Source organism: Streptomyces sp. CLCI03 (assembly GCF_053615355.1).
In genome coordinates, this window is the sequence record NZ_CM132132.1 from 1,705,107 (window position 1) to 1,762,259 (window position 57,153).

General features: G+C 71.9%; 49 protein-coding genes (2 of these 49 running past the window's edge). 21 read left to right on the top strand and 28 right to left on the bottom strand.

The window, feature by feature from the left end:
• The 12 genes from ACWG52_RS07810 to ACWG52_RS07865 all read left to right on the top strand — a co-directional run.
• Positions 1–1,795 carry the 3' portion of a 3-hydroxyacyl-CoA dehydrogenase family protein gene (locus ACWG52_RS07810; RefSeq protein WP_389813255.1) on the top strand. Its footprint begins 5 nt before the window's first position, so 1,795 of the gene's 1,800 nt are visible here — the last part of the coding sequence; its start codon lies beyond the left edge, outside the window; it ends in the stop codon at positions 1,793–1,795.
• Positions 1,796–1,958: 163 nt separating this feature from the next.
• Entirely contained in the window at positions 1,959–2,771 is an 813-nt protein-coding gene (locus ACWG52_RS07815; RefSeq protein WP_389813252.1) for a TetR family transcriptional regulator, read from the top strand.
• Positions 2,772–3,162: 391 nt separating this feature from the next.
• Positions 3,163–4,500, top strand: coding sequence for a crotonyl-CoA carboxylase/reductase (gene ccrA / locus ACWG52_RS07820; protein ID WP_033220140.1), 1,338 nt, complete (start codon positions 3,163–3,165; stop codon positions 4,498–4,500).
• Positions 4,501–4,531: 31 nt separating this feature from the next.
• Complete coding sequence (locus ACWG52_RS07825) at positions 4,532–6,613, top strand: protein meaA (protein WP_389813249.1); 2,082 nt, start codon at positions 4,532–4,534, stop codon at positions 6,611–6,613.
• Positions 6,610–7,584, top strand: a complete 975-nt coding sequence (locus tag ACWG52_RS07830) for an HpcH/HpaI aldolase/citrate lyase family protein (RefSeq protein WP_301364977.1) — start codon at positions 6,610–6,612, stop codon at positions 7,582–7,584. Before ACWG52_RS07825 ends, ACWG52_RS07830 begins: the two co-directional genes overlap by 4 nt.
• A 5-nt stretch (positions 7,585–7,589) precedes the next feature.
• Entirely contained in the window at positions 7,590–8,102 is a 513-nt protein-coding gene (locus ACWG52_RS07835) for a MaoC family dehydratase (RefSeq protein ID WP_030010163.1), read from the top strand.
• Between the two features lie 2 nt (positions 8,103–8,104).
• Positions 8,105–9,310: an acyl-CoA dehydrogenase family protein gene (locus tag ACWG52_RS07840; protein WP_030027413.1), complete on the top strand. Its 1,206-nt coding sequence runs from the start codon at positions 8,105–8,107 to the stop codon at positions 9,308–9,310.
• A 186-nt stretch (positions 9,311–9,496) separates the two neighbouring features.
• Entirely contained in the window at positions 9,497–10,153 is a 657-nt protein-coding gene (locus tag ACWG52_RS07845; protein WP_030010161.1) for a phosphatidylserine decarboxylase, read from the top strand.
• Positions 10,140–11,000 (top strand): CDP-diacylglycerol--serine O-phosphatidyltransferase, encoded by an 861-nt coding sequence (gene pssA, locus ACWG52_RS07850; RefSeq protein ID WP_181382399.1) that lies wholly within the window; start codon positions 10,140–10,142, stop codon positions 10,998–11,000. The genes ACWG52_RS07845 and pssA overlap by 14 nt, the downstream gene beginning before the upstream one ends.
• A 215-nt stretch (positions 11,001–11,215) precedes the next feature.
• On the top strand, positions 11,216–12,700 hold the full coding sequence (locus ACWG52_RS07855) for an AlkA N-terminal domain-containing protein (RefSeq protein WP_389818044.1): 1,485 nt from the start codon (positions 11,216–11,218) through the stop codon (positions 12,698–12,700).
• 12 nt (positions 12,701–12,712) lie between these two features.
• On the top strand, positions 12,713–13,234 hold the full coding sequence (locus ACWG52_RS07860; RefSeq protein WP_451695232.1) for a methylated-DNA--[protein]-cysteine S-methyltransferase: 522 nt from the start codon (positions 12,713–12,715) through the stop codon (positions 13,232–13,234).
• Between the two features lie 101 nt (positions 13,235–13,335).
• The gene (locus ACWG52_RS07865) at positions 13,336–13,722 is read left to right on the top strand and encodes an SHOCT domain-containing protein (RefSeq protein WP_033218224.1); all 387 of its coding nucleotides are present in this window, start codon (positions 13,336–13,338) and stop codon (positions 13,720–13,722) included.
• A gap of 16 nt (positions 13,723–13,738) precedes the next feature.
• Here ACWG52_RS07865 and ACWG52_RS07870 read toward each other — a convergent pair whose 3' ends face one another.
• Genes ACWG52_RS07870 through ACWG52_RS07880 form a run of 3 tightly spaced genes read right to left on the bottom strand, consistent with a single transcriptional unit; the run spans position 13,739 to position 16,495 of the window.
• Positions 13,739–14,167 carry a hypothetical protein gene (locus ACWG52_RS07870; RefSeq protein WP_389818040.1) on the bottom strand — a complete coding sequence of 143 codons (429 nt, stop codon included), beginning with the start codon at positions 14,165–14,167 and terminating at the stop codon, positions 13,739–13,741.
• A 51-nt stretch (positions 14,168–14,218) separates the two neighbouring features.
• Positions 14,219–14,719, bottom strand: coding sequence for an NUDIX domain-containing protein (locus ACWG52_RS07875; protein WP_389818037.1), 501 nt, complete (start codon positions 14,717–14,719; stop codon positions 14,219–14,221).
• 9 nt (positions 14,720–14,728) lie between these two features.
• Complete coding sequence (locus ACWG52_RS07880) at positions 14,729–16,495, bottom strand: BCCT family transporter (RefSeq protein WP_389818034.1); 1,767 nt, start codon at positions 16,493–16,495, stop codon at positions 14,729–14,731.
• A gap of 143 nt (positions 16,496–16,638) precedes the next feature.
• Between ACWG52_RS07880 and ACWG52_RS07885 the strand changes: the two genes are divergently transcribed.
• Positions 16,639–17,787 (top strand): glycerate kinase, encoded by a 1,149-nt coding sequence (locus ACWG52_RS07885; protein ID WP_389818031.1) that lies wholly within the window; start codon positions 16,639–16,641, stop codon positions 17,785–17,787.
• Positions 17,788–18,031: 244 nt separating this feature from the next.
• Here ACWG52_RS07885 and ACWG52_RS07890 read toward each other — a convergent pair whose 3' ends face one another.
• Complete coding sequence (locus tag ACWG52_RS07890; RefSeq protein ID WP_390167734.1) at positions 18,032–18,610, bottom strand: cysteine hydrolase family protein; 579 nt, start codon at positions 18,608–18,610, stop codon at positions 18,032–18,034.
• Between the two features lie 106 nt (positions 18,611–18,716).
• Here ACWG52_RS07890 and ACWG52_RS07895 point away from each other — a divergent pair, with 106 nt between their 5' ends.
• Both ACWG52_RS07895 and ACWG52_RS07900 read left to right on the top strand, forming a co-directional pair.
• Entirely contained in the window at positions 18,717–19,712 is a 996-nt protein-coding gene (locus ACWG52_RS07895) for a GlxA family transcriptional regulator (RefSeq protein WP_390136922.1), read from the top strand.
• On the top strand, positions 19,709–22,519 hold the full coding sequence (locus tag ACWG52_RS07900) for a SpoIIE family protein phosphatase (RefSeq protein WP_390167730.1): 2,811 nt from the start codon (positions 19,709–19,711) through the stop codon (positions 22,517–22,519). Before ACWG52_RS07895 ends, ACWG52_RS07900 begins: the two co-directional genes overlap by 4 nt.
• A gap of 34 nt (positions 22,520–22,553) precedes the next feature.
• Here ACWG52_RS07900 and ACWG52_RS07905 read toward each other — a convergent pair whose 3' ends face one another.
• The 4 genes from ACWG52_RS07905 to ACWG52_RS07920 all read right to left on the bottom strand — a co-directional run bounded on the left by ACWG52_RS07905 (position 22,554) and on the right by ACWG52_RS07920 (position 28,412).
• Positions 22,554–24,620, bottom strand: a complete 2,067-nt coding sequence (locus ACWG52_RS07905; RefSeq protein WP_389818020.1) for a SpoIIE family protein phosphatase — start codon at positions 24,618–24,620, stop codon at positions 22,554–22,556.
• Between the two features lie 139 nt (positions 24,621–24,759).
• The gene (locus tag ACWG52_RS07910) at positions 24,760–25,866 is read right to left on the bottom strand and encodes a molybdopterin-dependent oxidoreductase (protein ID WP_389818018.1); all 1,107 of its coding nucleotides are present in this window, start codon (positions 25,864–25,866) and stop codon (positions 24,760–24,762) included.
• A 322-nt stretch (positions 25,867–26,188) separates the two neighbouring features.
• Complete coding sequence (locus ACWG52_RS07915; RefSeq protein WP_453128288.1) at positions 26,189–27,442, bottom strand: amino acid aminotransferase; 1,254 nt, start codon at positions 27,440–27,442, stop codon at positions 26,189–26,191.
• The gene (locus ACWG52_RS07920; RefSeq protein WP_390136928.1) at positions 27,435–28,412 is read right to left on the bottom strand and encodes a DMT family transporter; all 978 of its coding nucleotides are present in this window, start codon (positions 28,410–28,412) and stop codon (positions 27,435–27,437) included. Before ACWG52_RS07920 ends, ACWG52_RS07915 begins: the two co-directional genes overlap by 8 nt.
• 135 nt (positions 28,413–28,547) lie before the next feature.
• Between ACWG52_RS07920 and ACWG52_RS07925 the strand changes: the two genes are divergently transcribed.
• Complete coding sequence (locus ACWG52_RS07925) at positions 28,548–29,033, top strand: Lrp/AsnC family transcriptional regulator (RefSeq protein WP_389818009.1); 486 nt, start codon at positions 28,548–28,550, stop codon at positions 29,031–29,033.
• A gap of 89 nt (positions 29,034–29,122) precedes the next feature.
• On the opposite strand, the gene ACWG52_RS07930 is transcribed toward ACWG52_RS07925, so the two are convergent.
• The 5 genes from ACWG52_RS07930 to ACWG52_RS07950 all read right to left on the bottom strand — a co-directional run bounded on the left by ACWG52_RS07930 (position 29,123) and on the right by ACWG52_RS07950 (position 34,744).
• Positions 29,123–30,805, bottom strand: a complete 1,683-nt coding sequence (locus ACWG52_RS07930; protein WP_389818006.1) for a sigma-70 family RNA polymerase sigma factor — start codon at positions 30,803–30,805, stop codon at positions 29,123–29,125.
• Positions 30,806–30,968: 163 nt separating this feature from the next.
• Entirely contained in the window at positions 30,969–31,484 is a 516-nt protein-coding gene (locus tag ACWG52_RS07935; protein WP_389818004.1) for an O-acetyl-ADP-ribose deacetylase, read from the bottom strand.
• Positions 31,484–32,902 (bottom strand): phytoene desaturase family protein, encoded by a 1,419-nt coding sequence (locus ACWG52_RS07940; RefSeq protein ID WP_266353856.1) that lies wholly within the window; start codon positions 32,900–32,902, stop codon positions 31,484–31,486. Before ACWG52_RS07940 ends, ACWG52_RS07935 begins: the two co-directional genes overlap by 1 nt.
• A 99-nt stretch (positions 32,903–33,001) precedes the next feature.
• A complete protein-coding gene (locus ACWG52_RS07945) occupies positions 33,002–33,826 on the bottom strand; it encodes an inositol monophosphatase family protein (protein WP_033218207.1) in 825 nt (274 codons plus the stop codon).
• A 96-nt stretch (positions 33,827–33,922) separates the two neighbouring features.
• Entirely contained in the window at positions 33,923–34,744 is an 822-nt protein-coding gene (locus tag ACWG52_RS07950; RefSeq protein WP_389818047.1) for a helix-turn-helix transcriptional regulator, read from the bottom strand.
• A 140-nt stretch (positions 34,745–34,884) separates the two neighbouring features.
• On the opposite strand from ACWG52_RS07950, the gene ACWG52_RS07955 reads away from it, so the two are divergent.
• Entirely contained in the window at positions 34,885–36,300 is a 1,416-nt protein-coding gene (locus ACWG52_RS07955; protein WP_389817997.1) for an MFS transporter, read from the top strand.
• A gap of 73 nt (positions 36,301–36,373) precedes the next feature.
• Here ACWG52_RS07955 and ACWG52_RS07960 read toward each other — a convergent pair whose 3' ends face one another.
• The 8 genes from ACWG52_RS07960 to ACWG52_RS07995 form a co-directional block, all read right to left on the bottom strand.
• Positions 36,374–37,375, bottom strand: a complete 1,002-nt coding sequence (locus ACWG52_RS07960) for a TIGR03842 family LLM class F420-dependent oxidoreductase (protein WP_033218203.1) — start codon at positions 37,373–37,375, stop codon at positions 36,374–36,376.
• An 18-nt stretch (positions 37,376–37,393) separates the two neighbouring features.
• A complete protein-coding gene (gene hydA, locus ACWG52_RS07965) occupies positions 37,394–38,794 on the bottom strand; it encodes a dihydropyrimidinase (protein WP_390136934.1) in 1,401 nt (466 codons plus the stop codon).
• Positions 38,795–38,807: 13 nt separating this feature from the next.
• A complete protein-coding gene (locus ACWG52_RS07970) occupies positions 38,808–40,100 on the bottom strand; it encodes an aspartate aminotransferase family protein (protein ID WP_390136936.1) in 1,293 nt (430 codons plus the stop codon).
• Positions 40,097–40,939, bottom strand: coding sequence for a nitrilase-related carbon-nitrogen hydrolase (locus ACWG52_RS07975; protein WP_030714627.1), 843 nt, complete (start codon positions 40,937–40,939; stop codon positions 40,097–40,099). The genes ACWG52_RS07970 and ACWG52_RS07975 overlap by 4 nt, the downstream gene beginning before the upstream one ends.
• Before the next feature lie 176 nt (positions 40,940–41,115).
• Positions 41,116–42,570 carry a hypothetical protein gene (locus ACWG52_RS07980; protein WP_390136938.1) on the bottom strand — a complete coding sequence of 485 codons (1,455 nt, stop codon included), beginning with the start codon at positions 42,568–42,570 and terminating at the stop codon, positions 41,116–41,118.
• 99 nt (positions 42,571–42,669) lie between these two features.
• Positions 42,670–43,050: a PPOX class F420-dependent oxidoreductase gene (locus ACWG52_RS07985; protein WP_033218194.1), complete on the bottom strand. Its 381-nt coding sequence runs from the start codon at positions 43,048–43,050 to the stop codon at positions 42,670–42,672.
• Between the two features lie 28 nt (positions 43,051–43,078).
• Positions 43,079–44,269: an alginate lyase family protein gene (locus ACWG52_RS07990; RefSeq protein WP_453128295.1), complete on the bottom strand. Its 1,191-nt coding sequence runs from the start codon at positions 44,267–44,269 to the stop codon at positions 43,079–43,081.
• A 119-nt stretch (positions 44,270–44,388) separates the two neighbouring features.
• On the bottom strand, positions 44,389–44,640 hold the full coding sequence (locus ACWG52_RS07995) for a helix-turn-helix domain-containing protein (protein WP_389814226.1): 252 nt from the start codon (positions 44,638–44,640) through the stop codon (positions 44,389–44,391).
• Between the two features lie 64 nt (positions 44,641–44,704).
• On the opposite strand from ACWG52_RS07995, the gene map reads away from it, so the two are divergent.
• A complete protein-coding gene (map, locus tag ACWG52_RS08000; RefSeq protein WP_390169273.1) occupies positions 44,705–45,472 on the top strand; it encodes a type I methionyl aminopeptidase in 768 nt (255 codons plus the stop codon).
• A 20-nt stretch (positions 45,473–45,492) separates the two neighbouring features.
• Here the strand turns inward: map and ggt are convergent, their stop codons facing one another.
• A complete protein-coding gene (ggt, locus tag ACWG52_RS08005; RefSeq protein ID WP_389814219.1) occupies positions 45,493–47,292 on the bottom strand; it encodes a gamma-glutamyltransferase in 1,800 nt (599 codons plus the stop codon).
• A 101-nt stretch (positions 47,293–47,393) separates the two neighbouring features.
• Between ggt and ACWG52_RS08010 the strand changes: the two genes are divergently transcribed.
• Positions 47,394–48,119, top strand: coding sequence for a hypothetical protein (locus ACWG52_RS08010; RefSeq protein WP_266353849.1), 726 nt, complete (start codon positions 47,394–47,396; stop codon positions 48,117–48,119).
• Here ACWG52_RS08010 and ACWG52_RS08015 read toward each other — a convergent pair.
• The 6 genes from ACWG52_RS08015 to ACWG52_RS08040 all read right to left on the bottom strand — a co-directional run bounded on the left by ACWG52_RS08015 (position 48,079) and on the right by ACWG52_RS08040 (position 54,966).
• Complete coding sequence (locus tag ACWG52_RS08015) at positions 48,079–49,338, bottom strand: cytochrome P450 (protein ID WP_389814216.1); 1,260 nt, start codon at positions 49,336–49,338, stop codon at positions 48,079–48,081. The genes ACWG52_RS08010 and ACWG52_RS08015 overlap by 41 nt on opposite strands.
• A 73-nt stretch (positions 49,339–49,411) precedes the next feature.
• Complete coding sequence (locus tag ACWG52_RS08020; RefSeq protein WP_389814213.1) at positions 49,412–49,945, bottom strand: hypothetical protein; 534 nt, start codon at positions 49,943–49,945, stop codon at positions 49,412–49,414.
• Positions 49,942–51,387, bottom strand: coding sequence for a sensor histidine kinase (locus tag ACWG52_RS08025; RefSeq protein WP_266353847.1), 1,446 nt, complete (start codon positions 51,385–51,387; stop codon positions 49,942–49,944). The genes ACWG52_RS08020 and ACWG52_RS08025 overlap by 4 nt, the downstream gene beginning before the upstream one ends.
• A gap of 6 nt (positions 51,388–51,393) precedes the next feature.
• On the bottom strand, positions 51,394–52,077 hold the full coding sequence (locus ACWG52_RS08030; RefSeq protein ID WP_389814209.1) for a response regulator: 684 nt from the start codon (positions 52,075–52,077) through the stop codon (positions 51,394–51,396).
• Positions 52,078–52,108: 31 nt separating this feature from the next.
• The gene (gene murJ / locus ACWG52_RS08035; RefSeq protein WP_453128299.1) at positions 52,109–53,800 is read right to left on the bottom strand and encodes a murein biosynthesis integral membrane protein MurJ; all 1,692 of its coding nucleotides are present in this window, start codon (positions 53,798–53,800) and stop codon (positions 52,109–52,111) included.
• Complete coding sequence (locus ACWG52_RS08040; protein WP_389814203.1) at positions 53,797–54,966, bottom strand: lipid II:glycine glycyltransferase FemX; 1,170 nt, start codon at positions 54,964–54,966, stop codon at positions 53,797–53,799. Before ACWG52_RS08040 ends, murJ begins: the two co-directional genes overlap by 4 nt.
• A 246-nt stretch (positions 54,967–55,212) precedes the next feature.
• Between ACWG52_RS08040 and ACWG52_RS08045 the strand changes: the two genes are divergently transcribed.
• The gene (locus ACWG52_RS08045; protein ID WP_389814254.1) at positions 55,213–56,382 is read left to right on the top strand and encodes a L,D-transpeptidase; all 1,170 of its coding nucleotides are present in this window, start codon (positions 55,213–55,215) and stop codon (positions 56,380–56,382) included.
• Positions 56,383–56,521: 139 nt separating this feature from the next.
• A protein-coding gene (locus ACWG52_RS08050; protein ID WP_389814200.1) for a CocE/NonD family hydrolase crosses the window boundary here: on the top strand, positions 56,522–57,153 show its beginning. It continues 955 nt past the right edge of the window; the window shows 632 of its 1,587 coding nt (coding positions 1–632); it begins with the start codon at positions 56,522–56,524; its stop codon lies beyond the right edge, outside the window.

Sequence of the window (57,153 nt, forward strand, 5' to 3'; positions counted from 1 at the left end):
CCGTCAGTCCAGTCAGCCCACCCTCCGGACCATCGCCGTCGTCGGCCTCGGCACGATGGGCACCGGCATCGCCGAGGTCCTCGCCCGGGCCGGTCGCGAGGTCATCGGCATCGACATCAGCGAGGCCGCCACCCACCGGGCCGCCACCGCCCTCGCCGCGGCCACCGCGCGCTCCGTCTCCCGGGAGCGGCTCACCGAGCAGGAGCGGACGGACGTGCTCGCCCGCTTCCGCACCTTCACCGACCTGGGCGCCGCCGCCGACGCCGATCTGGTCATCGAGGTCGTGCCCGAGTCGTACGAGATCAAGCAGCAGGTGTTCCGCGAGCTCGACGCGATCGTGCGGCCCGACACCATCCTCGCCACCGGCACGAACGCCCTGTCGGTGACGCGCATGGCCGCCGAGTCGCTGCGTCCGGAGCGCGTGCTGGGCCTGCACTTCTTCAACCCGGTCCCGGCGATGAAGCTGGTCGAGATCGTCTCCTGCGTCCTGACCGCTCCGCCGGCCGTCGAGGCGGTCACCGAACTGGCCCGCGAGCTCGGCAAGGAGCCCGTCCCGGTCGGCGACCGGCCCGGCTTCGTCGCCGACGGCCTGCTCTTCGGCTACCTCAACCAGGCCGCGGCCATGTTCGAGGCCCGGTACGCCTCCCGCGAGGACATCGACGCGGCCATGCGGCTCGGCTGCGGGCTGCCCATGGGCCCGCTCGCGCTGCTCGACCTGATCGGCGTGGACACCGCCCGTACGGTCCTGGAGGCCATGTACGCCTCCTCCGGCGACCGGCTGCACGCCCCGGCCCCGATCCTGGGCCAGCTCGCCGAGGCCGGCCTGACCGGGCAGAAGTCCGGTCGCGGCTTCTACACGTACGAGGCGCCGGGCAGCTCGGTGATCGTCCGTGACCTGCAGACCCCGCTGGACGGGTCGCTGGTGGGCGGCGGTCGTCCCGTCAGCTCGGTCGGCGTGGCCGGCTCGGGGACCATGGCGAGCGGGATCGCCCAGGTCTTCGCGCAGGCCGGCTACAGCGTGGTGCTCGCCGCCCGCAGCCAGGAGAAGGCCGAGGCCGCCAAGGCCGCGATCGGGAAGTCCTTGGGCCGTGCGGTGTCCAAGGGCCGCCTGACCGAGGAGGGCGCGGCCCAGACCCTGGAGCGGATCACTCCGGCGGGGTCGCTGGACGCGTTCGCCGAGGTGGATCTGGCCGTCGAGGCCGTCGCCGAGGACCTGGCGGTCAAGCAGGAGCTGTTCGCGGCCCTGGACAAGGTGTGCAAGCCGGGTGCGGTGCTGGCCACCACCACCTCCTCGCTGCCGGTCATCGCGGTCGCCCGGGTGACCTCGCGTCCGCAGGACGTGATCGGCATGCACTTCTTCAACCCGGCCCCGGCGATGAAGTTGGTCGAGGTGGTCCGGACCGTCCTGACGGCCGACGACGTGCACGCCACGGTCCGCGAGATCTGTCTCAAGGTGCGCAAGCACCCGGTGGACTGCGGCGACCGGGCCGGCTTCATCGTGAACGCGCTGCTGTTCCCGTACCTCAACAACGCGATCAAGATGGTCGAGCAGCACTACGCCGACATCGACCAGATCGACGCGGCGATGAAGCTGGGCGGCGGCTACCCGATGGGCCCGTTCGAGCTCCTCGACGTGGTCGGCCTGGATGTCTCGCTGGCCATCGAGAAGGTCCTCCACAAGGAGTTCCGCGACCCGGGCCTGGCCCCGTCCCCGCTGCTGGAGCACCTGGTGGCGGCGGGCTGCCTGGGCCGGAAGACCGGCCGCGGATTCCGTGAGTACGCCGCCCGCCGGTAATCCGTCGGGCCACGAGCCGGATGCGTGGGGAGGGCTGCTCGGGCCCGCCGGACCCTCACGGCGGGCCAACCCTCACGAGCCCAGTGCGGGCTCTCCCCCGCATCCACCCCTCTCCCACCCCCCGCAGGCGCGCTCCCCTGCACGAATGAAGTACTTTCGCTCTATGTCCCAGCCCGCCAAGACCTCGCCCCGCGCCGCCACGGCCTCCGACAGCCCGGAGAGTCCGGCCGGCACCAAGGCGGCCGCCCAGCGGCTCAAGATGCGCCGCGAGCTCGCCGCCGCGGCCATGGAGCTCTTCGCGACCAAGGGGTACGAGGCGACGACGGTCGACGAGATCGCCGCGACCGCCGGGGTGGCGCGGCGGACCTTCTTCCGACACTTCCGGTCCAAGGAAGAGGCGATCTTCCCGGACCACGACGACACCCTGACCCGCGCCGAGGCCGTCCTGGACGTGGCCCCGGCGCACGAGCACCCGCTCGACACGGTGTGCCGCGGGATCAAGGAAGTCATGAAGATGTACGCCGCCTCGCCGGCGGTGTCGGTGGAGCGCTACCGACTGACCCGCGAGGTGCCGGCGCTGCGGGAGCGGGAGATCGCCTCGGTGGCCCGGTACGAGCGGCTGTTCACCCGCTACCTGCTCGCCCACTTCGACGAGCACGACCACCACGACGGCAACGACGACCCGCTGCTGGCCGAGGTGGCCGCCTCGGCGGTGGTCACGGCCCACAACCACGTGCTGCGGCGCTGGCTGCGCGCGGGGGGCCAGGGGGACGTGGAGGCGCAGCTGGACCACGCCTTCTCGATCGTCCGGAAGACCTTCGGTTCGGGCATCGGCGCGGGCCGTACCCCGGGCTCGGCGCCGGCCGCTCCGGCGGCGGTGCGTACGCAGGGCGAGGTGCTGGTCGCGGTGGCCCGCACCGATGCCCCGCTGGACGAGGTCATGCGCACCATCGAAGAGGCACTGCGCACCACGTAGTCACGCTCGTCGCGTCACTCATGTCACAGCGGCCGCTCCCGTTCCGGGGGCGGCCGCTTTCGTTTGCCCGACTTGCCCCTACTCGCGGGTAACTCTGATCGATCATCGCTCATCGGTGCAGGTCAATCGGCAAATGAGAGAAAGTTTTGGCACGCGGTGCCTTGCCGGGTGACACGGGGTGCCATACGTTGAAGTCGTCCGGATGTCCCCGCGACCCTCGCCCACACGGCGTGGAACGCGCCCCGGATTGCCTGCGTCACCAGGCACCGCACGCCTCACCACGGGCGTAGCCCAGCAGCACCGCACCAGCCGGACCGACGGCACACCACACCCGCACCACGCACCCCGTTTACCTCAGCGCACCCTCATCAGCGCTAGCCGGAGGCTCACCGTGAAGGACATCCTGGACGCGATTCAGTCGCAGTCCGCCACCGCCGCAGACTTCGCAGCCCTGCCGCTGCCCGACTCGTACCGCGCGATCACCGTGCACAAGGACGAGGCGGAGATGTTCGCGGGGCTGACGACACGCGAGAAGGACCCGCGCAAGTCCCTCCACCTGGACAACGTCCCGGTGCCGGAGCTCGGCCCGGGCGAGGCCCTGGTCGCCGTCATGGCCTCCTCGGTCAACTACAACTCCGTGTGGACCTCGATCTTCGAGCCGGTCTCCACCTTCAGCTTCCTGGAGCGCTACGGGCGCCTGTCCGAGCTGACCAAGCGCCACGACCTGCCCTACCACGTCATCGGCTCCGACCTCGCGGGCGTCGTGCTGCGCACCGGCCCCGGCGTCAACGCCTGGAACCCGGGCGACGAGGTCGTCGCGCACTGCCTCTCGGTCGAGCTGGAGTCCTCCGACGGCCACAACGACACGATGCTCGACCCCGAGCAGCGCATCTGGGGCTTCGAGACCAACTTCGGCGGCCTGGCCGAGATCGCGCTCGTCAAGTCGAACCAGCTGATGCCGAAGCCCGACCACCTGAGCTGGGAGGAGGCCGCCTCCCCCGGTCTGGTCAACTCCACCGCCTACCGCCAGCTGGTCTCCCAGAACGGCGCCGGCATGAAGCAGGGCGACAACGTCCTGATCTGGGGCGCCAGCGGCGGCCTCGGCTCCTACGCCACCCAGTTCGCGCTGGCCGGCGGCGCCAACCCGATCTGCGTGGTCTCCAGCCCCGAGAAGGCGGACATCTGCCGGGCCATGGGCGCCACCGCGGTCATCGACCGCAACGCCGAGGGCTACAAGTTCTGGAAGGACGAGCACACCCAGGACCCCCGCGAGTGGAAGCGCTTCGGCTCCAAGATCCGTGAGCTGACCGGCGGCGAGGACATCGACATCGTCTTCGAGCACCCGGGCCGCGAGACCTTCGGCGCCTCGGTGTACGTCACCCGCAAGGGCGGCACCATCACCACCTGCGCCTCGACCTCGGGCTACATGCACCAGTACGACAACCGCTACCTGTGGATGTCGCTGAAGCGGATCGTCGGCTCGCACTTCGCCAACTACCGCGAGGCGTGGGAGGCCAACCGCCTCATCGCCAAGGGCAAGATCCACCCCACGCTGTCGAAGGTCTACTCCCTGGAGGAGACCGGCCAGGCCGCCTACGACGTCCACCGCAACCTCCACCAGGGCAAGGTCGGCGTCCTCGCGCTGGCCCCCGAGGAGGGCCTGGGCGTCCGCGACCACGAGATGCGCGCCAAGCACCTCGACGCCATCAACCGCTTCCGCAACGTCTGAGACCGTTCAAAGGCCTAAGGGACAGCCTGAGATGACAGAGCGCCAGAAGGACCGTCCGTGGCTCATGCGGACGTACGCCGGCCACTCCACGGCCGAGGCGTCCAACGAGCTGTACCGCCGCAACCTCGCCAAGGGCCAGACCGGCCTGTCGGTCGCGTTCGACCTGCCGACGCAGACCGGCTACGACCCCGACCACATCCTCGCCCGCGGCGAGGTGGGCCGGGTCGGGGTCCCGGTCTCCCATCTGGGCGACATGCGGCGGCTGTTCCAGGACATTCCCCTGGAACAGATGAACACCTCGATGACGATCAACGCCACGGCCATGTGGCTGCTGGCGCTCTACCAGGTGGCCGCCGAGGAGCAGGGCGCGGACATCGCCCAGCTCCAGGGCACCACCCAGAACGACATCGTCAAGGAGTACCTCTCGCGCGGGACGCACGTCTTCCCGCCGGGGCCGTCCCTGCGGCTGACGACGGACATGATCGCGTACACGGTCAACCACATCCCGAAGTGGAACCCGATCAACATCTGCAGCTACCACCTGCAGGAGGCCGGGGCCACCCCGGTCCAGGAGATCTCGTACGCGATGTCCACGGCGATCGCGGTCCTCGACTCGGTGCGCGACTCGGGCCAGGTGCCCGAGGAGCGCTTCGGCGAGGTCGTCGCCCGGATCTCCTTCTTCGTGAACGCGGGCGTCCGCTTCATCGAGGAGATGTGCAAGATGCGCGCCTTCAGCCGCATCTGGGACAAGGTCACCAAGGAGCGCTACGGCATCGAGAACGCGAAGCAGCGTCGCTTCCGTTACGGCGTCCAGGTCAACTCCCTGGGACTCACCGAGGCGCAGCCGGAGAACAACGTCCAGCGCATCGTGCTGGAGATGCTCGCGGTCACCCTCTCCAAGGACGCCCGCGCCCGCGCCGTGCAGCTGCCCGCCTGGAACGAGGCGCTGGGTCTGCCCCGGCCCTGGGACCAGCAGTGGTCGCTGCGCATCCAGCAGGTCCTCGCACTTGAGAGCGACCTGCTGGAGTACGACGACATCTTCGCCGGATCCCACGTCATCGAGGCCAAAGTCGACTCCCTGGTCGCCGACTGCCTGGCCGAGATCGACCGGATCCAGGAGATGGGCGGCGCCATGGCGGCCGTCGAGTCCGGGTACCTCAAGGGCGAGCTGGTCTCCTCGCACGCCGAACGGCGGGCGCGGATCGAGGCCGGCGAGGACAAGATCGTCGGTGTCAACTGCTTCCAGCAGACCGAGGAGAACCCGCTCACGGCCGACCTGGACGGCGCCATCATGACGGTCGACCCGGCAACGGAGGCCTTCACCGTCGAGCGGATCGGCCGCTGGCGCGCCGAGCGCCAGGAGTCCTCGGACCGCCAGGGGAACGGCGACCCGTTCGTCTTCCCCACCACCCAGCAGGCGCTGGAGCGCCTCAAGGAGGCCGCGGCGGGCACCGAGAACCTGATGGAGGCCACGCTGGAGTGCGCCCGCGCCGGTGTCACCACCGGCGAGTGGGCGAGCGCCCTGCGCGAGGTCTTCGGCGAGTTCCGCGCCCCCACCGGGGTCTCCTCGGCCCCGGTCGCGGTCACCGCCGAGCCCGGCACGCCGATGCACGAGGTCCGCGAGAAGGTGTCCCGCACCGCCGACGAGCTCGGCTCGGGCCGGCTGCGCCTGCTGGTCGGCAAGCCCGGCCTGGACGGGCACTCCAACGGCGCCGAGCAGATCGCCGTGCGAGCCCGCGACGCCGGCTTCGAGGTGGTCTACCAGGGCATCAGGCTGACGCCGGAGGAGATCTCCTCCGCGGCGCTGGCCGAGGACGTGCACTGCGTGGGACTGTCCATCCTGTCCGGTTCGCACAGCGCTCTGGTCCCGGACGTCCTGGAGCGACTGCGACTGGCGGGGGCGGGTGACATCCCCGTCATCGTCGGAGGCATCATTCCGAACGCCGATGCCGTGACGCTCAAGGCCGCGGGTGTCGCCGCGGTCTTCACGCCGAAGGACTTCGGCATCACGGAGATCATCGGCCGTATCGTCGACGAGATCCGCAAGGCCAACAAGCTCGCCCCCCTCGACATGAACAACGAATTCGTTGCAAGCACGGAGGTCCCCGCATGACCACGCCCGTCCACCCGGTGAACCGCCTTCGCCCGCGTCGCTCCTGCCTCGCGGTACCCGGCTCGAACCCGCGGTTCCTGGAGAAGGCCCAGGGCCTGCCGGCCGACCAGGTCTTCCTGGACCTGGAGGACGCCTGCGCGCCGCTCGCCAAGGAAGGCGCCCGCCACACGATCGTGGACGCGCTGAACAACGGCGACTGGACCGGCAAGACCCGCGTCGTGCGCGTCAACGACTGGACCACGCACTGGACCTACCGTGACGTCGTCACCGTGGTCGAGGGCGCCGGCCAGAACCTCGACTGCATCATGCTGCCGAAGGTCCAGGACGCCCAGCAGGTCGTGGCGCTGGACCTGCTGCTGACCCAGATCGAGAAGACCATGGGCTTCGAGGTCGGCAAGATCGGCATCGAGGCGCAGATCGAGAACGCCAAGGGTCTGGTGAACGTCGACGAGATCGCCGCCGCCTCGCCGCGTCTGGAGACCATCATCTTCGGCCCGGCCGACTTCATGGCCTCGATCAACATGAAGTCCCTGGTCGTGGGCATGCAGCCGCCCGGCTACCCGGCGGACGCCTACCACTACATCCTGATGCGGATCCTGATGGCGGCCCGCATGCACAACCTGCAGGCGATCGACGGCCCCTTCCTCCAGATCCGCGACGTGGACGCCTACCGCGAGGTGGCCGGCCGGGCCGCCGCGCTGGGCTTCGACGGCAAGTGGGTGCTGCACCCGGGTCAGGTCGACGCGGCCAACGAGGTCTTCTCCCCCTCCCAGGAGGACTACGACCACTCCGAGCTGATCCTCGACGCGTACGACTGGTGCACCTCGGAGGCCGGCGGCAAGAAGGGCTCCGCGATGCTCGGCGACGAGATGATCGACGAGGCCAGCCGCAAGATGGCCCTGGTCATCGCGGGCAAGGGCCGCGCCGCGGGCATGCAGCGCACCACCAAGTTCGAGATCCCGGAGGCCTGAGACCCATGCAGTTCGGACGCACGTACGAAGAGTTCGAGGTCGGGGCGGTCTACAAGCACTGGCCCGGAAAGACGGTCACCGAGTACGACGACCACCTCTTCTGTCTGCTGACCATGAACCACCACCCGCTCCACATGGACAGCAATTACGCCGAGAACACGACCGACTTCGGCAAGAACGTGGTCGTGGGCAACTACATCTACTCGCTGCTGCTCGGCATGTCCGTGCCGGACGTCTCCGGGAAGGCCATCGCCAACCTGGAGATCGAGTCCCTGCGGCACGTGGCGCCGACCTTCCACGGCGACACGATCTACGGCGAGACCACGGTCCTCGACAAGACCCCGTCGAAGTCGAAGAACGACCGCGGCATCGTCTACGTCGAGACCAAGGGCTACAAGCAGGACGGCACCCTCGTCTGCGTCTTCCGGCGCAAGGTGATGGTCCCGACCGAGACGTACATCAAGGAGCGCGGCGGCGAGCAGCCCGGCCGCCCCACGCTGAAGGAACAGGGGAAGTAGCCATGGCCCGACTCGCCCAGACCGCCGGGCTGACCGACGTCCAGCGGGAGATCCTCAAGACCGTCCGGGAGTTCGTCGACAAGGAGATCATCCCGGTCGCGACCGAGCTCGAACACCGCGACGAGTACCCGCAGCAGATCGTCGACGGCCTCAAGGAACTCGGCCTCTTCGGCCTGATGATCCCGGAGGAGTACGGCGGCCTGGGTGAGTCGCTCCTCACCTACGCCCTGTGCGTCGAGGAGATCGCCCGTGGCTGGATGTCCGTCTCGGGCATCATCAACACCCACTTCATCGTGGCGTACATGCTCAAGCAGCACGGCACGCAGGAGCAGAAGGACCACTTCCTCCCCCGCATGGCCCTGGGCGAGGTGCGCGGCGCGTTCTCGATGTCCGAGCCGGCGCTGGGCTCCGACGTGTCGGCCATCTCGTCGAAGGCGGTGAAGGACGGCGACGAGTACGTCCTGAACGGCCAGAAGATGTGGCTGACGAACGGTGGCAGCTCCACCCTGGTCGCCGTTCTCGTCCGGAGTGACGAAGGACACCCCGAGGGCACGGCGCCCCACAAGTCGATGACGACCTTCCTCGTCGAGAAGGAACCCGGCTTCGGTGAGGTCCGTCCCGGCCTGACCATCCCCGGCAAGATCGACAAGATGGGCTACAAGGGCGTCGACACGACCGAGCTCATCATGGACGGACTGCGCATTCCGGCCAATCGGGTACTCGGCGGGCAGACGGGCCGAGGGTTTTACCAAATGATGGACGGGGTCGAGGTCGGCCGCGTCAACGTGGCGGCGCGTGGCTGTGGCGTCGCTCAGCGTGCTTTCGAGCTGGGTGTCTCTTATGCCCAGCAACGTCACACTTTCGGCAAGGCGATCGCCGAGCACCAGGCGATTCAGTTCAAGCTGGCCGAGATGGCTACCAAGGTCGAAGCCGCCCATGCGATGATGGTGAATGCAGCACGCAAAAAGGACTCCGGGGAACGAAACGACCTCGAAGCAGGGATGGCGAAGTACCTCGCCTCCGAGTACTGCAAGGAGGTCGTCGAGGACGCCTTCCGTATCCACGGTGGATACGGGTTCTCGAAGGAGTACGAGATCGAGCGTCTCTACCGGGAGGCCCCGATGCTGCTGATCGGTGAAGGTACCGCCGAGATCCAGAAAATGATCATCGGGCGACGCCTGCTCGAGGAGTACCGGCTTCAGGGCTGAAAGTCCCTTTTGCAGCGAATCATCCATGGGTTCGTTGCGAAAGGATCACTGGCAGTGACTGGCTGACCGTCATCGACTCGGCTTCTGGCTTGCCCAGTTGTTGCGCGCAACCGATAGCATTCCAGTAAAGCCGCCGTCCCGTCCCCCTGTTTGCGGCGCGGCAATCACCCGCTACGAAGGTCATCCATGCCCCACAGCCAAACCTCTGCACCTCGCGACAGCCTCCTTGGCGTACGCCTCGCGCGCGGAGCATCGCCGTGGCTTCTGCCGACCGTCGCCACCGCGGCGCTCAGCCTCACCCGGGCCCGCAAGTCCGGACGCTGGGCCGCGGCGGCCGTGCCCGCAACCGCGCTCGCCGCGGGCATGCTGTGGTTCTTCCGCGACCCCGAGCGTGAGATCGCTCAGGGCCGTGTCATCTCGCCCGCCGACGGTGTGGTGCAGAGCATCATGCCGTGGAAGGACGGACGGACCCGGGTCGCGATCTTCATGAGCCCGCTGAACGTCCACGTCAACCGTGCGCCCCTCGCGGGCACGGTGACGTCCGTGGAGCACATCCCCGGCGGATTCGTCCCGGCGTTCAACAAGGAGAGCGAGAACAACGAGCGCGTTGTCTGGCACTTCGACACCGAACTCGGTGACATCGAGATGGTGCAGATCGCCGGCGCCGTCGCCCGTCGCATCGTCCCGTACCTGCCGGCCGGAACCAAGGTGGAGCAGGGCGAACGCATCGGTCTGATCCGCTTCGGCTCCCGCGTCGACATCTACCTCCCCGAGGGCGTCGAGGTCGCGGTCGAGGTCGGTCAGGCCACCACCGCGGGGGTGACACGAATTGACCGTGACTGACCCTGAGACTCCGGCCGCGGGCTGGGTTCCCGAACCTGCCGAGGAGGAGTCCGCCGAAGACGACATGCCGCTCTCGCTGCGGCTGTCGATAGCGGACACCCTCACTCTCGGTAACGCGACGTGCGGATTCATGGCGGTGTACTTCACCACCACCGGAATCCTCATCCCGCACCTCACCGGCAGTGGCGAATCGGGCATGGCCCGTAACAGCGCCGCGACGGCAGTGATACTGATGCTGCTCGCCGCGGTCTTCGACCTCTTCGACGGCATCGTGGCCCGCAAGCTGCGCAGCTCGCCGATGGGTGCCGAGCTGGACAACCTGTCCGACCTGATCAGCTTCGGCCTCGCGCCGGCCTACTTCGTGCTCGTGTACGGCATGGTCGCCGTCGACGCGCACCAGAAGATGTCGGCCCTGGCCGCGATCGTGGTGCTGCTCGCCGTGGTGCTCAGACTCGCGAGATTCAGCTGCGTGACGATGAAGGACGGCATGTTCCAGGGCATGCCGAGCCCCTTCGGCGCGCTCACGGTCGTCTCGATCGTGCTGCTGGAGCTGCCGTTCGTCCCGACGCTGCTGGCGATCATCGGGGTGGCCTGGCTGATGGTGAGCCGGGTCGAGTACCCCAAGCCGCGGGGCGTTCTCGCGGTGGCGATGCTGTGCTGGATCATCAGCGCGATGGGGCTGCTGGCGGCCTGGGCGTTCGACGCCCCGGGCGGTCAGCTGCTGCTGCAGACCGGCTGCGCCCTGCAGATCGCGATGGCGGCGACCATTCCGCTTTTCGCGACGACCCGGAAGGCCAACACCTTCCGGCACAACCGCCGCGAGGCCCGAGCGGGCTCGCTGCGCTAGCTGTACCGGAGAAGGCCCCCGGATGCCGATGGCATCCGGGGGCCTTCTGCCGTTCCCGGGGGCGGTGGAGGCCTGGGCCGGGGTCGGCGGCGGGGTGGGGAGTGTCCCCGCCCCCCCCCCGGACCCGGCCCCGCCCCCACCACTCCCGGCACCCGACTAGCCTTGATGTCGGAAAACCGCCAGCCGGCGGTTCCGCGACACCGGATCCTAGAGCCATGCACACCGACACCGAGCGCTGCGTAAGGGCCGTGCAGTCGAAGGACGCCCGCTTCGACGGCTGGTTCTTCACCGCCGTGCTGACCACCCGGATCTACTGCCGCCCCAGCTGCCCCGCCGTGCCGCCGAAGGTCGAGAACATGACCTTCCTGCCCAGCGCCGCCGCCTGCCAGCAGGCCGGGTTCCGGGCCTGCAAGCGGTGCCGGCCCGACACGAGTCCCGGTTCGCCCGAGTGGAACGCCCGCGCCGACGCCGTCGCGCGCGCGATGCGGCTGATCCAGGACGGCGTGGTGGACCGCGAGGGCGTGCCGGGGCTGGCCACCCGGCTGGGCTACTCGGCCCGCCAGGTCGAGCGTCAGCTGAACGCCGAGCTCGGGGCCGGTCCGCTCGCCCTGGCCCGGGCCCAGCGCGCCCAGACCGCCCGACTGCTCATCGAGACCTCCGAGCTCCCGATGGGCGACGTGGCCTTCGCCGCCGGGTTCTCCTCCATCCGGACCTTCAACGACACGGTCCGCGAGGTCTTCGCCCTGTCCCCGAGCGAGCTGCGGGAGCGGGCCGTCAAGGCCGGCCGCGGCCGGAACGCCCCGCCCCGGATCCCCGGGACGATCAGTCTGCGGCTGCCGTTCCGGGCCCCGCTGAACCCCGACAACCTCTTCGGGCACCTCGCCGCGACCGCCGTCCCCGGGGTCGAGGAGTGGCGTGACGGCGCCTACCGTCGCACGCTGCGCCTGCCCTACGGCACCGGTGTCGTCGCCCTGACCCCGCAGCCCGACCACATCGGCTGCCGGCTCGCGCTGACCGATCTGCGCGACCTCACCATCGCCATCAGTCGGTGCCGCTGGATGCTCGACCTGGACGCCGACCCCGAGGCGGTCGACGAGCAGTTGCGCGCCGACCCGCTGCTGGCCCCGCTCGTGGACAAGGCCCCCGGGCGCCGGGTGCCCCGTACGGTCGACGCGCCGGAGTTCGCCGTACGGGCGGTGCTGGGCCAGCAGGTCTCCACCGCGGCGGCGCGTACGCACGCGGCCCGGCTGGTCACCGCGCACGGGGAGCCGATCGAGGATCCGCTGGGCGGGCTGACCCACCTCTTCCCCTCCCCGCAGGCGCTCGCCGGGCTGGACCCGGAAGCGCTGGCCCTGCCGCGCAGTCGGCGCGCCACGCTGACCACCCTGGTCTCGGCGCTCGCCGACGGTTCTCTGGCGCTCGGCTTCGACAGCGACTGGGAGGCGGCGCGGGCGCAGCTCTCGGCGCTGCCCGGCTTCGGTCCGTGGACCACCGAGGTGATCGCGATGCGGGCGCTCGGTGACCCGGACGCGTTCCTGCCGTCGGATCTGGGGATCCGACGGGCGGCGCAGGGGCTCGGGCTGCCGTCCACCCCCTCGGCGCTCACGGCGCGCGCGGCCACGTGGCGGCCCTGGCGTGCGTACGCCGTCCAGTACCTGTGGGCCACGGACGCCCACCCCATCAACCACCTGCCCGTCTGAGGAGCACCAGCGATGCGATCCACGATGAACAGCACCAAGACGCACACCGTCGTCGACAGCCCGTACGGCCCGCTGACCCTGGTCGCCACGGAGGGGGTGCTCAGTGGCCTCTACATGACCGGGCAACGGCACCGACCGGCCGAGGAGTCCTTCGGTGAGCGGGTGGCCGCCGCGGAGGAGCCGTTCCCCGAGGTGGCGCGCCAGTTGACCGCCTATTTCGCCGGCAAGCTCACCGAGTTCGACCTCCCGCTGCGCCTGGAGGGCACCGAATTCCAGCGCAGTGTCTGGGATCAGCTGGTGCGGATCCCGTACGGCGAGACGTGGTCGTACGGGGAGCTCGCGACCAGGCTGGGCAAGCCCAACGCCTCGCGCGCGGTGGGCCTGGCGAACGGGAAGAACCCGGTCGGCATCATCGTGCCCTGCCACCGGGTGATCGGCGCGTCGGGCGGGATGACCGGTTACGGCGGCGGGCTCGACCGCAAGGTGCGGCTGCTGGCCTTCGAGTCCGGGGAACACGTCCGAGAACTGTTCTGACCCCCGACCGCGAAAGCGGGCTCGGCGCGGCCCCATTCCGAAATGCGGTCCTTTTGCAGCGGCTGTATGAATGGAATACCGCTACATGATCGGAGTCGGGCATGGACGACTATCCGCTTCTCAACATCTTCTGGACGATGCTGTACCTGTTCCTGTGGATCATGTGGTTCTTCCTGCTCTTCAAGATCATCACGGACATCTTCCGTGACCACAGCCTCGGCGGCTGGGGGAAGGCGGGATGGTTGATCTTCGTGATCCTGCTGCCCTTCCTGGGCGTGTTCGTCTACCTCATCGCCCGGGGCAAGAGCATGGGCGAGCGGGACATCAAGCAGGTCCAGGAGAACGAGGCCGCCTTCCGGTCGTACGTCCAGAAGACGGCGGGCTCCGGCAGCAGTGCGGACGAGCTGCACAAGCTGTCCGCCCTGAAGGACAAGGGCGACATCACCCAGGAGGAGTTCGACCGCGCCAAGGCCAAGCTCCTGGCGTGATCGGGTCCGGGTCGGTTCAGACGACGAGGAGCGGAACGAGCAGCGCGAAGGCGGCCCCGGCCTCCACGGCGTAGTTGTACAGCGAGGGGTGCTGGATCGGGGCGGCGAGCAGGACCACGCTCTGCTGGGTGGCGGCGGCGGCCACCCAGTCGGGGTCGGCGCCGAGGTTGCCCTGGTACCAGCCCTCGCAGGAGCCGGGTCCGGTGACGGCGAGGAGGTCGTCCTCGCGGCGGTAGAAGGCCTGCCAACCGGCGGCCGGGACGGACCAGCCCTCGAAATCGGTGAACTGCGCCCAGCCGCCCTCGCGTATCGCGGTGTCGAACAGCCAGACCGGGGTCCCCTCCGGAGTGACTTCACCACCGGCCTGCTGGTCGGTGGTGAAGTGCACCATGGGGAGGGCGTCGGGCCCGTCGGCGGTGCTGGGCCAGGCGTACATCGTGATCATCTTCTGATTCTGTCCTGGTCGAGGTAAGTCCGCTGTTACGGCGCGTCCCGCTTACGGGGCCACCGGGCGCCGGCCGTTCTCCAGTTCCACGGCGCCCTCGCCGGACTGCGCGATCCGGTACGCCTCTTGGATGCGCCGCCCGAGCGGTGCGGGCAGATACGCGGCGAGTTCGGTGGGTTCGACGAGCCGCCAGGAGATCAGCTCCTCCTCCTGCAGGGTGATGGAGGCGAACTGGGCCTCGTCGAGCACCCCGCCGTCGTAGACGTAGGCGACCAGTGGCGGGCGGCCGGGGCCCGGCACCCAGTCGACGGCCAGCAGGCGACCGAGGGGGAGGTCGATGCCGATCTCCTCGGCGCTCTCCCGCCGGGCCGCGGTGCGCGGGGACTCGTCCTGGTCCGACTCGACGGTGCCGCCCGGCAGGGCCCAGCCCTCGCGGTAGTTGGGCTCGACGAGCAGGACCCGGCCCTCGGCGTCCCGGTAGAGGGCGGCCGCGCCGGCCAGCACCCGGGGCAGGCTCGCGATGTACGTGGCGTAGTCGTCTGCGGTGGTCACGCCGCAACCCTAAGTCCTTCGCGACGGGCCCGGCGAGGAGCCCGGGCCTTCGCCGTTCCCGTCCCCGCCCTCGTGGTCCTGGTAGCGCCGGCTCCCGGACTCCGCGAGGCCCCGCGGGCGGCGGGCCGGGTGGGCCGCCCCCTGTTCGGTGATGGCGTCGCCGACCATGGCCCGGACCGCGTCCCGCAGTCCGTGCAGGGGGTGGTGACGGGCGGGTCCGGCGCCCGGGTCCGTACGGAGCTCCTTCAGCAGGGCCCAGCAGAGCAGCAGCATGACGACGGCGAAGGGCAGCGCGACCAGGATGGTGGCGGTCTGCAGGGACTTCAGGCCGCCCGCGACGAGGAGCACGGCGGCGACGGCGGCCATCAGCACGCCCCAGGTGACGACGAGCCAGGTGGGCGGGTTGAGGGAGCCGCGACTGGTGAGCGAGCCCATCACCAGGGAGGCCGAGTCGGCGCTGGTGACGAAGTAGGTCATGACCAGGATCATGGCGACCCACGAGGTGATCGTGGCGAGCGGCAGGGCGTCCAGCATCGCGAAGAGCGAGGCCTCCGTCCCGTCCTTGAGCGTGACGGCGAAGTCGACGGCGCCGGTGGAGTCGAGGCGGATGGCGGTGCCGCCCATGACGCAGAACCAGATCACGGTGGCCCCGCTGGGGACGAGCAGCACGCCGATGAGGAACTCGCGGATGGTGCGGCCGCGCGAGATGCGGGCGATGAAGGTGCCGACGAACGGCGCCCAGGACAGCCACCACGCCCAGTAGAAGATCGTCCACGCGCCGAGCCACTTGGAGTCGGTGAAGGCGCCGGTGCGGCTGGCCATGGGCACCAGCTCGCTCAGGTACCCGCCGACGCCGGCGGGGATCACGTCGAGGATGTAGACGGTCGGGCCGAGGACGAAGACGAAGAGCATCAGGACGGCGGCCAGCACGAGGTTGATCGTGCTGAGCCACTTCACGCCCTTGTGCAGGCCGGAGAAGGCGGACAGGACGAAGGCCGCCGACAGGGAACCGATGATGATCAGTTCCAAGGTCACGGAGTCCTCGACGCCGGTGGTGAGGTTCAACCCCTTGGAGACCTGGAGGGCGCCGAGGCCGAGGCTGGTGGCGGTGCCGAAGACGGTGGCGAAGACCGCCAGCAGGTCGATGGCCTTGCCGGCCGGGCCGGCTGCCCGTTCCTCGCCCATCAGGGGGACGAAGGCTGAGCTCAGACGGTTGCCGCGGCCCTTGCGGAAGGTCGCGTAGGCCAGGGCGAGGCCGGCGATGCCGTAGATCGCCCAGGGGGTGAGGGTCCAGTGGAAGAAGGAGTACTCCATGGCCGCGAGCGCCGCGGCGCCGGTACGAGGGGCCGCGCCGGAGGCAGGGGGCGGCGCCAGGTAGTGGGTGAGCGGCTCCCCCACCCCGTAGAACATCAGGCCGATGCCCATACCGGCGCTGAACATCATCGCGATCCACGCCAGGTTGGTGAACTCGGGCTCGGAGTCGTCGGCACCGAGCCGGATCCGGCCGAACCGGCTGATCGCGAGGACGACGCACATGACGAGGAAGACGTCGGCGGCGATCACGAACAGCCAGGCGAAGTTGCCCAGCACCCAGGAGAGCGCGGTGGCCGACGCCGTGTCGAAGGAGTCCTTGCCCAGGGCCGCCCACGCGACGACGGCCAGCACGGCGAGCACACCCACGGTGACGACCGTACGGTCGGGCGCGCCGTCCACCGGACCGTCCGCTCCCCCTCCCGGGGTGTCCGGACGTGGCTGATCCAGCGATTCCGCGCTCATGCGGCCACACTATGCAGGCGTATATCCCCATTTAGGGGCATGGCACGCCGGGTGTGGCCCAGGCCACTCATGGGCATAGGAGGATCCTCCGGATAAGCTCATGGCGGCGCGACTGCACTGTTCGATAGCAAGGGAATAGCAAGGTGACGGACGGAGCAGTAAACGAGGCCGCGCGCGTGCTCATCGCCGCGGACAAATTCAAGGGCTCGCTCACGGCCGTTCAGGTCGCGGAGCGGGTGACGGCCGGCCTTCGCAGGGCCGTACCCGACGTGGAGATCGAGACCCTCCCCGTCGCGGACGGCGGCGACGGAACGGTCGCGGCAGCCGTCGCAGCGGGCTTCGAACGGCGGGAGGTACGGGTCACCGGACCCCTCGGCGACCAGGTCACGGCCGCCTTCGCGCTGCGCGAGGGCACCGCGGTGGTCGAGATGGCGGAGGCCTCCGGGCTGCAGCTGCTGCCGGCCGGCACCTTCGCCGCGCTGACGGCGACCACGTACGGCTCGGGCGAGCTGCTCAAGGCCGCGCTGGACGCGGGCGCGCGCACGATCGTCTTCGGTGTGGGCGGCAGTGCCACCACCGACGGCGGCGCCGGCATGCTGGCCGCGCTGGGCGCGGTGTTCCTGGATGCGAACGGCGAACCGGTCGGTCCGGGCGGCGGCGCGCTGGCCGAGCTGGCCTCGGCCGACCTGTCCGGCGTCGACCCGCGGTTCGCGGAGGTGGAGTTCGTCCTCGCGAGCGACGTGGACAACCCGCTGACCGGCCCGAAGGGCTGCGCCGCGGTGTACGGCCCGCAGAAGGGCGCCTCGCCCGAGGACGTGGCGACGCTCGACGCGGCACTGGCGCACTTCGCGGTGGTGCTGGAGAAGTCGATCGGCGCGAAGGCCGCCGAGTGCGCGGTGCTCCCGGGTGCCGGTGGCGCGGGCGGCGTCGGCTACGGGGCCCTGCTGCTCGGCGCGACGTTCCGTCCCGGCATCGAGCTGATGCTGGAGGTGCTGGGCTTCGCCCCGGCGCTGGAGCGCGCCACGCTGGTCATCACCGGTGAGGGCTCCCTGGACGAGCAGACCCTGCACGGCAAGGCCCCGGCGGGCGTCGCGGCCGCGGCGCGCGCGGCGGGCAAGCCCGTGGTGGCCGTCTGCGGGCGGCTGCTGCTGTCCCAGGAGGCCCTTGAGGGTGCCGGCATCCGCAAGGCGTACCCGCTGACCGATCTGGAGCCGGACCCGGCCAGGTCCATCCCGAACGCGGGTCCCCTGCTGGAGCAGGTCGCCGCGAACATCGCCGCCGACGTCCTCTGACGCGACCGTCCGGCCTCCGAGGGCCCGGCCCCCCCGTGCGGGGTCCGGGCCCTCAGCCGTACCGGCTCCGCCTGGCGATCCGGCCTCGCCATTTCCAGCCTCGCCGGCGTTTGAGGCGCGGGTGCGGGCGGAGCCCGGTGCCCGGCGGAGCCGGGTTCCCTGGGGCTCCGCCCAGACCCCGCGCCTCAAACGCCGGCGAGGCTGGAAATGGTCGGGCCTGGGCCGAGACTTGCCGCCGGCGGGGCTATCGCAGCAGGGCGGCCGTCGTGGTCACGCGGGCGAAGCCGCCGCCCTGGAGGTTCACCGCGGTCGCGCGGGCGAGCTCGTCCGCGGTCAGGGAGAGTCCCTCCGGCCCGGTGAGGTCGAAGGTGTGCGTGGCGTCGAGCGGCACGAGCACGTCGTAGCCCAGGTTCCCCGCCATCCGCGCCGTGGTCTCGACGCACATGTTGGTCTGGATGCCGACCAGCACCAGCTGCCCGATGCCGTGGGCCGTCAGCCAGTCGGCCAGGTCCGGGGTGCCGTAGAAGGCCGAGTTCACCGTCTTGGTGACCACCAGGGCCCCCTCGCTCCGCTTCTCGACCAGGTCCTTGAAGGCATGCCCGGGGTGGTCGGCGGCGAGGACGGAGCCGGGCTGTACGGAGGCGTGCCGGACGAGGACCACCGGCCGGCCGGCCGTCCGCCAGGCGTCCATCAGGGCCGCGATGTTGTCCTCGGCCGCCGGATTGTTGCGGGGCCCCCAGAAGGACTCCTCGTCGAAGCCCTTCTGCACGTCGATGACCAGCAGGGCACTGTTGGGGGCGATCTCGATCGCGGTCGTCGTCATGGCTCCATGCTGTCGGCCGGGCCGCAGGCCCGACAGCGCCCGCGAGGCCCCGTACCGATGGGATCCTGCCGGCCTGGCAGTCCTGACCTCCTGGCAGACTGGCTCGATGCGCCGTGTCGCGATCCTCGTCCAGCCGGGCATCCGCAGCTTCGACCTCGCCGTCATCACCGAGGTCTGGGGCCCCGACCGCAGCCGTGTCGGGGTGCCGGGCTTCGAGCTGCGCCGGTGCGCCCTGGAGCCCGGGCCGATCCCACTGCCCGGCGGGCTGACCCTGGCCCCCGACCGGGGGCTGGACTGGTTGGCCACCGCGGACCTGGTCGTCGTACCGGCCTTGGCCGAGCCGGCCGATCCGACGCCCGGGCCGGTCCTCGCGGCCCTGCGTGAGGCGCACGGCCGGGGCGTGCCGGTCGCCGCCCTGTGCGCGGGGGCGTTCATCCTCGCGGAGGCCGGTCTGCTGGAGGGGCGGCGGGCGGTCACCCACTGGTGGCTGGCCCAGCAGCTCGCCGCCCGCTACCCGGGGATCGTGGTCGAGGACGCCCCTCTTTACGTCGAGGACGGCGGGTTGTGGACCTCCGCCGGGGTGGCCTCCGGGATCGACCTGTGCCTACACCTGGTCCGGGAGGCGCACGGCGCCGAGGCCGCGGCCGCCATCGCCCGTTCCATGGTGACGGGCCCCTTCCGCACCGGGGACCACGCCCAGTACCTGGACCGGCCCGTCCCGGCCGCGGACCGGACGGCCGAGGCGTTGGCCGCCGTACGGGCGCGTGCGCTGCGCTCGTTGCACGAGCCCCTGTCGGTGGCGACCATGGCCGCGTGGGCCGGGATGTCCCCGCGTTCCTTCGCCCGGCACTTCGCCGCCGCCACCGGCACCACCCCGCACCGGTGGCTCCTGGGCCACCGGCTGGACGCGGCCCGCAGGCTGCTGGAACGCACCGACCATCCGGTGCCGGAGGTGGCCCGGCGGGCCGGCTTCGCCAGTGAGGTCACCTTCCGCCAGCACTTCACCGCGTACGTCGGTCTCGGCCCTCGCGCGTACCGTGCGGCCGCCTGCGCATCGGCCGCCGCACCAAACCCTCCGGACAGTGTTAGAAAGGGCTCATGACCGGACGTTTTGGTCGCCAGCCGACCGGGTGGGGCTCGCGCCTGTCCGCGCGCCTGTCCCGGTGGGCACACAGCGTCGCCGGTCAGGTCTTCGCACTCCAGGCGATGATCGTGCTCCTGCTGATCGCCGCGGGCGCGTCGGCCCTGGTGTTCCAGGCCCGGTACGACAGCGAGCGCGACGCCCGGCACCGTTCGCTCGCGGCGGCCGAGGCCTTCGCGCACGCTCCCGGTATCGCGGCGGCGCTGTTCTCGGCGGATCCGACGGCCGTGCTCCAGCCGCTGGCCGAGGCGGCTCGCCAGGGCTCGGGCCTCGACTTCATCGCCGTCATGAACACCCAAGGGGTCCGCTACACCGACTCGCGGCCCGAGCTGATCGGCCGACGGGCCACCGGTGACCTCAGCCGCGCCCTCGCCGGGCACGCCTTCACGGAGACCTTCCGGGGCGAGCCGAGCGACGCCGTGCGGGCCGTCGTCCCGATACGGAACGCCGACGGCGTCGTCGTCGGCCTGGTCGGCACGGGCATAGAGGTGGAGAACGTCTCCCAGGTCGTCGAGGGCCAGCTCCCGCTCCTGCTCGGTGCGGCCGCGGGCGCCCTGCTGCTCGGTACCGGTGGCGCCGCCCTGGTCAGCGGTCGGCTGCGGCGCCAGACCCGGGGCCTGGGCGCGGCCGAGATGAGCCGGATCAACGAGCACCACGAGGCCGTCCTGCACGCCGTCCGCGAGGGCGTGGTCATCATCGACGCCGACCAGCGGCTCGTCCTGGCCAACGACGAGGCCCGCCGGCTGCTCGGCCTGCCGCCCGACCCCGAGAACCGGCACGTCACCGATCTCGGTCTGGACCCGCGCACCGCGGAGCTGCTCGCCTCCGGCGAGGTCGTGACGGACCAGGTGCACCTGGCGGGCGACCGGCTGCTCGCCGTCAACGTGCGGCCCACCGCGCAGTACAAGGGCATGTCCACGGGAAGCGTCGTGACCCTGCGCGACTCCACGGAGCTCGCCGCGCTCTCCGGCCGGGCCGAGGTGGCCCGCGGCCGGTTGCAGCTGCTCTACGACGCCGGTGTGCGGATCGGGACCACCCTGGACGTGGTGCGGACCGCCGAGGAGCTGTCGGAGGTCGCCGTCCCCCGGTTCGCGGACTTCGTCACGGTGGAGCTGCTGGAGCCGGTGCTGCACGGGGACGAGCCGTCCCTGGTCACCGGGATCTACACCGAGATGCGCCGGGCCGCGATCACCGGCGTACGTGCCGACTCGCCGCTCCAGCCGGTGGGCGACATCATCCGCTTCGTCGTGCCGACGGCTCCCATGGCGGCGGCCCTGGACGCCGGGCGGGCGGTGCTCGCGGCCGATCTGAACGCGGCCATGGGCTGGCGGGCCCAGGACTCCCAGGGCACCCGGGTGGCGCTCGACTACGGACTGCACTCGCTGATCTCCGTACCGCTGCGGGCCCGGGGCGTGGTCCTGGGGATGGCCAACTTCTGGCGGGCCGCCGACACCCCGGAGCCCTTCGACGAGGAGGACCGTTCCTTCGCGGCCGAGCTGGGGACGCGCGCGGCCGTCTCCATCGACAACGCCCGCCGCTTCACCCGCGAGCACGCGGTGGCCGTGACGCTCCAGCGCAGCCTCCTGCCCCGGGTGCTGCCCGCCCAGAACGCCGTGGACGTCGCTTCCCGCTACCTGCCCGCGAAGGCGGGGGTGGGCGGGGACTGGTTCGACGTGATCCCGCTGCCGGGGGGCCGCGTGGCGCTGGCCGTCGGCGATGTCGTGGGGCACGGGGTGCACGCCGCGGCGACGATGGGCCGGCTGCGGACCGCGGTGCACAATTTCTCCACCCTGGACCTGCCGCCCGACGAGCTGCTCGGGCACCTGGACGAGCTGATCAACCGGATCGACCAGAACGCCACGGGGAGCGGGCTCCCGGACGGGGACGGGACGGACGGCGGCGAGGACGCCTCGGACAGGGCCGCGGAGCCGGCCGGGGTCACCGGTGCCACCTGTCTGTACGCGGTCTACGACCCGGTCTCCGGGCGGTGTCGAATGGCCAGCGCCGGCCATCCCGGGCCGGCCCTGATCCGCCCCGGCGGGGACGTCGAGTTCCCCGAGCTACCGGCCGGGCTGCCTCTGGGCGTCGGCGGCATGCCCTTCGAGGCCGCCGAGTTCACGCTCCCCGAGGGGAGTCGGCTGGTGCTGTTCACCGACGGCCTGGTGGAGGACCGGGACCGCGACTTCGACTCCGGACTGCGGATGCTCGGCGAGGCGCTGTCGCGGCCCGGCCGCAGCCCCGACCAGGCCTGCTCGGACGTGCTCGCCGCGATGTTGTTCCCGGTGCCGAGCGACGACATCGCCCTGCTGATCGCCGACACGCGGCGGCTGGAGGCGGATCGGATCGCCGAGTGGGAGGTACCGGGCGAGCCTTCGGCCGTGTCGCGGGTGCGCAACGCGGGCGCGGCGCAGCTCGCCGCGTGGGGGCTGGACGAGATCTCCTTCACGACCGAGCTGATCCTCAGCGAGCTGATCACCAACGCCATCCGGTACGGGAGCGCGCCGGTGCGGGTGCGGCTGCTGCGCGACCGCGCCCTCGTGTGCGAGGTCTCGGACGGCAGCAGCACCTCACCGCATCTGCGGTACGCGGCGACCACCGACGAGGGTGGGCGCGGGCTGTTCCTCGTCGCCCAGTACGCCGCCCGGTGGGGCACCCGTTACACGGACCGCGGCAAGGTGATCTGGGCCGAGCTGCCGCTGACCGGGGGTTCGGAGCCGCAGCCGGAGGTCCCGCTGGACCTGGACGCGCTGGAGGACCTGGCCTGGTGAGCCGCGGCATCCGGGCCGGTGGTCCGGGGGCGGTTCACACCGGCCGGGTGCGGGCCAGCAGCACGGCGACGTCGTCCTGCTGGGCGCACGGCAGCAGCCGCCGCAGGATCCCGTCGCACAGTTCCTCCAGGGGCTGGTCCACCCGCTGCAAGGCTCCCGCCAGTTGGGCCATGCCCTGGTCGAGGTCCCGGTCCCGGGCTTCGATGAGGCCGTCGGTGTAGAGCACGAGCAGGCTGCCCGGGGGCAGCCGGAGCTCCTCGGTACGGAAGTCCTGGCCGCCCGTGCCCAGCGGGGTGCCGGGCGGGCCGTCGAGGAAGGTGATGTTCCCGTCGGGGGTGACGACGGCGGGCGGCGGGTGGCCGGCCCGGGCGATCACGCAGGCGCCGGTGGCCTCGTCGTGGACGGCGTACACGCAGGTGGCCATCTCGTCCTCGCCCAGTTCGGCGACGACGGCGTCGAGCGAGCGGAGGAGTTCCGCCGGGGGCACGTCGTGGCGGGCGAGGGTGCGTACGGCCGTGCGGAGCTGGCCCATGACGGCGGCGGCGTGGATCCCGTGGCCCATGACGTCCCCGATGACCAGCCCGGTGCGGCCGCCGGGCAGCGGGATGACGTCGTACCAGTCACCGCCGACGTCGTGGTCGCTGGCGGGCAGGTAGCGCCCGGTGAGTTCGAGGCCGGTGACCTCGGGCAGCGCGTGATTGGTGAGGCTGCGTTGGAGGGTCAGGGCGGCCTGGCGCTGGAGGGTGTACATCCGGGCGTTGTCGATGTTGAGGGCGGCTCGGGCGACCAGCTCGTCGACGAGGACGCTGTCCTCCTCGTCGAAGGGTTCCCGTGCGCGTGTGCGGGTCACGGCGACGGCGCCGAGCACCGTGCCGCGGGCGACGAGCGGGACCAGGCGGGCCGAGCCCAGGGTGGCGAGGTAGGTGCGCAGTGCCTCGGCGCGCGGGGAGGTGATCAGTGCCGGGATGTCGGCGAGGTAGAGGTTCATGGGCCGTCCCTCGGAGATCACCTGCTCGTAGGTGGTGCCCATGGGGATCTGGAAGGTCTGGCCGGCGGTGAGTTTCGCGGTGGGGGCGGTCGGGTCGGGGAAGTGGGCGGCCAGGCGGCGCAGGACACCGCGGGTGGAGGCCGTGGGGACGGGGCCCTCGTCGGGGCCCAGTACCGCTTCGAGCAGTTGTACGTCGGCGGAGTCGGCGAGCTGCGGCACCAGCACGTCCACGATCTCCTGGGCGGTCTGGTGGAGGTCCAGGGTGGTGCCGATGCGGGTGCCCGCCTCGGCGAGCAGGGCGAAGCGGTGTCGGGCCCGTTCGGCGTCGGCCTGGGCCTGCTGGCCCTCGGTGATGTCGATGAGCGAGGCGATCACGCCGAGGGCCCGGCCGGAGCCGTCCAGCAGGGGGGCGTAGGAGCAGGACCAGGTGCGGTCGTTCTCCGGGTCGGCGGGGGTGCGTCCGGTGCGGCGGACGTCGACGACGGCGGTGCCCTGGTCGAGGACCTGCCGCATCGTCGACTCCAGGGCTGCGGCGTTGACCCCGGGGACGACCTCGGTGAGTCGTTTGCCGAGGTGTTCGGCGGCGGAGACGCCGTTCATCCGGGCCAGGGCGTCGTTGACGCGGAGGAACCGCAGGTCGGTGCCGAGGGTGGCGAGTCCTATGGGCGACTGGGTGAACAGGCTCTGGAGTGCGGCGAGCGAGTCCCGCATGTGGAGCACTTCGGAGGTCTCCACGGCGATGAGCAGGGCCCCCGTCCGGCCCTGCGGGTCGGCGGCGGGGACGATCCACATCTCCATCGGGACGCGGTGGCCGTCGCGGTGGCGTACGGGCAGGGTGCCGACGACGGTCTCGCCGGACTGGACGCGCCGGGTCAGCTGGTCGGCGAGTTCGCGGTTGGCCTCGGGGACGAGCACGGCGCTGCCGGGGAGGCCGATGATGTCCTCGGGGCGGTGTCCGAGGAGGTCCTGGGCGGCCAGGGACCACTCGACGATGCGCCCGTCGGCGTCCTCCCGCCACAGGGCGATCGGGAGCAGCTCGCTGAGTACGCCCGCGTACCCGACAGCCGCGGCCGGCGGGTCCGGCACCTCGCTCGTCGCCTGGTAAGTGTCCAACGCACCGACCTCACCCCGGGGGGCCTGATTCCTACCGATTCACCCTATCCGAGGCGTGGGCGTGGGGCTCTGTGTCCGCCGATCCCCGCCGGGGCGCGGTCCGGCGGGCGGTGTGCGGTCCCTGGGGCGCGGTCGTCGCTCATACGACCACCACGTCCACGCAGGCCACGGTGTTGCAGCCGTAGCCCCCTGCGTTCCACGGGGCGTGCGGGGGCTGTGTGTCGCCGTGGGCGTCGGTGGCGCGGGAGACCAGCCGGTACGGTCCGGGCCGCTGCGGTGTCCACCGGTACGACCAGCCGCTCCAGCCGTAGGGGCCGGTGGGCGGTTCGAGGTGGGCCGGGTGCCAGCCGCGCTCGCGGTGGCGGTCGTCGTCCTCGTACTCGGCCCGCACCTCGACGCCGCGCAGTGGTGTCCCGCCGCCCGACCAGGCGCGTCCGCGGACGAGGGTCTCGTGGCCGCGGCGCACGGCCGTGTCCGGTTCGGGCTCGGTGACGATCGAGGTGACGCGGACGTCGGTCACCGGGCCCTCGGGGGTGCCGCGGGAGGCCACGTAGCGGTACTGCTCGCTCTGGAAGAGGCCGGTGAAGGGGTGGGCGACGGCCCGGACTCCGACCAGCCACTTCACGTCGGCGACGGCGTAGCGGCCGGGGACCACGAGGCGGACCGGTGCCCCGTGCTCGGGGGTGAGCGGCTCGCCGTTCATGCGGGTGACGAGGAGGGTGTCCGGGTGGAGGGCGGCGGCGAGCGGGAGGCTGCGCTCGAAGGCGGCTCGGCGGCCGTGCACGGGGCCGGAGTCGGCTCCGGTGAAGACGATCTCGACGGCGGTCGGTCCGATGAGGGCGCGTTCGGCGAGGAGGCGGAACGGGACGCCGGCGAAGTGTGCGCAGCCGACGGCCTGTCGGCCCCAGGGCAGGCCGGGCGGGCGGGGCGTCATCAGGCCGCGGCCGTTGCCGGCGCATTCCACGACGACGTCGAGTTCCCGGTGTTCCGTCGCGAGGAGCTCGTCGTAGCCGAGGGTGAAGGGGGCGGCGGCCGCGGGGCCGCCGATGCGTAGCCGCCAGCGGCCGGGTGGGATCCGGGGGATGCCGAAGTGGTCGCGTACGAAGAAGGCACCCACGGGGGTGACCGGCTCGACCAGGGCGGCCGCGGGGGTCTGGGCGTTGTACGGATCGGCGGTGACCGTTTCGGGCGCCCAGAGCGTGGCGCCGGGCCCTGGTGCGGCTCGTGGAACGGGCCATGTGGTCATGGCAGCCCCTTCCGTCGGGCTCGTGCCGAGCGCGACGCGGATTTCTTTACAGACTACGTCCGGACAGGGCCTTGACTAGGTGCGAATTGGGAGGAAACTCATGAATACACCGGAAAACCGGAAAGAGCCGCACCTCCCTCTGGAGACGTCCTCAGGCCCGCGTGACCCTTGTCCAGGCTCTGGCCAGGCCCCCGGCAGCACTTGTCGACCAGGGGAGCCATCGGCGACGGCGGATGGCTCATGGAATCGACGGACTGCCGGGGACTGTCATGTCCCGCGGGGCCCTTGCGTCCCCCGCGCTTTCCCCCGCACGACGACCGCCTCAGGCCTGCAGGGCGGCGGCCGGTCCGGACAGTTGCCGCGGGAGCGTGGGCGGCGTGCGGGGCGTGTCGGTCGTGTCGATGACTCCGGCGATGCCCCGGGCGAGGCAGGGGATCCGGTGGGCCGGGATGCCCGCGATGTTGATGCGCCCCGAGGTCGTGCCGTAGATGGCGTACTGCCTGCGCAGCCGGAGCATCTGCTGCGCGGACAGCGGCAGCATGGAGAACATCCCCTTCTGGCGGGCGAGCGAGCGTGCCTGCTCCGCGCAGCCGAGGGCGCTCAGGTGGGCGACCAGGTCGGCGCGGTTGTCCATGATCCGGCCGCGCATGACCTCCAGCTCGGCGCGCCAGGCGGCCCGCAGCCCCTCGTCCTGGAGGATCGTGGTCACGACGGCCGCGCCGTGCTCGGGCGGCATCGAGTAGAGGGTCCGGGCGGCGTTCTGCAGGGCGGTCTCGGCGTGCCGGACGGCCCGGTCCGAGGCGCCGAGCACGATGGCGCAGCCGACGCGGTCGCTGTAGAGGCCGAAGTTCTTCGAGCAGCTGACCGCGATCAGCATTTCCGGTACCCGCGCGGCCAGCATCCGCGTGGGCAGCATGTCGGCCTCCAGGCCGTCGCCGAGGCCGTGGTAGGCGAGGTCGACGAAGGGCACCCAGCCGCCCCGCGCGGCCGATTCGGCGAGCGCCTCCCAGTCGTCCAGCAGCGGGTCCACGCCCGTGGGGTTGTGACAGCAGCCCTGGAGCAGGACCACGTCGTCCCGCTGCGCGTCCGCCAGCTCCCGCAGCACCCCGGCCGTGTCGAAGCCGCCGTCGGCGTCGCGCCAGCCGTACGTGCGCACGCGCAGCCCGGCGGCCTCCAGGATGGGGCGGTGGTTGACGTAGGCCGGATCGCTGATCCACACGGTGGTGCCCGGCCGGGTCCGGCAGATCAGGTCGGCCAGCAGTCGCAGCGCTCCGGAGCCGGCGACGGTCTGGACGGCCGCGGCCCGGTCGGTGGGGCCGGTCGGGCCCAGGACCAGCTCCAGCAGGGAGCGGTTGAAGGCGGCGTTGCCGGAGAGCCCGCGGTACTCCTTGGAGTCGGAGCGCTCGGCCAGCCGGATCTCGGCCTCGCGTACGGCGGTCATGACGGGGGTGGTGCCCGTCTGGTCCCGGTAGACGCCGAGGACGAGGTTGAGGCGTTCGGGCCGCTCGTCGCCGCCGAACTCGTAGGTCAGGTCCCACAGCGGGTCGGTGGGCGGCGTGGGGAGGAGCTCAAGCATCTGCGGGAACCTCGGGTCGGGGGCGGCGGTTCGCGAGAACGACGCCGGCGGTGATCAGGGGGACGCCGACGAGGACGGCGAGGGTCGGCGTCTCGCCGAGCAGCGGGACGGCGAGCAGGACGACGGCGACGGGGCTGAGGCTGCCGACGACGGCGCTGCGCTCGGCTCCCAGGCGGCGGATGGCGAAGGCGTACAGCAGGCCCGCGCACAGGCCGACGCCCAGCCCCTGCACGACGAGGAACAGGGCGATGTCGCTGCCCGCGGCGTGTGCGATGCCGGTGGGGAGCACCCCGGTCAGTACGAGGGCGCCGATCACCGCGAAGGAGGGCAGGCACAGCAGTCCGATCGACCCGATGGGGTCGAGGTCGACCTCGCGCAGCCCGACGGTGTAGAGGGCCCACAGGCCGCTGGCCACCAGGAGCGTGCCGGCGCCGGCGAGTACGTCGGTGTCGACGGGGACGACGTAGCGCCAGACGAGGGCGGCCACACCGACCGCGATCAGGGCGAGTCCGGCGGCCTGGGTGCCCCGGGGGGCGCCGTGGCCCCGGCGGATCATGATCGCGGAGACGAACAGCGGGACCATGCCGGGCACGATGGAGCCGACGAAGGCTGCGGAGGTCAGGGCGCCGCCGTGCATCGCGGCCAGGAAGAACGGCACCCCCGCACCGCAGACGATTTTCACCGCGGGACCCGGACGCACCGCGGCGATGGCGCGCCGGCGCCGCCACAGGGCGGGGAGGAGGACGACGAGGGGGACGCCGAAGCGCAGCAGAGCGGCGTCGGCGGGCAGCAACGAGGAGCCGCTCAGGGCCCGGGCGCTGAGCGCGAAGGCCGCCCAGATCGACACGGTGACGAGCAGGGCCAGCATGCCCTCGGCCTGTGGGGAGAGCCCGCGCCGGCCGGGGTGTCCGGCCCGCGGGCCCGCCGCATCGGGAGGCAGGGTCGCCCGGGTGGTGTTCGTCGCGACCAAGGAAGTGCTCCAGCCTCTGAGACCCGGACCGATCCGGTCCGTGCCTGGGCAACGCTAGAGCGTGGGGCGGGGCAGCCGATTGCCAGTTCTGTCGCTCGGACATACGTTTGGGGCAGATTCTGCCAAGGAGTGACCATGGACGCAGTCGATCTGCAGATCATCAGGGAGTTGCAGGCCGACGGGCGCCTGTCCAACCAGGACCTCGCCGACCGCGTGCGACTGTCCCCGTCGCCCTGCCTGCGCCGGGTCCGGCGGCTGGAGGAGGCGGGCCTGATCCGCGGCTACACGGCCATGGTCGACCAGGTCGCCTTCGGCCTCCCGGTGACCGTCTTCGTCCGGATCCGGCTGGAACGCCACACGGCGGAGGCGGTGCGGCTGTTCGAGGAGCACGTCGCGGTCATCGAGCACATCCAGGACTGCTACCTGATGGCGGGCAGCAGCGACTATCTGCTCCGGGTCGTCATCGAGGACCTGGAGGCCTACGAATCCCTGGTGCGCCACCGGATCCACGCGATCCCCGGGATCGCGTCGATCGAGTCGAGCTTCGCGTTCGGCAGTGTCAAGCAGTCCCGGACGTACCCGCGACCGACCCCTGGCGGGTCCCGGCGCTCGCCGCGCTGACCGCCGGGTCCCGCGGGCGGGCGGCCCGGCGGTCCGGACGGGCCGGCGGTCCGGGCGGTGTTCTGCGCCCGGTCCCCCGCCCGCGCCCGTCAGGTCCTGCGGGAGCTCACGTCCGGTATCCGGTCGTCGAGGAGGACGCCGTCGAACCGGATCGAGTGGGCGGGCGAGTTGCCGTGGTCGCGGTTCGTGGTGATGTGCGGGCTGTGCGGTCGGCCGGGGTCTCCCGCGCACGGGTCGGACAGCCCCATGACCATGACCCCGTCCTGGTCGAAGAAGCTTCCGAAGGTCCCGTTCCTGGAGTGGAGCCACCACAGTTGGCGACGGTCGCGTGCGTCGCAGTCCTGCTGGACGACCGGCGCTCCCTCCTCCTTCGTGCCGGAACCCCGCAGGCAGAGCCCGGTCGCCGTGTTGCGCAGCTGGAGCCGGCCGCGGTCCCCCTTGTACGGCATGAGTACGTCCCACTGCTGCGCGGCGCTGCCGTCGCAGCCCGCCTCGCGCGGCTGGACGCCGGACGCCGTCGACGCGTCGGGGATCTCGATGCAGCGGCCCGTGGCCGCGATCCGCAGGGTCGTCCGGTCGAGCGGGGCCGGTACCCGGGCCACGACGGGCGGCTCGGTCGGTGCCGCCGTGGTGGGGGTGGCCTTGGCGGTGGCCATGGCGGTCGCGACGGCGTTGGCCACGGCGGTGGGGGTCGGCGCCTTCGTGGGGCGGGGACCCTCCGTCCGCGCGGGCACCGGGGCGGCCGCCGGCGCCATGGTGGAGGGGGCGGCCGCGCGGGGCACGGCGGGCTCGGACCGCGCCGGCGGAGGGCCGGAAGCGAGGACGGCGACGACCACACCGGCGACGGCCGCCGCCCCGGCCCCCCAGTGGAGTCCGTGGGCCGGCAGCGAACCGGTGACCGTCGGGTCCGGCACGGCCGGAACGAGGGGCTGCGCGCTCCCGGCGACGGCGGTCGCGGCCGCACCGCCGGACAGGAGCCGTTCCGCGCCCCACAACAGGATCCCCACCGGGAGGACGGCACCGATCCGCTCGTTCAGGTCGGTGAGTTCCCGCACCGCCCGACGGCACGTCGAGCAGGAGTCGAGGTGGGCCGCGAGGAACCGCTTGACCTGGGCATCGGGCTTGCGCACGGAAGCGGCGAGGAGCGAGCCGTAGCGCCGGCACTCCTCGTCCCCGCCCGTGAGTCGCAGGTGCGCGGCGAGGTACGCCTCGCGCAGCCCCTCCCGGGCCCTGGCGTTGAGCGAGGAGACGCCGCTGCGGCTCAGCCCGAGGAGGCGGGCGACCGTGCTCGCCGGCTGCCGCTCGACCTCCGAGTACCAGAGCACCGCCTGCCAGCGCTCCGGCAACGAACGGAACCCGCGCGACACCAACTGGCGGTCCTCGTGGCGGAGCATGCGGTCCTCGGAGCTCTCGGCGTCGACGAGGCCCAGATGCTTCTCGCACCAGCGCTCGAAGTCCTCGGAGAGCTCGGTGCGCCGCTCCGACGCCGCCCACTGCGCCGCCGTACGCCGCACGACGGTCAACAGGTACGGACGCCAGGCGGATTCGGGGCCGTTGCCGTCCCGGACGGCTTCCAGGGTCCGGGCGAAGGCCTCGGAGGTGAGGTCCTCCGCGGTGTGCGCGCTGCGGCAGCAGCTACGCGCGTAGTGGAACACGCTCCGCCAGTGCCGTTCGTAGAGGATCCTGACGGCTTCCTGGTCCGCCCCCTCGCGTATCGACGCCGTCAGTTCGTGGTCGGGCGCGGAGACAAGGCTGGAGCGTCCACTGAGCATGAGCAACCCTCGTTCGAAAAGCCGTTGGGGATGCGCGCCATTGTCGAACCGGCCTGCGACTTCTGTAAACGTGATCCATCCGACATCGAAAAACTGATATTCGCATCGCCTTCCGTTGCCCGCGCAAGGCAGTTGGCCTCACGCGCGCGTGGGTCGACGCCTCCTAGACGGCGCCGACCCGGTCGGCGAAGGCCTGGTAGGCCGCGTCGTCGAAGAGCACGAACCGCACCTCCTCGACCTCGGTACGGGCGCCGCGCACGGTCTCCACCGCGATCCGGGCGCCGTCGTCCATCGGCCAGCCGTAGATGCCGGTGGAGACGGCCGGGAAGGCGACCGTACGGGCTCCCAGTTCGTCGGCGATCCGCAACGACTCGCGGTAGCAGGAGGCCAGCAGCGCGGAGCGGTCCTCGTCGCGTGACCAGACCGGGCCCACCGTGTGGATGACGTGCCCCGCGGCGAGCCGCCCGGCCGTGGTGGCCACGGCTCGGCCCGTGGCCAGCCCCTTGCCGTAGTGCGAACGCCGCAGGTCCTCGCAGGCGGCGAGGATCTCCGGCCCGCCGCGCCGGTGGATGGCGCCGTCGACCCCGCCGCCGCCGAGCAGCGAGGAGTTCGCCGCGTTGACGATCGCGTCGGCCTTCTCCGCGGTGATGTCGCCGCGGACCAGGGTGATACGGACCATCAGGAGCCCTTTCGCAGGTGTCGCCATACCGCCTTGGCGGCGTTGTGCCCGGACATGCCGTGGACGCCCGGGCCGGGCGGGGTGGCCGAGGAGCAGAGGAAGACGGCAGGGTGGGCCGTCGTGTACGGGGTGAGGGAGAGCTTGGGGCGCAGCAGGAGCTGGAGGCCGGAGGCGGCCCCGCAGGCGATGTCCCCGCCGACGTAGTTGGGGTTGCGGGCGGCGAGCTGGGGCGGGCCGGCGGTGGCGCGGGCGAGCACGAGGTCGCGGAAGCCCGGGGCGAAACGCTCCAGTTGGGTCTCGACGGCTTCGGTGAGGTCGCCGTCCCAACCCGCGGGGACATGTCCGTACGCCCAGAACACGTGCTTGCCCTCGGGCGCCCGGCTCGGGTCGACGAGGGTGGGCTGCGCGGTGATGAGGAAGGGGGCGCGGGGGGCCCGGCCGCCGGAGGCGAGCTGCAGGGCGGCGTCGATGTCGCGGACGCGCGGGCCGATCTGGACGGTGCCGGCGCGGCGCGGTGCCTCGGCCGTCCACGGGACCGGGCCGTCCAGCGCGTAGTCGAGCTTGAACACGGAGGCGCCGTACCGGTAGCCGTCGTAGGCGCGCCCCAGGCGGGCGATGCGGGCCAGGGCGGTCGGTGAGGTGTCGAAGACGTAGGTGCGGGCGGGCGGGAGGTCGTCGAGCCGCTTGACCTCGAAGCCGGTGTGGATGGTCCCGCCGAGGTCGCGCAGGTAGCCGGCGAGGGCGTCGGAGACGGACTGGGAACCGCCGCGCGGCATCGGCCAGCCGTTCGCGTGCGCGGCCAGCGCGAAGACCAGGCCCACGGCGCTGGTGGCGATCCCGCTGAGCGGGGCGATGACGTGGGCCACGAGGCCGGCGAACAGCGCGCGGGCCCGCTCGTCGTGGAAACGGCTCAGGAGCCAGGTGGAGGGCGGCATGCCGGCGAGTCCGAAGCGGGCGAGCGTGAGCGGGTCCCGGGGCAGCGCGGTGCTCGGCAGGGACATGAAGTCCCGGGCCAGGGTGTCCCATTTACCGAGGAACGGCCCGACCAGGCGCCGGTAGGTGCCCGCGTCGCGCGGCCCGAAGGACGCGGCCGTCTCCGCGACCGAGCGGGACAGGACCGCGGCCGTGCCGTCGTCGAAGGGGTGCGCCATGGGCAGCGGGGCGTGCAGCCACTCCAGCCCGTACCGGCCCAGCGGCATCGTGGCGAAGACCGGCGAGCCGGCGCCGAGCGGGTGGACCGCGGAGCAGGGGTCGTGCCGGAAGCCGGGGAGGGTGAGTTCCTCGGTCCGGGCGCCGCCGCCGACGGTGTCTCCGGCCTCGAAGACGGCCACCGAGAAGCCGCGCCTGGCCAGTTCGACCGCGGCCGTCAGCCCGTTCGGCCCCGCTCCCACCACAACCACATCGAGAATCGACGGCACTTGCGACTCCTTCGTCTCCGGCGCGCCCGCGCCCCCAGGATATTCCGCCGCCCGGTCCGTCCGGACCCGGCTCGACCGCGCCCGGCCGCGCCGGTCCGGTCAGGCGCCCCGGAGCAGCTCCCGGATGCGTACGGTGGTGGCCTCGTCACGCCCGACCGCGAAGGGCAGCGCGTTGTCGCGGTCCACCCGGAAGGGGACCCCGTCGACCGTGCTCTGGGTGCCGCCGGCCTCGGCGACCATCAGCAGCCCGGCCGCGTGGTCCCAGGCCGAGGGCCAGGTGAAGGCCAGGCCGTCCATCTCGCCGCGGGCCACCTTCAGGTATTCCAGGCCGGCCGAGCCGCAGGGGCGGGCCGCGACGCCGGGGACGTCCAGGCGGGCCAGTGTCCGCTTGTTCTCGTCGCTCGTGTAGAGCGGGTGGGCGATGGCGACGCGCAGTGCGGCGCCCGGCTCGGGCGAACCGCTTCGGATCCGCTCGCCGTTGAGGTACGCGCCCTGCCCGCGCACGGCGGTGGCCAGCTCCTCCAGTGCCGGGGCGAAGGTCCAGGAGGCGAGGATCTCCCCGTGCAGGGCCAGGGCGACCAGGGTGCAGAACGCGGGGTCGCCGTTCACGAACTGACGGGTGCCGTCGACCGGGTCGACGATCCACACCGGGGCGTCCGCGCGCAGCGCCGCGTACACACCCGGGTCGGCGTGCACGGCTTCCTCGCCGACCACGGCGGAGCCGGGCAGCAGCCGCGTCAGGGCGGCCGTGAGGTGCTCCTCCGCCTTGCGGTCGGCCACGGTCACCAGGTCGTGGGGGCCGTTCTTCTCGTCGACCTCGTGCTCGGCGAGCTGCCTGAATCTCGGCATGATCTCGATCGCCGCCGCCTTGCGGACGGCTTCTTCCACATCGGACAGGCCCTGGGCCAGGAACTCATCGATCATGCCTCCAGCAAAGCACGCCCGACCGACAAACCCCACCGCCGATTCCGTACCGGCTGCCGGCCGTCGGGTGTCCACCGGGTGAACCGGCCCGGGGACTCAGCCGGCCAGCGGGAACATCGATCCGCGTCGGCCCTCGGGCGAGGTCAGCCATTCCAGCTTCTCGGCCGTGCCGGTGCCCGGCAGCGGGGTGTGGAGGACGATCGCCAGGTCGGGGCGGGCGGGTACGCGCAGCTGGGTCGACTCCACGTGCAGCGTTCCGGTCACCGGGTGCTCGATCTGCTTCTCGACCTGTCCCCCGGGCAGGACGTCGCCCCGCTCCCACAGCTCGGCGAATTCCGGGCTGAGCTCCCGGGCCTCGTCGATCACGGCCCGGAAGCCCTCGTCGTGGGGGCTCTCCGAGCAGGCCGCCCGGAACTGGGCGACCACCACGCGGGCGATCTCCGCCCACTGCGGGGAACGTGATCGGTAGATGGGGTCGGTGAAGAAGGCGATCAGGCAGTTCTGGGTGATCTCGGGGCGCATCCCGAAGACCAGCGAGGCCGCGTCGTTGTACATCACGGTGTTCCAGTACCGGTCCATGATGTGCGCGGGGAAGGGCATCCAGGCCTCGATCAGCCGCCGGAGGCCGTCGCACCTGCCCCGTTCGCCCGGGGCGACCTCAAGGGCGGGCGGGTTGAGCCCGGCGAGGACGTACAGGTGGCGGCGCTCGGCGCTGCTCAGTTTCAACACCCGGCCCACCGCGTCCAGGACGTGCCCGGACACCGTGATGTCGCGCCCTTGTTCCAGCCATTGGTACCAGGAGACCCCGACCCCGGCGAGCACGGCGACCTCCTCGCGGCGCAGCCCCGGGGTGCGGCGGCGGGCCCCGCCGTCCGGCAGGCCGGCCTCGGTCGGGGTGATCCGGGCCCGTCTGCTCATGAGGAACTCGCGCAGTTCGGGCCGCCTGTGCTGCGCGGTCGGTGTGGCCACGGGTCCCCCTGTCCGGCTGCCTGTTGGTGCCACCAACAGGATAAGTTCCCACTCCGCACGAAGATTCCCGGGCCGCGAGGGTGGTGGCCATGGCGATCGACACACAGACAACGACCGACGGGCCGCACACGGCGGCCCCCGAGCACCACCGGCTCTCCGGCCGGGCCCGATGGGTGCTCTTCGTGCTCTGCGCCGCCCAGTTCATGGTGGCGCTCGACTTCTCCGTACTGAACGTGGCCCTGCCGGTGCTCGGCGAGGACCTGGGCCTCGGCCGGTCCGCCCTCCAGTGGGCCATCACCGCCTTCGCCCTGCCGTCCGGTGGCTTCCTGCTCCTCTTCGGCCGGATCGCCGACCTGTACGGCCGCAAGAGGCTGTTCCTCACCGGCCTGGCGCTCTTCGGCGCGGCCTCCCTGCTCGCGACCCTCGCCTGGGATCCGGCCTCCTTCCTGGCCGGGCGCGCCTTGCAGGGGCTGGGCGCGGCGGTCATCGTGCCCACCGGCATGTCCCTGCTGACGACGACGTTCCCCGAGGGCCCGCTGCGCGACAAGGCGCTCGGCATCTCCGGCACCCTGCTGTCCCTCGGCTTCACCGTCGGCATGGTGCTCGGCGGTGTCATGACCGACACCCTGGGCTGGCGCTCCACGATGGGGCTGCTCACGGTGACCGCGGTGATCGTGCTGTTCATGGCGCCGGGGCTGCTGCCGGAATCGCGCACCACGGAGCGGCCGCGGCTGGACGTGCCCGGGGCGGTCACCGTGACCGGCGGTCTGCTCGCGCTGATCTACGCCCTGTCGACGGCGGCCCGGCGCGGCTTCGGTGACGTGGACGTCCGGGGCACGCTGGTGCTCGGGCTGCTCCTGCTCGTCGCGTTCGTGGTGGTGGAGTCGAGGTCGCCGGCTCCGCTGGTCTCGTTGCCGATGCTGAAGCGGCGCACGGTCGCCTGGGGCAATGTCGGCGGTCTGGTGACCTTCTCGATGATGTCGACGGTCGTGTTCGTGCTGACGCTGTACCTCCAGGAGACGCTGGAGCTGTCGTCCTTCCGGACGGGACTGGTCTTCGGGGTGCAGGGCCTCGCCTCCGTCGTCGCCGGGTCGTACGCGCCGAAGGTGATCGGCCGGTTCGGTGCCCGCCGCACCCTGGTCGGCTCGCTGCTCGGCCAGGGCCTGCTGGGCGCCGCGCTGCTCGGGGTGGGCCCGCAGTCGGGCGCGCTGCTCGCGACCGTGGCCGTCTCGCTGGCCAGCATGTGCCACCTCGGCGCGATCATCTCGTACGGGCTCGTGGTGACGAGCGGTGTGCCGGACGAGCAGCAGGGTCTGGCGACCGGCCTGGTCACCACCACCCAGCAGGTCGGCATCACGATCGGGATCCCGATGCTGGGTGTCCTGGCCACCACGCAGGCCTCGCTGTTCGACGGGGTGCGGACGGTCCTGGCGCTCGACGCGGTGATCGTCCTCGCGGCGGCGGTCCTGGTGGGCCTGGGTCTGGGTGGCCGCAGGAAGGCCTGACCGTAAGACCTGGCCGTCGCGCGGGCCCGGAATCGGTCCTCCGGGTCCGCGCGGCCCCGCGCCGGGCGCGGCGTCAGTCGCGCAGCACCGGGATGATGTGTTGGCCGTACGCGTCGATCGTGGCTTCCCGCGCGTCGTGCATGTCGTAGACCGCGAACTGGTCGACGCCCAGGTCGCGCAGGGCGCGAAGCTTCTCGATGTGTGCCTCGGCCGGGCCCAGCAGGCAGAAGCGGTCGACGATCTCGTCGGGGACGAAGTCGGTGGACGGGTTCCCGGCCCGTCCGTGGTGGCTGTAGTCGTAGCCCTCGCGGGCCTTGATGTACTCGGTGAGCTCGTCGGGAACCATCGAGGAGTGCTCGCCGTAGCGGCCGACCAGGTCGGCCACGTGGTTGCCGACCATGCCGCCGAACCAGCGGCACTGGTCGCGGGCGTGGGCGAGGTCCTCGGAGACGTACGCGGGGGCGGCCACGCAGATGGTGATCTCCGCCGGGTCGCGGCCGGCCGCCACGGCGGCCTCGCGCACCGACTTGACCATCCACTCGGTGAGGTAGAGGTCGGCGAGCTGGAGGATGAATCCGTCGGCCTTCTCCCCGGCCAGGGCCAGGGCCTTGGGCCCGTACGCGGCCATCCACACGGGGAGCTTCCCCTCGCGGACCCACGGCAGGCGGATCGGGTTGCCGTCCACCAGGGCCTCGCGGCCCTCGGCCAGGTCCCGGATGACGTCGATGGCCTCGCCCAGGCGGGCCAGGGTGTTGGGCTTGCGTCCGGCGACCCGCATCGCCGAGTCCCCGCGCCCGATCCCGCAGACGGTGCGGTTGCCGAACATGTCGTTGAGGGTGGCGAAGGTGGAGGCGGTCACCTCCCAGGTGCGGGTGCCGGGGTTGGTGACCATGGGGCCGATGTGCAACTTGCGGGTGTGTTCCAGGATCTGGCTGTAGATGACGAACGGCTCCTGCCAGAGGACCGCCGAGTCGAAGGTCCAGCCGTAGCGGAAGCCGTTGCGTTCGGCGCGCTTCATGAGGCTGATGACCTGGGAGGCGGGCGGGTCGGTCTGCAGGACGAGGCCGAAGTCCATGGGGCGGCTCCTTGAGCTTTACAGGTACTGGCAGGTGGAGCGGGGGACGAAGGCCCCGTGGCCGGCCCGGCCGGTGAATTCGCGCTGGTCGATGACGAGTTCGCCGCGCGAGAGCACGGTGTCGACGCGTCCGGTGATCCGCCTGCCCTCGTACGCCGAGTAGTCCACGTTCATGTGGTGCGTCTCGGCGGAGATGACCTGCTCGGCGTGCGGATCGTAGAGGACGATGTCGGCGTCGGAGCCCGGCGCGATGGTGCCCTTCTGCGGGTAGAGGCCGAACATCCGGGCCGGGGTCGCGCACGCGATCTCGATCCAGCGTCGGCGGCTGATGTGCCCGTCCAGGACGGCCTGGTGGAGGAGGTCCATGCGGTTCTCCACCCCCGGCAGCCCGTTGGGGATCTTGGAGAAGTCGCCCCGGCCCAGTTCCTTCTGGCCACGGAAGCAGAAGGGGCAGTGGTCGGTGGAGACCACCTGGAGGTCGTTGGTCCGCAGGCCCCGCCACAGTGCCGCCTGGTGTTCCTTCGGCCGCAGCGGGGTGGAGCAGACGTACTTGGCGCCCTGGAAGTCGGGCTCCTCCAGGTTGTCCGTGGACAGGAACAGGTACTGCGGACAGGTCTCCCCGAAGACCGGGAGCCCCTTGTCCCGGGCGGCGGCCAGTTCCGCGACCGCCTCCTGCGCCGAGACGTGGACCACGTACAGCGGGGCGCCCGCGACCCGCGCCAGCTGGATGGCGCGATGGGTGGCCTCGGCCTCCAGCAGGACCTTGCGGACCTCGCCGTGGTGGCGGGGGTCGGTCTCCCCGCGGGCGAGTGCCTGCTCGACGAGGACGTCGATCGCGATGCCGTTCTCGGCGTGCATCATGATCAGCCCGCCGTTGGCGGCGCCGCGCTGCATGGCGCGCAGGATCTGCCCGTCGTCGCTGTAGAAGACCCCGGGGTAGGCCATGAACAGCTTGAAGGAGGTGACGCCCTCGCCGACGAGGTGGTCCATCTCCTTGAGCGTTCTCTCGTTGACGTCCGAGAGGATCATGTGGAAGGCGTAGTCGACGGCGCAGTTGCCGTCGGCCTTGGCGTACCAGGTGTCGAGGCCTTCGCGCAGGGAGTGGCCCACGCTCTGCACGGCGAAGTCGACGATCGTGGTGGTGCCGCCCCAGGCGGCGGCTCTGGTTCCGGTCTCGAAGGTGTCGGAGGCCGAGGTGCCTCCGAAGGGAAGTTCCATGTGGGTGTGCGCGTCGACCCCGCCGGGGATGACGTACTTCCCGGTCGCGTCGATCGTACGGTCGGCCGTCCAGGCCTCGGCGGCCGCCGAGCCGTGTGCGGCCAGCGCCGCCACACGGCCGTCCTCGATCAGGACGTCCGCGTGCAGTTCGTCGGAGGCGGTGACGACGAGGCCGCCGCGGATCAGGGTGCGGATGCTCATGTGATCCCCCTACTCAAATGCTGCGCAAGGCCTGTTCGAGGATCTCGGCGCCCTCTTCCGCCTCGGCGACGGTGAGGGACATCGGCGGCGCGATGCGCAGCACGCTGGTGTTGTGCCCGCCTCCCTTGCCGAGCAGCAGGCCGCCCTCGCGGGCCGCCTCCAGGACGGCCGCGGCCGCGTCCGGGTCGGCCTCGTCGGTGCCCGGCCTGGTGAGTTCGAGGCCGGCCATCAGGCCCCGACCGCGGACCTCCCGTACGGCGGGCACGGTGGCCGCGATCGCGCGCAGCCGCTCCAGGAGCAGGCCGCCGACGCGGCGGGCGTTGCCCTGGAGGTCGTGCTCCAGCAGGTACGCGAGGTTGGCGACGCCGGCCGCCATGGTGACCGGGGAGCCGCCGAAGGTGGAGATGGAGTTGGAGTCCAGGCAGTTCATCACCTCGGCGCGGGCCACGACGCCGCCGATGGACATGCCGTTGCCGATGCCCTTGGCGAAGGTGAGGATGTCCGGCGGGCCGTTCTGGGCGTGGGCCTGCCAGCCCCAGAAGTTGTCGCCGGTGCGGCCCCAGCCGGTCTGCACCTCGTCGCTGATCCACAGGATGCCGTGGCGGTCCAGCACCTCGCGGAAGGCTCCGTAGAGGCCGTCGGGCGGGGAGGTGAAGCCGCCGACGCCTTGGACGGGTTCGGCGATGAGGGCGGCCACTCCCCCGCGGGCCTGGCCGAGCACGTCCTCCAGGTCCGCGACGGCGGCCGCGGTGAAGGCGGCGTCGTCCAGGTGGGCGAGGGGGCCTCGGGTACGGACCGCGCCCTGGACGTAGTACGTCTGCAGCGGGGAGAGGCTGGTCGGGGACCAGCCGCGGTTCCCGGTGATCGAGACGGTGGAGAAGGACCGGCCGTGGTAGCTGTTGCGCATCGCCAGGATCTGGTTGGAGCGGCGGTACGTGGTCGCGAGCAGCAGGGCGGTGTCGTTGGCCTCGGTGCCGGAGGTGGTGAAGAAGACCCGGGCGTCGGGGATGCCGGAGAGGGCGGCGACCCGCTCGGCCAGCTCGATCATCGGCCGGTTGAGGTAGAGGGTGGAGGAGTGGATGATCCGCCCGGCCTGCTCGGACACGGCCTTGGTGACCTCGGGCAGGGCGTGGGCGGTCATCGTGGTGAGGATGCCGCCGAAGAAGTCGAGGTAGCGGTTGCCGTCGGCGTCCCAGACGTGGCGGCCCTCGCCGTGGGTGAGCTCGATGGGGTGCTTGTAGTAGAGCGCGAGCCAGTCGGGCAGGACGGTGCGGTGGCGGCTGTGGAGCGGGGTCGGGTTGGTCACGGCTGTACGAGCCCTCCGTAGGCGTCGGGACGGCGGTCGCGGTAGAAGGCCCACTGGTCGCGGACCTCCTTGATCAGGTCGAAGTCGAGGTCGCGGACGACGAGTTCCTCGTCCTTGTCGCTGGCGACGTCCCCGACGAACTGACCGCGCGGGTCGACGAAGTAGCTGGTGCCGTAGAAGTCGTTGTCGCCGTACTCCTCCTGGCCGACCCGGTTGATCGCGGCGATGAAGTACTCGTTGGCGACGGCCGACGCCGGCTGCTCCAGCTGCCACAGGTACGCGGACAGGCCTCGGGAGGTGGCGGAGGGGTTGTAGACCAGTTGGGCTCCGGCCAGGCCCAGTTGGCGCCATCCCTCCGGGAAGTGGCGGTCGTAGCAGATGTAGACGCCGACCTTGCCGACGGCGGTGTCGAAGACGGGCCAGCCCAGGTTGCCCGGGCGGAAGTAGTACTTCTCCCAGAAACCTTTGACCTGGGGGATGTGGTGCTTGCGGTACTTGCCCAGGTAGCTGCCGTCGGCGTCGATGACGGCGGCGGTGTTGTAGTAGAAGCCCTCGCTCTCCAGCTCGAAGACCGGTACGACGATCACCATGCCGGTCTCGCGGGCGAGGTCCTGCATACGGCGTACGGTCGGGCCGTCGGGGACGGCCTCGGCCCACGCGTAGTGCTCGGGCTCCTGGACCTGGCAGAAGTAGGGGGCGTTGAAGACCTCTTGGAAGCCGATGATCTGCGCGCCTTCGGCGGCTGCCCGGCGGGCGTACTCCTCGTGTTTGGCGATCATCGAATCGGTGTCTCCGGTCCAGGTGGCCTGGACCAGCGCGGCGCGGACGACTTGGGCCATGAGCTGCTCCTCGCGACGGGAACGCCGAGTTCTACGCACGTAGACGGTGTACGTAGGGAGTAGAACGTAGGCCTCGTCACAGCGTGGGGCAAGAGCGCCGTGCGCGGTTGGAGTAGTCGATCACGTTACGTCGCCACGCGGTCGAATGCGGTCAGGAGACGAGCGGATCAGTACCCCTACGCATCCGCGATGCCCGCCACCCGCAGCGCGTGGAGCAGGTCGCGGTGCCGGGGTCCGGGCAGCGCCCGGGCCGCCCGGAGCAGCCTCGGGGCGAACCACCGCGGATCGTGCCGGGCCAGGCCGGCCGCCTCCTCGGCGGTGCGCACCCGGACGAAGGCGCCGAGCAGGGCGTCCGCCTCGCGGATCCGGCCGGCGCCGTCGAGGGCGAGTGCCGCGTCGGCGACCTCGGAGGCCGGGCGGGAGACGCCTTGGCGCAGCAGGGCGTCGCAGTCGGCCTCCCGGCCGGCGGCGCCGAGGGCGGCCGCTGCCGCCGCGAGCCGCTCGGGCGGGAGGGAGGCCGCCTCCCACAGCAGGGTCGCCCAGTCGGCCGCGAGCCCGGCCCGGGTCAGCTCGGCGGCCAGTGCGGGCAGTTGCTCGGCGGGCCGGGCCGCGGCCTCGCACAGCAGGACGTGCGCCTCACCGCTGCGGCCCTGGGCGCGCAGGGCGAGCAGGGCGGCGGCGACCGCTCCGGGGACACCGGCCGAGGGTCCCGGCGCCTGCTCGGGACGGGGTACGGGGCGGGATACGGGGTGCGGCGCGGCCTCGCCGCCGCCGGGAGCCCCGGGTTCGGGTGCGGGCGCGTCCGGGACACCGAAGCGGGCTCCGCGCGGCGCGGGGAGCGCCGCACCGGGAAGGCCGCCCGGAGTGCCGTCCCCGCCGGGGTGCCCCGGCGGCGGGGTGAACGCCGGAGCCGTGGGGGCCGCCGAGCCCGCGTACCGGGCGCCTCCGGCGCGCCGGGCACCTCGCAGCCAGCGCCCCTCGGCCCGGCCCACCGGCGCCTCGGCCCGCGCCGGGGGCTCCTCGGAAGGGGCGACCTCCGGCCCGGGACGTGGTGCGGGACCCGGCTCCGAGGGCGGTGCGGGGTGCGATCCAGGGCCCTGTTCGGGGCGGGCCTCCCGCTGCCGGGGCACCCCGGGCAGCCACTGCGCGGTCTCCTGCCGCATCGGCCAGGGGCCTTCGGGGCCCGCCCGCAGGGCCCGAAGTCGGGCCGCCAGATCCTCGTGACGGGCCGCCGCGCGGGCCACGTCGTCCTGGGCCCAGGAAAGTTCCCGGGTGAGGGCGTCCGTCTCGGCCCGGTCGGCGGCCCGGCCGAGCCGTACGGTCAGGCTCCGCAGGGCCGTCTGCGATGCGGCCCGCTGCTCCGCGGCCGCCGCCAGCAGGGACCGCAGCTCGCCCTCGCCGCCCGGCAGCCGGTCCCACACGGCGACGGCCGCCGCCCGCAGCTGGGCCGCGTATACGGTCTCCCGCGCCGCGAACTCCGCGCCCCGGGCCCCGGCCAGGTCCCGCAGCAGCGATTCCACCACGTCCCACGGAGGCATCGCCGCCCCGTCGAGACAGGCCTTCAGGCCCTCCGGATCCCTGCGCACGAACTCCCCGTACCAGCCTGCCCCGGGATCCAGCCTCTGTGTCAATCCCCGCAAATATCCAGAGAGTTGACTGATCGCCAGCGAAGTCGCGGTCTCCATGACCGCATTGGACCCCACCCGTGTTACGGGCGGGCTACGGGAATCTCAAAGCTTGACGGCGATCGCGGTGTGCGGGCGCTTGCCGCGCCGCGCCAGGGCGGCGGGCACGTCCACCAACCAGAACTGCCAGGTGTACTTGCGCGACATCAGCTTCCGCACCCGCCGCAGACCCGCCTCGTCGAGCAGCCGGGCCTCACCCTCCCGCGCCTGCGCCCCTTCCTCGACGCGCCCGCGCATGTCGCACGCGGTGACGGTGACCCGCCCGTTGTTGCGGATCCGCTTGACCTTCCACGAATCGCTGCGCGTCCACACGTACAGCTCACCCGCGTCGGCCACCGCCCACACCGGCGTCGCCACGGGCGTGCCGTCCTTGCGGAAGGTGGTGAGACTGACGTACCGCGCCCTGCCGAACTCTTCGAGATCCATGACCGAACCCTAGGGCGTGTCCTGCCGATCAAGGCGCCTCTCCGTGGCTGACCGTTTCCCAGGCCACGAACAGCTCGTCCGTCCCGGCCGGCCGGGTCTTCTCGACCAGGGCGCGGGTGTACGGGAGCTTCGCGCCGGTCCGTGTCTCGTAGTGGTGCAGGGCCACCTCCAGGTCGGGCCCCATGGTCCGCTCCACCTTGCCCCCGCACAGCCACGGCGGGGCCTCGGCCCCGAGCTGGTACTTCGCGTGGAACTCCAGCGCGGTGCGCAGCCGGGCGGACTGCTCGCCGTACAGGTCGACGCCCTGGTGCCAGGCGGTCTCGGCGATGTGCGCGGACGCGGCGAGCGCGTAGCCGACGTGCATGAGGTTGCGGCAGGTCTCCTGGGCGATGCCGTCGACGTAGGTGCCCTGGTCGAACCAGTACGCCTTGACCTGGTCGGCGGTGCGGATGGCGGCGTACTGCGGGGCCATCGGGCGCGGGCCGTCCGACCGGAGGTAGAAGTACGCGGGCACGCGCGCCCGGAACCGCTCCAGCGACTCCCGGAAGATCTCCTGGTCCTCCAGGAAGACGGAGATGGAGACGGCGGCGTCGGTCATGGCCAGTTCCCAGTTGCCGTTGTAGGCGGGCACCTGGGTGCGGACGGCCGGCAGGTAGGCCGTGCGCAGCATCCGCTTGAACCGGTCGACCCGCGACTGCCCCCAGTCGGGGTAGTCGGCGTTCATGATCTCGGCGGCGCGCGCCCAGCTGGATCCGGACCAGGCGGCCTGGAGTGCGGCGTTGTCCTCGCGGTGCGTCTTCATCACGGCCGACCAGGCGTCCATGATCTGTACGGCCTTGCGCGCGTGGGCGGTCCGGCCGTTCACCGACCACAGCAGGGCGTGGGTGTAGGCGGCGATCGCGTCCTGTCGTTCGTCGAGGCAGGACTGCGGGCCGCTGTTGAAGGGGCAGGGCACCACGTCGGCCGGGTGCGGGGTGTAGTCGAGCGAGGCGTAGCGGCTGGTCAGGAGTGACCGGTAGGCCGAGGACCAGGGTTCCTTGCCGGCCGCGACCATCTGCTTCGCCTGCCGGAGCCCGCCGTGGCTGACGACGACGCCGGGGTGGTGGAAGACCACGTCGCCGGCGTCGTGGCCTTCGGGGGCGGCGCAGGCGGCGAGCAGCAGGCCGCCCGCGAAGAGGGCGCCGACGACTGCGAATCCGACGCGCTTGGATGCGTTCATGGCTGACACGCCTTCACGCTTGCCCCGCGCCTCGGACCTCCCACCGCGGATTGGTCCGTCTGGCCTGCGGGCCCGCCCGAACGGCAGGCTCGGGCCCGGCATGATCCGAAGGACAGGCCCTAGACCGGGACGACGACGCAGCGGCGGAGCAGGTCGTCCAGGGAGAGGCCGAGGGCCGCGGCGAGGGCGGCGACCGTGAAGAAGGCGGGGGTGGGCGCCCGGCCGGTCTCGATCTTGCGCAGGGTCTCGGCGGAGAGCCCGGCGCCGGCGGCGACCTCGACCATGCTCCGGTCGCCGCGGGCCTCGCGCAGCAGGACGCCGAGCCGCTCGCCGCGCTCGCGCTCTTCGGGGGTGAGGGGGGTACGGACCATGGCGTCATCCTACCCCGCACACCAATAACTATCCCGTTATTCTTATACCGGTATAGTTATTGGCATGGTGAAACTGAAGACGGACCGAGAGATCGACGAGATGCGGGCCGCGGGCCGGGTGGTCGCCCGCGCCCTGGCCGCCGTACGGGAGGCCGCCGACGTGGGGGTGTCCCCGCTGGACCTGGACCGGGTGGCCCGCGAGGTGCTCCGCGAGGCCGGCGCCACCTCGCCCTTCCTGGGCTACCGGCCGAGGTTCGCACCGGTGCCCTTCCCCGCCTCGGTGTGTCTCTCGGTCAACGACGCGATCGTGCACGGCATCCCCGGCGAGCACCCGCTGCAGGACGGCGACCTGGTCAGCGCCGACTTCGGGGCGCTGCTCGGCGGCTGGGCCGGCGACGCGGCCGTCAGCTTCACGGTCGGTCGGGCCCGCCCCGCCGACCTCCGGCTGATCGAGACCTCCGAGGCGGCCCTCGCGGCCGGGATCGCCGCCGCCGTACCGGGGAACAGGATCGGCGACATCGCCCACGCCATCGGCGCGACCTGCCGGGCCGCCGGGTACGGGGTGCCCGACGGCTTCGGCGGCCACGGCATCGGTCGCAGCATGCACGAGGACCCGGGCGTGCCCAACGAGGGCCCGCCGGGACGCGGGATGCCGCTGCGTCCCGGCCTGGTCCTCGCCATCGAGCCGATGCTGATCGCGGGCGGTACGGACGACTACACCTGCGACGCGGACGGCTGGACGCTGCGCACCGTCGACGGCAGTCGCGCCGCCCACTCGGAGCACACGGTCGCGATCACCGCCGACGGTCCGCGGATCCTCACCGCGCTCTAGGCGCCCCCTGGGCAGTGTCGCTACGGCCTCCCGTGCGGGTGGACCACCATCGCCGAGCCGCCGCCCCGGCGGCTGGTCTCGGCCGCCGCCAGCCAGCGGCCGTCCGGCAGCCGCTGCACGCCGGTCGCGGCGCCGATCTCCGGGTTCTGCCGGAAGGCCTGGCCGATCGCCTCCAGCTCCGCGCGCACCGGGCTGTTCCACAGGCCCGGCTCCAGCTCGGTGGTGGTCTGGTTGCGCTGGCTGGCCCGCGGTGCGGCGATCGCCTCGACCAGCGGAAGACCCCGGTCCAGGTGGCCGATCAGGGTCTGCAGCACGGTGGTGATGATGGTGGCGCCGCCCGGGGAGCCCACCGCGAGCACCGGACGGCCGTCCTCCAGCACGATCGTCGGGGCCATGGAGGAGCGCGGCCGCTTGCCGGGGCCGGGCAGGTTCGGGTCCGGGACCCCGGGTGCGGCCGGGGCGAAGGAGAAGTCGGTCAGCTCGTTGTTCAGCAGGAAGCCGCGGCCCGGGACGGTGATGGCGCTGCCGCCGGTGGATTCGATGGTCAGGGTGTAGGAGACCACGTTGCCCCAGCGGTCGGCGGCCGTCAGGTGGGTGGTGTTCTCCCCTTCGTACGGGGTCGGGGCGGCCTGGCCGGAGCCGCCGCAGGGCGCCGGGTGGCGCGGGTCACCGGGGGCGAGCGGGCTGGTCAGCGTACGGTCGGGCGCGATCAGGCAGCCGCGTGAGTCGGCGAACCGCTGCGAGAGCAGCTCGCGCGTGGGCACGTCCACGGCCGCCGGGTCGCCGACCCAGCGGCCCCGGTCGGCGAAGGAGATCCGCGAGGCCTCGATGAAGCGGTGCAGGTACTGCGTCTCGGACAGCTTCGAGAGGTCCGTCCGCTCCAGAATGTTCAGCGCCTCGCCGACGGTGGTGCCGCCGGAGGAGGAGGGCGCCATGCTGTACACGTCCAGACCTCGGTAGCCCACCCGCGTCGGGTCCTGCCGCTTGGTGGCGTACGCCCGCAGGTCCGCGGTGGTCAGGTCGCCGGGGCGGACCTTGCGGGTGGCCGCCGGGTCCACGGGGGGCGTGCGCACGGCCCGGACGATGTCCTCGGCGAGGGGCCCGCGGTAGAGGGCGCCGGTCCCCTTGCGGCGGAGTTCGGCGTAGGTGGCGGCCAGGTCCGGGTTCTTGAAGGTGGTGCCGACCCCCGGCAGGGCGCCGCCCGGCAGGAAGAGCTTCGCGGTGGCCGGGAAGTCCTTGAAGCGGTCCTGGTTGAGCTCGGTCTGGGCCCGGAAGGTGGCGTCCACCGTGAAGCCGTCGCGGGCCAGCTTCTCGGCGGGCTTCAGCAGTGTGTCCAACGGGCGGGTGCCCCAGGCGTCGAGGGCGCTCTTCCAGGTGGCGGGGGTGCCGGGCACACCGACGCCGAGGCCGCTGGTCTGGCCTTCCGCGAAGGGGATGGGCAGGCCGTTCTCCTGGAAGAGGGTCTCGGTGGCCGTGGCGGGGGCGGTCTCACGGCCGTCGATGGTGTGCACCCGGCGCGAGCGGGCGTCGTAGTACACGAAGTAGCCGCCTCCGCCGATGCCCGCCGAGTAGGGCTCGGTCACCCCGAGCGCGGCGGCGGTGGCGATCGCCGCGTCCACGGCGTTGCCGCCGGAGCGCAGGACGGCGATGCCCGCGGCGGAGGCGTCGGCGTCGACGCTGGCGACGGCCCCGCCGTAGCCGGCGGCGACCGGCACCTTGGCCGGTGGGGTGGTCGTGGTGGGCGGGGCCGCGGCCCCGGTGGAGACGAGCGCCCCGGCGAGGGCGACGAGCGCTAACTGACGTGCGGCGGGAGCACGCATCCGGTTCCTCCGGTCGACGGCTTGTCAGATCTGGTCGGCGCAGCGTAACTTCACCGCACCCCCCGCGTCAGGAAGGCCACCCGGCCGCTACCATCCGCCGCATGAACGACGACGTGCGCAACATCGTGCTCGGGGTGATAGCCACCGCCGTCAGCGGCGGGTTCGGCTGGTTCGCCCGGACCTATCTGTGGCGCCGTTCGCTGCGCCGCAAGCAGGGGTTCTTCGGACTGCCGGCCGGCGCCGAGTGCCTGTTCGTGGTCAACCGGCAGATGGGCGGCAAGGAGTCGTCGGTGCACCGCAACGACGCGTTCGCGCTGCTGGAGATATCCGCGCTGATCAAGGACTGCGGGGCCAACGTCCAGATCGTCACGCACGACGAGGCGCGTCAGGGCTTCGGCGAGCGTGCCGAGTTCTGCGTCGGCGGCCCGACGTCCAACACCCGTACGGTGGCGCACCTGGCCTCGATGCTGCCGGGGGTACGGGTGAACGTCGACACCCAGGAACACGAGGACCGGGGCGCGATCCAGGTGGGCGGCGAGAGCTACCGGTGGGCCAAGGGCCGGGTGGAGTACGTGCTGCTCGCCAGGCTGACGGGCGCCCAGGGCGGCCGTCCCGTCTTCCTGCTGTCCGGGCAGACGGCGGTCAGCAACCAGGCCGCGGCCCGCTATCTCGCCCGCCATCACGAGCGGCTGGCCCGCACGTACAAGAAGGATCCCTTCTGCCTGGTGCTGAAGGTGGTCAACTCCGATGCCTACGGCCCCGATGTGACCGAGCTCGCCGCCGATGTCACCCGGGCCGCCCTGACACCCGAACCGGCAGCCGTGTGATCCCGTTGATGAAGTTGGAGACCAGCCGGCGCGGCGGTCCCGCCAGCTCGGGCGCGGGCATGGCCGCGCACCACTCCTCGTAGAGGGTGCGCAGCTGGAGCCGGGCGAAGTGGGCGCCGAGGCAGACGTGCGGGCCGTCCCCGAAGGAGACGTGCGGGTTGGGCGTCCGCGCCAGGTCCAGGCGGCCCGGGTCGGCGAAGACGCGCTCGTCGTGGTTGGCGGAGGCGTGGAAGACCACCACCTTGTCCCCGGCGCGGATCGGCTGACCGGCCAGGTCGGTGTCGACGGCGGCCGTGCGGCGGAAGCTGAGCACGGGCGGGTGGACGCGCAGGAGCTCGTCGACGGCCCGGTCGAACGGGACGGATCCGTCGGCGAGTCGGCGGTAGGCGTCCGGGGCCTCGGCCAGGGCGAGCAGGCCGCCGGGGGCGGCGCTGCGGACGGTGTCGTTGCCGGCGACGGTGAGCAGGAAGAAGAACATCTCCAGTTCGGCCGGGTCGAGCCGGGCCTCGGCGAGGGCGGTCATCACGTCGTCGCCGGGGTGCGCGCGCTTGTGGTCGGCCAGTTCGCGGGCGTACGCGAACATCTCGCCGAGCAGGGCCGGGGAGCGCGGGTTGAGCGGGGTGCCGTCCGGGCCGAGGAGCGGCTCGGGGACGTCGTCGGGGTCCTGGTACCCGATGATCCGTACGGTCCACTCCAGCAGCAGGGCCCGGTCGGTGTCCGGGACGCCGAGCAGGTCGGTGAGGTTCAGCAGCGCGTATGTGTCGGTGACGGCGCGTACGAGGTCGACGGAGCCGTCCTCGGCGTCGTGGCGGGCGGCGGCGAGCAGGGTGCGGGCGCGCTCGCGTACCCGCGCGGCGAAGGCGTCGACGCGGGCGGGGGTGAAGGCGCGGGACACCAGCCGCCGCAGCCGGCCGTGCTCGGGCGGGTCCTGGTTGAGCATGGTGCGGCGCAGGAAGGGCAGGTCGGCGGGGTCGGGGTCGCGGATCTGGGTGGCGCCCAGCCAGGAGGAGTACGTCCGGTGGTCGCGCAGGACCCGTACGACGTCGCGGTGGCGGGTGACGGCCCAGAAGCCGGGGCCGGCGGGCCAGCCCTGGATCTCCGGTTCCGGCTGCCAGGCCACGGGGTGCCGCTCGCGCAGCAGCCGGTAGCGCTCGTGCGGGATGCCGGAGGCGTAGATGCGGGGGTCGAAGACGTCGGGGACGTCCGCGGCGTGGTCCATGGGGCCACCGTGACGGGTGGGCGCCCCCGGCCGCAAGGGTGCGGTGCCACGGCCGGGGGGTGCGCCGTGGCGGTCAGCGTTTCCGGTCGCAGTCGGCGGCCGGGAGGGTGGTGTCGGTGCCCTGCAGGATGACGGGGCTGCGGGTGTCCGTCAGGACGGCGGTGCCGATGGTGCACACGATCTGCATGCGGGCCAGGTCCGACAGGTCGCCCACGGCGAACGGCACCCGGACCGTCGTTCCTTCGTGCGTGTACGGGCTCACCGCCATCTGTTCCTCCTGTCCGGCGGGCAGCCGGGGCAGGGCCGTGGTGAGCCCGACCTCGGCGGCCCGGCCGCGGGGGCCGTCGAGCAGCAGCCGCAACAGCACCACGGGGTTGAGCCGGTAGCCCTCCGCCAGGCTGAAGGGGCTCGGGGCGAGCCGGTCGCCGTCCTTGGCCACGAAGTAGAGGAAGTTGCTCTTGTTGCCCCCGGAGACCTTGACGGTGGCGGAGTGGCCGCTGTCGATCACATCGGTGCGTTTGATCCCGCATCCGGTGAGCAGCAGGGCGCAGCCGACCAGCGTCGCCGTGGCCGCGGCCGCCCGGGATCTCGTTCCGTGCCCGGTCACGCGTGGGCCTCCAGCGGCATGTCGAGGGTGAAGACCGCTCCCCCGGTGGGCCCGTTGGCCGCGAGGAGGGTGCCGCCGTGCAGGCGGACGTTCTCCAGGGTGATGGCGAGGCCGAGTCCGCTGCCGGCGGAGCGGGTCCGGGCCGCGTCGGCCTTGAAGAACCGGTCGAAGATGTGCGGCAGTACCTCGGGGGCGATGCCGGGTCCGCTGTCGGCGACGTCGATCAGGAGCCGTTCGCCGTGCTCGCCCGGTGCGGTCCGTACGGTGACGCGTACGGGCGCGCCGCCGTGGCGGAGGGCGTTGCCGACCAGGTTGGCGAGGATCACGTCGAAGCGGCGCGGGTCGAGGCGGGCGCGTACCCGGTCCGGCAGTTCGGTGACGACGCGGTCGTCGACCCAGTGGCGGCGCTCCAGGGTCTTGCGCACGGCTTCGGCGATGTCCACGTCGTCGAGGTTGAGCTCGGCGGCCCGGGCGTCGAAGCGGGAGATCTCCATCAGGTCCTCGACGAGGACGGCGAGCTTGCCCGTCTCGGCGCTGACCAGGCGCAGGGCCTTGGCGGTGTCGGCGTCGAGGCGTTCGGCGTCCTCGTCGAGGACCTCGGTGACGGCGAGCATCCCGGCGAGGGGGGTGCGCAGTTCGTGGGAGACGTCGGAGGCGAAGCGGCGGGCGCGGACCTCGGCGTCCTGGAGTTCGCGTACGGACTGCTCCAGGGCGCGGGCGGTCTCGTTGAAGGTGCGGGCGAGTCCGGCGAGCTCGTCGGCGCCTCTGACCTCGATCCGGGTGTCGAGGCGGCCGCGGCCGAGGTTCTGGGCGGCCCGGCGCATGTCGCGGACCGGCCGCAGGACGCTACGGGCGGCCAGCAGGGCGGGCACGATGGCGATGGCCAGCCCCGGGACGGCGCCCTGCTTGGCGGCGTCGACCATGGCTTCGACGGTCTGCTTCTCGGTGGCGAGCGGGACGCTGGCGTAGAAGACGGCGCCGGTGGCTTCGGTGGAGCCGTTGTGCTCGATGAAGGCGGGGACCCCGACGGTGAGCCACGGGTTGCCGCGCTGGTCCTCGACCCGCTGGAAGGCGGTGTAGTCGTGGCTGCGGACCTTCCTGCGCAGATCGTCGGTGATGACGCTGGAGGTCGGTGTGCCGGGGTTGGTGGAGACCCGCACGCTGCCGTACTCGCCGAAGATGATCCACGGGTGCGGTTTGCCGCGCTTGCCGAGTTCGATGACGATGCGCTGGACCTCCTGCTGGTCCAGCGGAAGCCGGAACTCCTGCTGCTCGACCTGGTCCCGCAGGGTGCTGATGGCGGTGTCCTGGGTCTGCTTGAGGATCGCGTTGCGCGCCTGCTGGTAGGTGAGGGCGGCCGTGGTCACCGCGCTGATCGCGGCGACCAGCAGGAAGGCGGCGATCAGTCGGGTGCGCAGGCCCAGCGGCGCTATCCGTCGCACGGTCGCCTACAGCGGACCGAAGCGGTAGCCGAAGCCGCGCACGGTCTGTATGTAGCGGGGGCTCGCGTCGGGGTCCTCGACCTTGGTGCGCAGCCGGCGGACGCAGGCGTCCACGAGCCGGGCGTCGGCGTGGTAGCTGTGGTCCCACACGTACTCAAGGAGTTGTTGGCGGGAGAAGACCTGCTCGGGCGAGGCCGACAGGTGCAGCAGGAGCTTGATCTCGCTGGGGGCCAGGGGCACGCGCTCGCCGTTCTTGGCGACGCTCAGCCCGGCGCGGTCGATGCTCAGCTCACCGTGGCGCTCGACTCCCGGGCGGGCGCCCACCGGGTCGCTGAGCCGGCGCAGGACGGCCTTGATGCGGGCCTCGATGACCTCGGTGCGGGCGGGTTTGACGATGTAGTCGTCGGCGCCGGCCTCCAGGCCGACGACGATGTCGAAGTCGTCGCCGCGTGCGGTGAGCATGATGATCGGCACCTGGCTGGTCTCGCGGATGCGGCGGCAGACCTGGACGCCGTTGATGCCCGGCAGCATCAGGTCGAGCAGGACGAGCTCGGGGCGGAAGCCGCCCATCAGCGCCAGCCCTTCCTCTCCGGTCTCGGCGGAACTCACGTCGTGGCCCCGGCGGCGCAGGCCGAGGCCGACCCCCTCGCGGATGGAAGGGTCGTCCTCGATCAGCAGTACGCGTGGCATCCGGTCAGTATCCCAAAGGTGTTGCGGGGCCTTACCTCCGCTGTGGGCCGGTCCTGCGCCTCAGGGAGTCCAGCATGTCGGTGATCTCCGTCAGGCGCAGCGGCCCGGCGAGGATGACGACGACGAGGGCCAGGGCGGCGGTTCCCGCCCCGACGGCGGCGAAGTCGCCGAACCGCTCGGTGGCGCGGGCGGTCGCGTACGCGGCGGCGGCCGCCGGTGCGCAGGCGACCAGGAGCCGCAGGTGGGTCCGTACGGCGGTCGCGCGCCGCTGCGTACGGGTGCCCTCGCGCGGGCCGAGCCGCCGGGTGAGGGTGTGGGCGGTGACGGCGGCGCCCGAGAGGAAGGCGACGGAGGAGGCGCCGGCCATGCCGGTGACGGCCCAGCGCGGGGACAGCAGGACGTAGGCGGCGGCGGACAGCCCGGCGGTGAGCGCGGCGATGACCAGGTTCAGGAAGAAGGGGGTCCGGGTGTCGGAGAGGGCGTAGAAACCGCGCGAGAGGACGTACTGCGCGGAGAAGGCGATCAGGCCGGGCGCGAAGGCGATGAGCATGCCCGCCATGACCTCGATGTCGGCGGCGTCGGTGCGGCCGTACCCGAAGACGCTGCCCATCACCCAGGGGGCGAGGGCGGCGAAGAGCGCGGCGGCGGGCACGACGAGGGCCGCGCTGGAGCGCAGGGCGTAGGAGATGTCGCGGCGCACGGCGGCGAGGTCGCCGTCGGTGGCGGCCGCGCTCATCCGGGGCATCAGGGCGGTCACGAGGGAGACGGTGATGATGCCCTGCGGGACGATCCACAGCTGGTAGGCGTTGCTGTAGGCGGTGTAGCCGGCGCCGCCCGCGAGTCCGGCGTCCACGGCGTGCCGGCCGGTGGTGGTGGAGAGCCGGGTGACGACCCAGTAGGCGATCTGGTTGGTGAGGACGAGCATGACGGTCCAGCCCGCGTTGCGCAGCGGGCGGCCGAGGCCGCTGCCGCGCCAGTCGAAGCGGGGGCGCCAGCGGAAGCGGGCGGCGCGCAGCGAGGGGACGAGGGCGAGGGCCTGGATGACGATGCCGAGGGTGGTGCCGAGACCCAGGAGGCGGGTCTCGTCGGCGGTGAGGCCGGCCGCCCCGTCGTGGGAGAGGTGGAGGAAGAGCCCGAAGACGCCGATGATGACGAGGTTGTTGAGGACCGGGGTCCACATCATGGCGCCGAACCGGCCGCGGGCGTTGAGCACCTGCCCGAGCAGGGTGAAGAGTCCGTAGAAGAGGATCTGCGGCAGGCAGTACCGGGCCAGGGCCACGGTGGTGCTCGCCTGGGCGCCGTCGTAGGGGGTGTACACCGAGACGATCAGCGGGGCGGCGAGGACGGCGGCGGCGGTGAGCGCCAGGAGGGCGACGGTGCAGGCGGTGAGCAGCCGGTCGGTGTAGGCGGATCCACCGTCCGCGTGCTCCTTGGCGGCCCGGACCAGCTCGGGTACGAAGACGGCGTTGAGCGCGCCGCCGATGAGCAGCATGTAGATGATGTTCGGGACCGTGTTGGCGACGGCGTAGCTGTCGCCGAGGAACTCGGTGCCCAGCGCCGCGACGACGACGGCGGAGCGGATGAAGCCGGTGGCGCGGGAGACGACGGAACCGGCCGCCATGAGGGCGCCGCTGCGCAGGACGGAGGTCTTGCCCGAGGACGCTCCGGCGCTCGCCGGTGCGGTGTCCGCTCTGGTGCCGCTGTCGGTGTCGGTGGCGGTCACCGGCGGGCCAGGTAGGCCTGGAACGCCTTGTAGAGCGCCGTGTTGGCGACTCCGTCCATCGGTATCTCCCACTCTCCCAGCGTCTCGACGACCTGTCCGCCGGTGCCGAGCTTCCAGCGCAGCAGCCCGTACGAACGCGCCGAGGGGTCAAGGGTGGAGGGTACCCCGCGCATGTCGTACTCCTGTGCGCCGAGGGCGTGGGCGTCGCACATCATGCGCCACTGCAGGGCGTTGCTGGGGCGTACCTCGCGGCGGTGGTCGGCGGAGGCGCCGGTCTGGTACCAGACCCGCTCCCCGGCGGTGATCATCGTGTGGGCGGCGAGGATCTCGCCCTGGTGGATGCCCAGGTAGAGCCGCATGCGGCCGGGTGCCTCCTCGTTGAGGACCTGGTACTGCTGCTCGTAGTACGCGAGGGAGCGGCCGAGGCGGAAGCCGTCGCGCTCCTCGGTGATGCGCAGCAGGCGGTAGAACTCGGGGAGGTCCGCGGCGGTGCCGATGACCGTCTCCACGCCGGACTTCGTGGCCTTGCGTACGTTGCGCCGCCATTCCTGGTTGAGGCCCGCCCAGACCTCGTCGAGGGTGCGGCCGGCCAGTGGGACGCGGAAGACGTGGCGGGGCTGGGCGTCGCCGTCGTCCTCGCCGCCGCACCGCGTCCAGCCGCGGGTGCGCAGCCGGTCGGCGAGGGCGGCGCCCACCGGGTCGACCTCGGTGGCGAGCACGTCGGATATCTGTCGGCCGGGCCCGGAGGCGGCCTTGGCGGTGGTCGCGTCCCAGCGCCGGTAGGCGGGGGTGGGGCCGATGCGGACCGCGAAGGCGCCGGCGGAGCGCAGGTGGCGCATGAGCGGGTTCAGCCAGCGGTCGATGTGCGGATCGGACCAGTCGGCGACGGGGCCCTCGGGAAGGTAGGCGAAGTATTTCCGGGTGCCGGGGAATTGCCGATAGAGCACCAGACCGGCGCCCTGAATCTGGCCGTCCGCATAGTGCCAACCGACCCTTTCCGAGCGCCAAAGGTCTTTTACGCGCGCCCAGGACGGGTACTGGAGAAAGCTCGCCCCGCCGTGGCGGGAAAGGAACGCCTGGTATTCCGAGACGGACAGGGCACGCACGCGGAGCTCCCGGTCCTGGTCATGGTCCTGCTGGGCGGGGGTCACGAGCAGTGCGCACACGGCAGACGGCCTTCCTGTCGTCCTGACGGTCTCTCACAGGACTCTCACAGCCGCCCGTGACCGCCGTGCGCGGCGTTTGTGACCGGATGATGACCGTTTCGCTGCGGTCGACGTCACAAGGGAAAGGACGAGGTTTTGTGCCGATCACGGAACCTAAAGTCGGGTCGTTGGCATCTCCCTTTGCGAACGTCACTCCCCACCGCTCCTGGAAAGGGCCCTTCGTTGAGCCGTATACGCCGCACCGCCATGGCGGGCACCGCACTTCTGGCCGCCGCGCTCACCGCCTGTTCGGGCGGGAGCGACGGTGGTGGCGACGACAAGGGCAAGGACGACGCGAAGCCGAAGGCGCCCATGGCGGTCTCGGTGAACCTCACGGGCGATCAGGTGAAGGCGGGCCAGCCGGTGACGGTGACCGTCGCCGAGGGCAAGCTGGCCCAGGTGAAGGTGACCGACGCCAAGGGCGCGGAGCTGCCGGGGAAGATAGCCGACGACGGGAAGAGCTGGACCTCGGAGCGCAACGCCCCGGCCGGCGCGGAGTACAAGGTCGAGGCGCAGAACACCGACAGCCAGAGCGCCACCACGCAGTTCAGGACGAGCGCCGCCGACAAGGTGAACAAGGTCTCGATCAACATCACCAAGGGCAGCACGGTGGGCGTGGCCATGCCCGTGTCGCTCGTCTTCGACAACCCGGTGACGAACAAGGCCGAGGTGGAGAAGCAGCTCAAGGTCACCACCTCGAACAACACCGAGGGCTCGTGGGGCTGGATCAAGGACCACTCCGGCAACGACCGCGTCGACTGGCGGCCCAAGGACTACTGGAAGTCCGGCACCGACGTGAAGGTCGAGATGCACCTGAACGGTGTGGACTCCGGCAAGGGCGGGGGGATGTTCGCCCGGGACTACAACACCGAGTTCAAGATCGGAAAGGACCGTCGGGTCCAGGTCAGCCTCGACACCAAGAAGCTGACGGTGACGGAGGACGGCCAGACGCAGAAGACGATCCCGATCTCGGCGGGCACTCCGGGCGGCAAGAAGGCGTCCTGGTCCGGGAAGATGGTGATCATGTCGAAGGAGGGCACCATCCGGATGGACTCCCAGACGGTGGGCCTGGACAACGCCTACGACAAGATGGTCGATTACTCGATGCGGCTGACCTGGTCGGGCATGTACGCGCACGCCGCCCCGTGGAACGAGGCCAACTTCGGCCGCTCCAACAGCAGTTCCGGCTGTGTGGGGATGAGCGACGCCAACGCCAAGGACTTCTTCGCGCAGTCCCAGATCGGTGACGCCTTCGAGGTGGTCGGCGAGGGCTCCAAGGGCAACGCCGACATCGGCAACGGCTACGGCGAGTGGAACCTGACCTGGGACCAGTGGAAGGCCAAGAGCGCCCAGTCCGGCACCCCGCAGAACGGCTGACGGCCGCTCCGCGCGGGCCGGTCCACCCCTGGCATCCAATCGTTACCAGTGCGTAACTTACTCACGGGTTACTTTGGGTAACTCGCTCCCGTTACCGTCGGGTCACTTTGACAACCCCGGCGTACGCGAGGAGCGAGAGATGCACCGCACCACCACCGCCGCGGCCGTGGCGACCCTGCTGGCGGCGACCGCCCTGGGCCTGACCCCCCACCAGGCCCAGGCGGCGCCCGCCACCACCGTGGCAGCCGCCGCCGACGCCTCGTCGCAGGTGCGCTTCCACGACATCCCGGGGCACGGCGGAATCACCCTCAAGGGCAACGTCTTCACCCCGGCCGGGGCCGAGAGCGGCCGCAAGTACCCGCTGATCGTGCTGCCCACCAGCTGGGGCCTGCCGCAGATCGAATACATCGCCCAGGCCAAGAAGCTCGCCGACTCCGGCTACGTCGTGGTCAGTTACACCTCGCGCGGCTTCTGGCTCTCCGGCGGCGAGATCGAGGTGGCCGGCCCGCCGGACATCGCCGACGTCAGCGCCGTCATCGACTGGGCGCTCGCCAACTCCCCCGCCGACGCGGACCGCATCGGCCTCGGCGGGGTCTCGTACGCCGCCGGCATCACCCTGCTGGCCTCCGCCCAGGACCCGCGTGTCAAGGCCGTGGTCGCGATGAGCGGCTGGGCCGACCTGATCGAGTCCATCTACTCCGGTCGCACCCAGCACGTCCAGGCCGCCGCGATGCTCGGCGCCGCCGGATACCTCACCGGCCGCCCCGGACC

Excerpts from the sequence above, each read along its gene's own strand:
- ACWG52_RS08030 (WP_389814209.1), bottom strand. The coding sequence starts at position 52,077 with ATGCCACGCGTACTGCTGATCGAGGACGACCCTTCCATCCGCGAGGGG.
- ACWG52_RS07935 (WP_389818004.1), bottom strand. The coding sequence starts at position 31,484 with ATGGTCCGTATCACCCTGGTCCGCGGCGACATCACCGCGGAGAAGGCC.
- ACWG52_RS07995 (WP_389814226.1), bottom strand. The coding sequence starts at position 44,640 with ATGGTCCGTACCCCCCTCACCCCCGAAGAGCGCGAGCGCGGCGAGCGG.
- ACWG52_RS07900 (WP_390167730.1), top strand. The coding sequence starts at position 19,709 with ATGACCGGACGTTTTGGTCGCCAGCCGACCGGGTGGGGCTCGCGCCTG.
- ACWG52_RS07960 (WP_033218203.1), bottom strand. The coding sequence starts at position 37,375 with ATGGACTTCGGCCTCGTCCTGCAGACCGACCCGCCCGCCTCCCAGGTC.
- ACWG52_RS08015 (WP_389814216.1), bottom strand. The coding sequence starts at position 49,338 with ATGGACCACGCCGCGGACGTCCCCGACGTCTTCGACCCCCGCATCTAC.
- ACWG52_RS07860 (WP_451695232.1), top strand. The coding sequence starts at position 12,713 with ATGCGATCCACGATGAACAGCACCAAGACGCACACCGTCGTCGACAGC.
- ACWG52_RS07910 (WP_389818018.1), bottom strand. The coding sequence starts at position 25,866 with ATGACCACATGGCCCGTTCCACGAGCCGCACCAGGGCCCGGCGCCACG.
- ACWG52_RS07915 (WP_453128288.1), bottom strand. The coding sequence starts at position 27,442 with ATGCTTGAGCTCCTCCCCACGCCGCCCACCGACCCGCTGTGGGACCTG.
- ACWG52_RS07925 (WP_389818009.1), top strand. The coding sequence starts at position 28,548 with ATGGACGCAGTCGATCTGCAGATCATCAGGGAGTTGCAGGCCGACGGG.
- ACWG52_RS07985 (WP_033218194.1), bottom strand. The coding sequence starts at position 43,050 with ATGGATCTCGAAGAGTTCGGCAGGGCGCGGTACGTCAGTCTCACCACC.
- ACWG52_RS07865 (WP_033218224.1), top strand. The coding sequence starts at position 13,336 with ATGGACGACTATCCGCTTCTCAACATCTTCTGGACGATGCTGTACCTG.
- ACWG52_RS07880 (WP_389818034.1), bottom strand. The coding sequence starts at position 16,495 with ATGAGCGCGGAATCGCTGGATCAGCCACGTCCGGACACCCCGGGAGGG.
- ACWG52_RS08010 (WP_266353849.1), top strand. The coding sequence starts at position 47,394 with ATGAACGACGACGTGCGCAACATCGTGCTCGGGGTGATAGCCACCGCC.
- ACWG52_RS07955 (WP_389817997.1), top strand. The coding sequence starts at position 34,885 with ATGGCGATCGACACACAGACAACGACCGACGGGCCGCACACGGCGGCC.
- ACWG52_RS07950 (WP_389818047.1), bottom strand. The coding sequence starts at position 34,744 with ATGAGCAGACGGGCCCGGATCACCCCGACCGAGGCCGGCCTGCCGGAC.
- hydA (WP_390136934.1), bottom strand. The coding sequence starts at position 38,794 with ATGAGCATCCGCACCCTGATCCGCGGCGGCCTCGTCGTCACCGCCTCC.
- ggt (WP_389814219.1), bottom strand. The coding sequence starts at position 47,292 with ATGCGTGCTCCCGCCGCACGTCAGTTAGCGCTCGTCGCCCTCGCCGGG.
- ACWG52_RS07895 (WP_390136922.1), top strand. The coding sequence starts at position 18,717 with ATGCGCCGTGTCGCGATCCTCGTCCAGCCGGGCATCCGCAGCTTCGAC.
- ACWG52_RS07840 (WP_030027413.1), top strand. The coding sequence starts at position 8,105 with ATGGCCCGACTCGCCCAGACCGCCGGGCTGACCGACGTCCAGCGGGAG.
- ACWG52_RS07930 (WP_389818006.1), bottom strand. The coding sequence starts at position 30,805 with ATGCTCAGTGGACGCTCCAGCCTTGTCTCCGCGCCCGACCACGAACTG.
- ACWG52_RS07835 (WP_030010163.1), top strand. The coding sequence starts at position 7,590 with ATGCAGTTCGGACGCACGTACGAAGAGTTCGAGGTCGGGGCGGTCTAC.
- ACWG52_RS07945 (WP_033218207.1), bottom strand. The coding sequence starts at position 33,826 with ATGATCGATGAGTTCCTGGCCCAGGGCCTGTCCGATGTGGAAGAAGCC.
- ACWG52_RS07890 (WP_390167734.1), bottom strand. The coding sequence starts at position 18,610 with ATGACGACGACCGCGATCGAGATCGCCCCCAACAGTGCCCTGCTGGTC.
- ACWG52_RS07825 (WP_389813249.1), top strand. The coding sequence starts at position 4,532 with ATGACAGAGCGCCAGAAGGACCGTCCGTGGCTCATGCGGACGTACGCC.
- ACWG52_RS07845 (WP_030010161.1), top strand. The coding sequence starts at position 9,497 with ATGCCCCACAGCCAAACCTCTGCACCTCGCGACAGCCTCCTTGGCGTA.
- ACWG52_RS07855 (WP_389818044.1), top strand. The coding sequence starts at position 11,216 with ATGCACACCGACACCGAGCGCTGCGTAAGGGCCGTGCAGTCGAAGGAC.
- ACWG52_RS07815 (WP_389813252.1), top strand. The coding sequence starts at position 1,959 with ATGTCCCAGCCCGCCAAGACCTCGCCCCGCGCCGCCACGGCCTCCGAC.
- ACWG52_RS07975 (WP_030714627.1), bottom strand. The coding sequence starts at position 40,939 with ATGGCCCAAGTCGTCCGCGCCGCGCTGGTCCAGGCCACCTGGACCGGA.
- map (WP_390169273.1), top strand. The coding sequence starts at position 44,705 with ATGGTGAAACTGAAGACGGACCGAGAGATCGACGAGATGCGGGCCGCG.
- ACWG52_RS08045 (WP_389814254.1), top strand. The coding sequence starts at position 55,213 with ATGGCGGGCACCGCACTTCTGGCCGCCGCGCTCACCGCCTGTTCGGGC.
- ACWG52_RS07870 (WP_389818040.1), bottom strand. The coding sequence starts at position 14,167 with ATGATCACGATGTACGCCTGGCCCAGCACCGCCGACGGGCCCGACGCC.
- ACWG52_RS07990 (WP_453128295.1), bottom strand. The coding sequence starts at position 44,269 with ATGAACGCATCCAAGCGCGTCGGATTCGCAGTCGTCGGCGCCCTCTTC.
- ACWG52_RS07830 (WP_301364977.1), top strand. The coding sequence starts at position 6,610 with ATGACCACGCCCGTCCACCCGGTGAACCGCCTTCGCCCGCGTCGCTCC.